The 57671-nt window shown below is 73.0% G+C and carries 45 protein-coding genes, 1 tRNA gene and 1 pseudogene (1 of these 47 running past the window's edge); 30 read left to right on the top strand and 17 right to left on the bottom strand.

Annotation, left to right across the window (positions count from 1 at the left end):
- The 4 genes from gltB to FB00_RS10360 all read left to right on the top strand — a co-directional run.
- Positions 1–3218, top strand: the 3' portion of a protein-coding gene (gltB, locus tag FB00_RS10375; protein ID WP_047232841.1) for a glutamate synthase large subunit. Its footprint begins 1366 nt before the window's first position; the window shows 3218 of its 4584 coding nt (coding positions 1367–4584); the start codon falls outside the window, past its left edge; the stop codon is at positions 3216–3218.
- Positions 3211–4677 (top strand): glutamate synthase subunit beta, encoded by a 1467-nt coding sequence (locus tag FB00_RS10370; RefSeq protein ID WP_047232840.1) that lies wholly within the window; start codon positions 3211–3213, stop codon positions 4675–4677. Before gltB ends, FB00_RS10370 begins: the two co-directional genes overlap by 8 nt.
- Positions 4678–4789: 112 nt before the next feature.
- Positions 4790–6220, top strand: coding sequence for a pyruvate kinase (gene pyk, locus FB00_RS10365; protein ID WP_047232839.1), 1431 nt, complete (start codon positions 4790–4792; stop codon positions 6218–6220).
- A 174-nt stretch (positions 6221–6394) separates the two neighbouring features.
- On the top strand, positions 6395–7249 hold the full coding sequence (locus tag FB00_RS10360) for a DNA polymerase beta superfamily protein (RefSeq protein WP_047232838.1): 855 nt from the start codon (positions 6395–6397) through the stop codon (positions 7247–7249).
- On the opposite strand, the gene FB00_RS22725 is transcribed toward FB00_RS10360, so the two are convergent.
- From FB00_RS22725 to FB00_RS10345, 4 genes and pseudogenes are all read right to left on the bottom strand, one after another.
- On the bottom strand, positions 7221–7487 hold the full coding sequence (locus FB00_RS22725; protein ID WP_231581802.1) for a hypothetical protein: 267 nt from the start codon (positions 7485–7487) through the stop codon (positions 7221–7223). The two genes, FB00_RS10360 and FB00_RS22725, sit on opposite strands and share 29 nt — an antisense overlap.
- Before the next feature lie 70 nt (positions 7488–7557).
- Positions 7558–8550, bottom strand: a pseudogene (locus FB00_RS10355) (glycosyltransferase); the annotation flags it as partial.
- Positions 8547–10790: a glycoside hydrolase domain-containing protein gene (locus tag FB00_RS10350; RefSeq protein ID WP_047232877.1), complete on the bottom strand. Its 2244-nt coding sequence runs from the start codon at positions 10788–10790 to the stop codon at positions 8547–8549. The gene FB00_RS10350 and the pseudogene FB00_RS10355, both read right to left, overlap by 4 nt.
- A 126-nt stretch (positions 10791–10916) precedes the next feature.
- A tRNA-Leu gene (locus FB00_RS10345) sits at positions 10917–10990 on the bottom strand.
- Between the two features lie 191 nt (positions 10991–11181).
- Between FB00_RS10345 and FB00_RS10340 the strand changes: the two genes are divergently transcribed.
- Both FB00_RS10340 and FB00_RS10335 read left to right on the top strand, forming a co-directional pair.
- A complete protein-coding gene (locus tag FB00_RS10340) occupies positions 11182–11802 on the top strand; it encodes an ANTAR domain-containing response regulator (protein ID WP_047232837.1) in 621 nt (206 codons plus the stop codon).
- 239 nt (positions 11803–12041) lie between these two features.
- Positions 12042–12707, top strand: a complete 666-nt coding sequence (locus FB00_RS10335) for a GNAT family N-acetyltransferase (RefSeq protein ID WP_172820057.1) — start codon at positions 12042–12044, stop codon at positions 12705–12707.
- A 55-nt stretch (positions 12708–12762) separates the two neighbouring features.
- On the opposite strand, the gene FB00_RS10330 is transcribed toward FB00_RS10335, so the two are convergent.
- The gene (locus tag FB00_RS10330) at positions 12763–13245 is read right to left on the bottom strand and encodes a hotdog fold thioesterase (RefSeq protein ID WP_419865524.1); all 483 of its coding nucleotides are present in this window, start codon (positions 13243–13245) and stop codon (positions 12763–12765) included.
- Between FB00_RS10330 and polA the strand changes: the two genes are divergently transcribed.
- The gene (polA, locus tag FB00_RS10325; RefSeq protein ID WP_047232836.1) at positions 13244–15949 is read left to right on the top strand and encodes a DNA polymerase I; all 2706 of its coding nucleotides are present in this window, start codon (positions 13244–13246) and stop codon (positions 15947–15949) included. The genes FB00_RS10330 and polA overlap by 2 nt on opposite strands.
- A 10-nt stretch (positions 15950–15959) precedes the next feature.
- Here polA and FB00_RS10320 read toward each other — a convergent pair whose 3' ends face one another.
- The gene (locus FB00_RS10320; protein WP_082141204.1) at positions 15960–16823 is read right to left on the bottom strand and encodes a class I SAM-dependent methyltransferase; all 864 of its coding nucleotides are present in this window, start codon (positions 16821–16823) and stop codon (positions 15960–15962) included.
- A 227-nt stretch (positions 16824–17050) separates the two neighbouring features.
- Between FB00_RS10320 and FB00_RS10315 the strand changes: the two genes are divergently transcribed.
- Both FB00_RS10315 and rpsA read left to right on the top strand, forming a co-directional pair.
- The gene (locus tag FB00_RS10315; RefSeq protein WP_047232835.1) at positions 17051–18076 is read left to right on the top strand and encodes a 6-phosphofructokinase; all 1026 of its coding nucleotides are present in this window, start codon (positions 17051–17053) and stop codon (positions 18074–18076) included.
- Positions 18077–18279: 203 nt separating this feature from the next.
- A complete protein-coding gene (gene rpsA / locus FB00_RS10310) occupies positions 18280–19764 on the top strand; it encodes a 30S ribosomal protein S1 (protein WP_047232834.1) in 1485 nt (494 codons plus the stop codon).
- A 198-nt stretch (positions 19765–19962) separates the two neighbouring features.
- Here the strand turns inward: rpsA and FB00_RS10305 are convergent, their stop codons facing one another.
- Complete coding sequence (locus tag FB00_RS10305; RefSeq protein WP_047232833.1) at positions 19963–21915, bottom strand: ABC transporter ATP-binding protein; 1953 nt, start codon at positions 21913–21915, stop codon at positions 19963–19965.
- A gap of 171 nt (positions 21916–22086) precedes the next feature.
- Between FB00_RS10305 and FB00_RS10300 the strand changes: the two genes are divergently transcribed.
- From FB00_RS10300 to FB00_RS10290, 3 genes are all read left to right on the top strand, one after another.
- Positions 22087–22629, top strand: a complete 543-nt coding sequence (locus FB00_RS10300) for a MarR family winged helix-turn-helix transcriptional regulator (RefSeq protein WP_231581799.1) — start codon at positions 22087–22089, stop codon at positions 22627–22629.
- Positions 22630–22703: 74 nt separating this feature from the next.
- Positions 22704–23345: a dephospho-CoA kinase gene (gene coaE, locus FB00_RS10295; RefSeq protein WP_047232872.1), complete on the top strand. Its 642-nt coding sequence runs from the start codon at positions 22704–22706 to the stop codon at positions 23343–23345.
- Positions 23342–23959, top strand: a complete 618-nt coding sequence (locus tag FB00_RS10290) for a hypothetical protein (protein WP_047232832.1) — start codon at positions 23342–23344, stop codon at positions 23957–23959. Before coaE ends, FB00_RS10290 begins: the two co-directional genes overlap by 4 nt.
- Positions 23960–24026: 67 nt before the next feature.
- Here FB00_RS10290 and FB00_RS10285 read toward each other — a convergent pair whose 3' ends face one another.
- Positions 24027–25391: a choice-of-anchor A family protein gene (locus FB00_RS10285; protein WP_047232831.1), complete on the bottom strand. Its 1365-nt coding sequence runs from the start codon at positions 25389–25391 to the stop codon at positions 24027–24029.
- 247 nt (positions 25392–25638) lie between these two features.
- Between FB00_RS10285 and uvrB the strand changes: the two genes are divergently transcribed.
- The 3 genes from uvrB (at position 25639) to FB00_RS10270 (ending at position 30163) form a co-directional block, all read left to right on the top strand.
- The gene (gene uvrB / locus FB00_RS10280; RefSeq protein WP_047232830.1) at positions 25639–27747 is read left to right on the top strand and encodes an excinuclease ABC subunit UvrB; all 2109 of its coding nucleotides are present in this window, start codon (positions 25639–25641) and stop codon (positions 27745–27747) included.
- A 281-nt stretch (positions 27748–28028) separates the two neighbouring features.
- Positions 28029–29033, top strand: a complete 1005-nt coding sequence (locus FB00_RS10275; RefSeq protein ID WP_047232829.1) for a TerC family protein — start codon at positions 28029–28031, stop codon at positions 29031–29033.
- Positions 29033–30163 (top strand): TerC family protein, encoded by a 1131-nt coding sequence (locus FB00_RS10270; RefSeq protein WP_082141203.1) that lies wholly within the window; start codon positions 29033–29035, stop codon positions 30161–30163. The genes FB00_RS10275 and FB00_RS10270 overlap by 1 nt, the downstream gene beginning before the upstream one ends.
- Before the next feature lie 9 nt (positions 30164–30172).
- On the opposite strand, the gene FB00_RS10265 is transcribed toward FB00_RS10270, so the two are convergent.
- Together FB00_RS10265 and FB00_RS10260 are read right to left on the bottom strand one after the other, a co-directional pair.
- Positions 30173–30472 (bottom strand): YciI family protein, encoded by a 300-nt coding sequence (locus tag FB00_RS10265; protein ID WP_047232828.1) that lies wholly within the window; start codon positions 30470–30472, stop codon positions 30173–30175.
- Positions 30473–30563: 91 nt separating this feature from the next.
- Positions 30564–31271, bottom strand: a complete 708-nt coding sequence (locus FB00_RS10260; RefSeq protein ID WP_047232827.1) for an MBL fold metallo-hydrolase — start codon at positions 31269–31271, stop codon at positions 30564–30566.
- A 129-nt stretch (positions 31272–31400) separates the two neighbouring features.
- Here FB00_RS10260 and uvrA point away from each other — a divergent pair, with 129 nt between their 5' ends.
- Positions 31401–34385, top strand: coding sequence for an excinuclease ABC subunit UvrA (uvrA, locus tag FB00_RS10255; protein WP_197088791.1), 2985 nt, complete (start codon positions 31401–31403; stop codon positions 34383–34385).
- 103 nt (positions 34386–34488) lie between these two features.
- Here uvrA and FB00_RS10250 read toward each other — a convergent pair whose 3' ends face one another.
- Positions 34489–34974: an OsmC family protein gene (locus FB00_RS10250; protein ID WP_047232826.1), complete on the bottom strand. Its 486-nt coding sequence runs from the start codon at positions 34972–34974 to the stop codon at positions 34489–34491.
- A gap of 116 nt (positions 34975–35090) precedes the next feature.
- Here FB00_RS10250 and uvrC point away from each other — a divergent pair, with 116 nt between their 5' ends.
- The 9 genes from uvrC (at position 35091) to FB00_RS10205 (ending at position 44805) form a co-directional block, all read left to right on the top strand.
- A complete protein-coding gene (gene uvrC / locus FB00_RS10245) occupies positions 35091–37268 on the top strand; it encodes an excinuclease ABC subunit UvrC (RefSeq protein WP_047232825.1) in 2178 nt (725 codons plus the stop codon).
- Positions 37269–37288: 20 nt separating this feature from the next.
- Positions 37289–38275 carry an RNase adapter RapZ gene (gene rapZ / locus FB00_RS10240; protein WP_047232824.1) on the top strand — a complete coding sequence of 329 codons (987 nt, stop codon included), beginning with the start codon at positions 37289–37291 and terminating at the stop codon, positions 38273–38275.
- Positions 38276–38277: 2 nt separating this feature from the next.
- On the top strand, positions 38278–39243 hold the full coding sequence (locus tag FB00_RS10235; RefSeq protein ID WP_047232823.1) for a gluconeogenesis factor YvcK family protein: 966 nt from the start codon (positions 38278–38280) through the stop codon (positions 39241–39243).
- A gap of 83 nt (positions 39244–39326) precedes the next feature.
- Entirely contained in the window at positions 39327–40307 is a 981-nt protein-coding gene (whiA, locus tag FB00_RS10230; protein ID WP_047232822.1) for a DNA-binding protein WhiA, read from the top strand.
- Positions 40308–40636: 329 nt separating this feature from the next.
- Positions 40637–41641 (top strand): type I glyceraldehyde-3-phosphate dehydrogenase, encoded by a 1005-nt coding sequence (gene gap, locus FB00_RS10225; protein ID WP_047232821.1) that lies wholly within the window; start codon positions 40637–40639, stop codon positions 41639–41641.
- Between the two features lie 158 nt (positions 41642–41799).
- Entirely contained in the window at positions 41800–42999 is a 1200-nt protein-coding gene (locus FB00_RS10220) for a phosphoglycerate kinase (protein ID WP_047232869.1), read from the top strand.
- Positions 43000–43081: 82 nt separating this feature from the next.
- Positions 43082–43879 (top strand): triose-phosphate isomerase, encoded by a 798-nt coding sequence (tpiA, locus tag FB00_RS10215; protein WP_082141201.1) that lies wholly within the window; start codon positions 43082–43084, stop codon positions 43877–43879.
- A gap of 207 nt (positions 43880–44086) precedes the next feature.
- Positions 44087–44329, top strand: coding sequence for a preprotein translocase subunit SecG (gene secG / locus FB00_RS10210; RefSeq protein ID WP_047232868.1), 243 nt, complete (start codon positions 44087–44089; stop codon positions 44327–44329).
- A gap of 128 nt (positions 44330–44457) precedes the next feature.
- Positions 44458–44805 (top strand): RNA polymerase-binding protein RbpA, encoded by a 348-nt coding sequence (locus FB00_RS10205; protein WP_047232819.1) that lies wholly within the window; start codon positions 44458–44460, stop codon positions 44803–44805.
- A 40-nt stretch (positions 44806–44845) separates the two neighbouring features.
- Here FB00_RS10205 and FB00_RS10200 read toward each other — a convergent pair whose 3' ends face one another.
- The 6 genes from FB00_RS10200 to tkt all read right to left on the bottom strand — a co-directional run bounded on the left by FB00_RS10200 (position 44846) and on the right by tkt (position 52460).
- Positions 44846–45532, bottom strand: a complete 687-nt coding sequence (locus FB00_RS10200) for an O-methyltransferase (protein ID WP_047232818.1) — start codon at positions 45530–45532, stop codon at positions 44846–44848.
- Positions 45529–46317 carry a 6-phosphogluconolactonase gene (pgl, locus tag FB00_RS10195; RefSeq protein ID WP_047232817.1) on the bottom strand — a complete coding sequence of 263 codons (789 nt, stop codon included), beginning with the start codon at positions 46315–46317 and terminating at the stop codon, positions 45529–45531. The genes FB00_RS10200 and pgl overlap by 4 nt, the downstream gene beginning before the upstream one ends.
- Positions 46314–47231, bottom strand: a complete 918-nt coding sequence (opcA, locus tag FB00_RS10190) for a glucose-6-phosphate dehydrogenase assembly protein OpcA (protein WP_047232816.1) — start codon at positions 47229–47231, stop codon at positions 46314–46316. The genes pgl and opcA overlap by 4 nt, the downstream gene beginning before the upstream one ends.
- A gap of 112 nt (positions 47232–47343) precedes the next feature.
- Positions 47344–48885 (bottom strand): glucose-6-phosphate dehydrogenase, encoded by a 1542-nt coding sequence (gene zwf / locus FB00_RS10185; RefSeq protein WP_047232815.1) that lies wholly within the window; start codon positions 48883–48885, stop codon positions 47344–47346.
- Between the two features lie 148 nt (positions 48886–49033).
- Positions 49034–50173, bottom strand: a complete 1140-nt coding sequence (gene tal, locus FB00_RS10180) for a transaldolase (protein ID WP_047232814.1) — start codon at positions 50171–50173, stop codon at positions 49034–49036.
- Positions 50174–50297: 124 nt separating this feature from the next.
- Complete coding sequence (tkt, locus tag FB00_RS10175; RefSeq protein WP_047232813.1) at positions 50298–52460, bottom strand: transketolase; 2163 nt, start codon at positions 52458–52460, stop codon at positions 50298–50300.
- Positions 52461–52813: 353 nt separating this feature from the next.
- Between tkt and FB00_RS10170 the strand changes: the two genes are divergently transcribed.
- From FB00_RS10170 to scpB, 5 genes are all read left to right on the top strand, one after another.
- On the top strand, positions 52814–53842 hold the full coding sequence (locus FB00_RS10170; RefSeq protein WP_260665997.1) for a heme o synthase: 1029 nt from the start codon (positions 52814–52816) through the stop codon (positions 53840–53842).
- A 30-nt stretch (positions 53843–53872) separates the two neighbouring features.
- Positions 53873–54826 (top strand): site-specific tyrosine recombinase XerD, encoded by a 954-nt coding sequence (gene xerD / locus FB00_RS10165; RefSeq protein WP_047232812.1) that lies wholly within the window; start codon positions 53873–53875, stop codon positions 54824–54826.
- A gap of 257 nt (positions 54827–55083) precedes the next feature.
- Entirely contained in the window at positions 55084–55914 is an 831-nt protein-coding gene (locus FB00_RS10160; protein ID WP_231581801.1) for a ParA family protein, read from the top strand.
- On the top strand, positions 55898–56833 hold the full coding sequence (locus tag FB00_RS10155) for a segregation and condensation protein A (protein ID WP_047232811.1): 936 nt from the start codon (positions 55898–55900) through the stop codon (positions 56831–56833). The genes FB00_RS10160 and FB00_RS10155 overlap by 17 nt, the downstream gene beginning before the upstream one ends.
- Positions 56830–57606 carry an SMC-Scp complex subunit ScpB gene (gene scpB / locus FB00_RS10150; protein ID WP_082141200.1) on the top strand — a complete coding sequence of 259 codons (777 nt, stop codon included), beginning with the start codon at positions 56830–56832 and terminating at the stop codon, positions 57604–57606. Before FB00_RS10155 ends, scpB begins: the two co-directional genes overlap by 4 nt.
- Positions 57607–57671: the final 65 nt, after the last annotated feature.

The raw sequence follows: 57671 nt of genomic DNA, 5'->3' as shown, positions 1-57671 counted from the left end.
AGCGCGAGCACGTCGCGCACAGCCCCGCGTCCGTCGAGCGCCGCCAGCGCGCGTTCGGCTACACGCAGGAGGAGCTCAAGGTCATCCTCACCCCGATGGCCAACACGGGGGCGGAGCCGCTGGGCGCGATGGGCACGGACACGCCCATCGCCGTCCTCGCGAAGCGACCGCGCCTGCTCTTCGACTACTTCACGCAGATGTTCGCGCAGGTGACGAACCCGCCGCTCGACGCGATCCGCGAGGAGCTCGTCACGTCCGTCGGCGGCGCGATCGGCCCGGAGCCGAACCTCCTCGTCGACACGCCCGAGCACGCGCGCAAGCTCATGCTGCCGTTCCCCGTGCTCGACAACGACCAGCTCGCGAAGATCATCCGCGTCGACAAGGACCCGAAGCTCGCCGGCATCTTCCGCGCGGTGACGATCAAGGGCCTGTACCGCGTCGCGGGCGGTGGCGAGTCCCTGCTCGCCCGCCTCGAGGAGATCTTCGCCGAGGTCGACGAGCACGTCGCCGCGGGCGCGAGCTTCATCGTGCTGTCGGACCGCGACTCGGACGCCGAGCACGCCCCGATCCCGTCTCTGCTCCTGTCGAGCGCGGTGCACCACCACCTGCTGCGCCGGCACACGCGCACCCAGGTGTCGCTCGTCGTCGAGGCCGGCGACGTGCGCGAGGTGCACCACGTCGCGCTGCTCATCGGCTACGGCGCCGCCGCGGTCAACCCGTACCTCGCCATGGAGACGGTCGAGGACCTCGCGCGCCGCGGCTACCTCACGGTCGACCCGGCGAAGGCCGTCGCGAACCTCATCAAGGGGCTCGGCAAGGGCGTCCTCAAGGTCATGAGCAAGATGGGCATCTCGACCATCTCCTCCTACCGCGGCGCCCAGGTCTTCGAGGCGGTGGGCCTGTCCCACGACCTCGTGCAGGCGTTCTTCACGGGCACGACGTCGCGCCTCAGCGGCATCGGGCTCGACGTCGTCGCGGCCGAGGTCGCGGCGCGGCACGTCGACGCGTACCCCAAGTCCGGCAACCACCGCCCGCACGTGCGCCTCACGACGGGCGGCGAGTACCAGTGGCGCCGGGACAGCGAGGAGCACCTGTTCGACCCGGAGACGGTCTTCCGCCTCCAGCACGCCACGCGCGAGCGCCGGTTCGACATCTTCCGCCAGTACACGCACCGCGTCGACGAGCAGTCCTCGCGGCTCATGACCCTGCGCGGCCTCCTCGCGCTGCGCGAGGGCGAGCGCCCCGCGGTCCCGCTCGACGAGGTCGAGCCGGTGAGCGAGATCGTCAAGCGCTTCAACACGGGCGCCATGTCCTACGGGTCGATCTCCGCGGAGGCGCACGAGACCCTCGCGATCGCGATGAACCGCCTCGGCGGCCGGTCGAACACGGGCGAGGGCGGCGAGGACCCGGAGCGCCTGTACGACCCGGAGCGCCGCTCCAAGGTCAAGCAGATCGCCTCGGGGCGCTTCGGCGTCACGAGCGAGTACCTGACGAACGCGGACGACATCCAGATCAAGCTCGCCCAGGGCGCCAAGCCCGGCGAGGGCGGTCAGCTCCCGGGCCACAAGGTGTACCCGTGGGTCGCCAAGACCCGGCACTCGACGCCGGGCGTCGGGCTCATCTCGCCGCCGCCGCACCACGACATCTACTCGATCGAGGACCTCGCGCAGCTCATCCACGACGCGAAGAACGCGAACCCGGCGGCGCGCATCCACGTCAAGCTCGTCTCCGAGTTCGGCGTCGGGACGGTCGCGACGGGCGTGTCCAAGGCGCACGCGGACGTCGTCCTCATCTCGGGTCACGACGGCGGCACGGGCGCGAGCCCGCTGACGTCGCTCAAGCACGCGGGCACGCCGTGGGAGATCGGCCTCGCCGAGACCCAGCAGACCCTCGTGCTCAACAACCTGCGCGACCGCATCGTCGTCCAGGTCGACGGCCAGATGAAGACCGGCCGCGACGTCGTCGTGGCCGCGCTGCTCGGCGCCGAGGAGTTCGGCTTCGCGACCGCCCCCATGGTCGTCTCGGGCTGCGTCATGATGCGCGTGTGCCACCTGGACACGTGCCCGGTCGGTGTCGCGACGCAGAACCCCGAGCTGCGTGCCCGGTTCACCGGCAAGCCGGAGTTCGTCGTGAACTTCTTCGAGTTCATCGCCGAGGAGGTGCGCGAGTACCTGGCGCGGCTCGGCTTCCGGACCGTCGAGGAGGCCATCGGCCGCGTCGAGCTCCTCGACACGCGCAAGGCGGTCGACCACTGGAAGGCCCAGGGCCTCGACCTCGGGCCCGTGCTCGAGCGGCCCGTGCCGGTCGAGGGCGCGTCGCTGCGCAACACCACGACGCAGGACCACGGCCTCGAGAAGGCGCTCGACAACCAGCTCGTCGCCCTCGCGGAGGACGCGCTGGAGCGGCGCGAGCCGGTCCGCATCTCCCTGCCGGTGCGCAACGTCAACCGCACCGTGGGCACGATGCTCGGGCACGAGGTGACCAAGCGGTTCCGCGGCGAGGGCCTGCCCGACGACACGATCGACGTGACCCTCACCGGGTCCGCCGGCCAGTCGCTCGGCGCGTTCCTCCCGCGCGGCGTCACGCTGCGCCTGTTCGGCGACGCGAACGACTACGTCGGCAAGGGCCTGTCGGGCGGACGGATCGTCGTGCGCCCGGACCGCAACGCGGTCCTCACCGGGTCGAGCAACGTCGTGGCGGGCAACGTCATCGGCTACGGCGCGACGTCGGGCGAGATCTTCCTGCGCGGTCGTGTCGGGGAGCGCTTCGGCGTCCGCAACTCGGGTGCGACGCTCGTCGTCGAGGGCGTGGGCGACCACGGCTGCGAGTACATGACGGGCGGCACGGTGCTCGTGCTCGGCCCGACCGGGCGCAACTTCGGCGCCGGCATGTCGGGCGGCACCGCGTACGTGCTCGACCTGCGGGAGGGCGCCGTGAACACGAGCGCGCTCGCGACGGGCGAGCTCGGCCTGAGCCCGCTCGAGGACGCCGAGGTGGCGCTCGTCGAGCAGCTCGTGCGTCGTCACCACGAGGAGACCGGGTCGCCGCTCGCGGCCGAGCTCCTCGAGGACTTCCCCGCGGCCGTCCAGCGCTTCACGCGCGTGCTGCCGACCGACTTCGCCCGCATGCGCTCGGCGCTCGAGAAGGCCGAGTCGGCCGGGCTCGACCCCGCGGCTCCGGGCGTGTGGGACCAGATCTTGGAGGTGGCCCGTGGCTGACCCCCGCGGATTCCTGAAGGTGCGGGAGCGTGAGCTCCCGCCCAACCGCCCGGTGGCCGTGCGCCTGCGGGACTGGAAGGACGTGCACGCGCACCTCGAGGAGGGCCAGGTCTTCCTCAAGGAGCAGGCGGGACGCTGCATGGACTGCGGCATCCCCTTCTGCCACCAGGGGTGCCCGCTCGGCAACCTCATCCCGGAGTGGAACGACCTCGTCTACCGCGACCAGTGGGCCGACGCGATCGACCGCCTGCACGAGACGAACAACTTCCCGGAGTTCACCGGTCGCGTGTGCCCGGCGCCGTGCGAGTCGAGCTGCGTGCTCGGCATCAACCAGCCGGCCGTCACGATCAAGAACGTCGAGGTCTCGATCATCGACGAGGCGTTCGCGCGCGGCTACGTCACGCCGCAGGTGCCGCAGCGCCTCACGGGCTCGACCGTCGCCGTCGTGGGCTCGGGCCCTGCCGGCCTCGCGGCCGCGCAGCAGCTCACGCGCGCCGGCCACACGGTCGCCGTGTACGAGCGGGACGACGCGATCGGCGGGCTGCTGCGCTACGGCATCCCCGACTTCAAGCTCGAGAAGCTCCACATCGACCGCCGCGTGGCGCAGATGGAGGCCGAGGGCACGCGCTTCCGCCCGGGCGTCGAGATCGGCGTGGACATCACCTGGGACGACCTGCGCGCGCGGTACGACGCCGTCGTGGTCGCCACGGGCGCGACCGTCCCGCGCGACCTGTCGATCCCCGGCCGCGAGCTCGACGGCATCCACTTCGCCATGGACTTCCTGCACCAGGCGAACGCCGTCGTGGCCGGCCGCGAGGTCGCCGACCAGATCACGGCCACGGGCAAGCACGTCATCGTGATCGGTGGCGGCGACACCGGGTCGGACTGCCTCGGCACCTCGCTGCGCCAGGGCGCGGCGAGCGTGACGACGCTCGCGATCGGCAAGCAGCCGCCGCTCGAGCGGTCGGCGACCCAGCCGTGGCCGACGGACCCCATCCTCTTCGAGGTGTCCTCGTCCCACGAGGAGGGCGGCGAGCGCGAGTTCCTCGCGTCGACCGTCGAGTTCCTGGGCGACGAGGACGGAGCCGTGCGCGCGCTGCGCGTCGCGGAGACCGAGTACCTGCCCGACGGCCGTCGCGTGCCCAAGGCGGGCACCGAGCGCGAGATCCCCGCGGACCTCGTGCTCGTCGCGATGGGCTTCACCGGGCCGGAGACGGCGACCCTCACGACCCAGGCCGGCACGGACCTCACGAGCCGCGGCCTCGTGGCGCGCGGCGACGACTTCGCGTCGTCGCTGCCGGGGGTCTTCGTGGCCGGCGACGCGGGTCGTGGGCAGTCGCTGATCGTGTGGGCGATCGCCGAGGGTCGGGCGGCGGCGGCTTCCGTCGACGCCTACCTTCAGGGAGGGACCGAGCTGCCCGCGCCCGTGCGCGCGAACACCGTGTCCTTGCGCGCTTGACGTGCACCCCGACGTCGGGTGTCCGGCGCCGGGACGATGAGCGGGGCATCCTAGGGAGGGGCACCCCGCGACGACCGGCTCCCGGCCGGTCGGAAGACTAGAGGCTGGAGATATGCGCAGAGCAAAGATCGTCTGCACCATCGGACCCGCGACCGAGTCGAAGGAGCAGCTCCGCGCGCTCGTCGACGCGGGGATGGACGTGGCGCGGATCAACCGCAGCCACGGCAGCGCCGAGGAGCACGCGGCCGTCTACCACGGCGTGCGCGAGGCCGCCGCCGAGTCGGGCCGGTCCGTGGCGGTGCTCGTCGACCTCCAGGGGCCGAAGATCCGTCTGGGCCGCTTCGGCGGCGACGAGAAGCACTGGCTCGAGGAGGGTGACACCTTCACGATCACGACCGAGGACGTCGTCGGTACCAAGGAGCTCGTCTCCACGACGCACAAGGGCCTGCCCGGCGACGCGCGCGTCGGCGACCCGATCCTCATCGACGACGGCAAGGTACTCGTCCGCGTCACCGCCGTCGAGGGCCCGCGCGTCGTGACGCGCGTCGAGGTCGCCGGGCCGGTGTCGAACAACAAGGGCCTGAACCTCCCGGGTGTCGCGGTCTCCGTGCCGGCGCTGTCCGAGAAGGACCAGGACGACCTGCGCTGGGCGCTCAAGCTCGGTGCCGACATCATCGCGCTGTCGTTCGTGCGGTCCGCGAAGGACTTCGAGGACGTCAAGCGGATCATGGACGAGGAGGGCCGTACGGTCCCCGTCGTCGCCAAGATCGAGAAGCCGCAGGCCGTCGACAACCTCGCCGAGATCGTCGACGCGTTCGACGGCGTCATGGTGGCCCGCGGCGACCTCGCGGTCGAGCTCCCGCTCGAGCAGGTCCCGCTCGTCCAGAAGCGCATCGTCGAGCTCGCGCGCCGCAACGCCAAGCCCGTCATCGTCGCGACGCAGGTGCTCGAGTCCATGACGAACTCGCCGCGCCCGACGCGCGCCGAGGCGTCCGACTGCGCCAACGCCGTCCTCGACGGGGCCGACGCGGTCATGCTCTCGGGCGAGACCAGCGTGGGCGAGTACCCGATCCTCACGGTGCAGACCATGGCCCGCATCATCGAGGCGACGGAGGAGGCCGGCCGCGAGCGCATCGCGCCGCTCGGCTCGACCCCGCACACGCGCGGTGGCGCCATCACGCGTGCCGCCGCCGAGATCGGCGAGATCCTCGGCGCGAAGTACCTCGCGACGTTCACGCAGTCGGGCGACTCCGCGCGCCGCATGTCGCGCCTGCGCTCGTCCATCCCGCTCCTCGCGTTCACGCCGCGCGAGCACGTGCGCAACGTCCTGTCGCTCACGTGGGGCACCCAGACGTACCAGGTGCCCGAGGTGGAGAACACCGACGCGATGGTCGGTCAGGTCGACACGACCCTCCAGGCCAACGGTCTCGCCGAGGTCGGCGACCTCGTGGTCGTCGTCTCCGGCGCCCCCGTGGGCCAGCCGGGCACGACGAACTCGATCCTCGTGCACAAGATCGGCGACCACTCCGACACGCGCGCCTGACCCCGTCGCGCCCGTGAGGGCGTAGACCGCGCACGACGCCGGACGGCGGCGCCCCTCTCGCAGGGGCGCCGCCGTCCGGCGTCTCGCCGTCGAGCACCGCGGCCACCGCGCGCGCGAGCGACCATCGGTGGAAAGACCACGACACGGACGCTCCGGTGCTCCTACCCTCGCGGGATGCGTGCCGTGCCGGACTCCCTGGACCCTGCGGTCGTGCGTCGGGTCGACGCGCGGCTGGACGCCGTCGTACGCGACGAGCAGGTCGCCATGCCGCTCGCGGTGGAGAGCGGGAGCCGTGCGTGGGGGTTCCCGTCGCCGGACTCGGACTACGACTGCCGGTTCGTCTACGTGCGGCCGGTGGCGGACTACCTGGATCCGTGGCCGCGGCGCGACGTCGTCGAGACGCCGCTCGACGCCGTGCTCGACGTGAACGGCTGGGACCTGCTCAAGGCGGTGCGGCTCCTCGTGCGGGGCAACGCGACGCTGCTGGAGTGGGTGCGCTCGCCGATCGTGTACCGCGCCGACGACGCGTTCCGGGCGGAGCTGCTCGCGCTCGCGGAGCACGTCGTCGACCGTGACGCGCTGCGGCGCCACTACCTGCACGTCGCACGGGGGCAGCGGGAGCGCTGGTGGTCGGACCCCGAGGTGCCGCTCAAGAAGGTGTTCTACGCCGTGCGCCCGGCGGCGACGCTGCGCTGGCTCCGGGTTCGCCCCGAGGCGGTCCCCCCGATGGACCTGGCGACCCTGCTCGCCGAGGGCGAGGCCTCGGCGAGCGTGGTGCGTGCCGCGTCGGACCTCGTCGCGCTCAAGGCCGTGTCGCGCGAGATGGGTGCAGGCGCCGTTCCGGGACCGCTCGCTCGGCTCGTGGCCGACGAGCTGGCCCTCGCGTCCGACGCCGTGCTGCACGACGGCGACCGCGCCGGTGCGCGCACGGTCGCCGCGGAGGCGTTCCGGACGTTGGTCGCGCGGTACGGTCCGGCGCCGTCCCGCCCGACGCCGGACCTCACGCGCGCACCGGCCGCTGGTCCGTGACCCACCGGGGCGCGGTGGGCGACGCCACGAGTCGGGCGAGCATCGCGTCGAGGACGGCGGCCCGGTCGAACTGCGACGCGTACGTCCGGGCCGCGCCGGCGCGCGCCCGTCGCGCCGGGGCGTCGAGGGAGAGCGCCTCGTCGAGGGCGTGCGCGACGGCGGCAGGGGAGTGCGTCGGGACGATCGTCGCGTGCGGACCGACGGCCTCGCCGATGCCACCGGTGTCCGTGGTGATCACCGGCCCCCCCGCCGGAGAGCATCGCCTCGGCGAGGGCGATGCCGAACGTCTCGACGAACTCCGGGCGTGGCTTGCTCGGGAGGACGAACGCGGCGCTGCCGGCCATGAGGTGCGGCTTGGTGGCGTCGTCGACGTCGTCGAGGAACACGATCCGGTCGGCCGCGCCGCTCGCGGCGGCGCGCGCACGCAGGTCGGCCTCGGCCGGACCGCGGCCCGCGACGACGAGGCGGGCGCCCGCGGCGCGGGCGGACAGCGTGAACCCGTCGATCAGGTCGTCGACGCCCTTCGCGGCGGCGAGACGGGACAGGAAGAGCACGTACGGGCGGTCGTCCAGACCGCGTCCGGCGAGCACGTCGCGCGTGACCGCCGGATCGAGACCGGTGTACGCGCTGGTGTCGATCGCCGGGTACGAGACCTGCACGCGCTCGGCGCACTGCTCCGCGAAGAAGGTCCCGTGCCGGTCGTCGATCTCCTGGGCGCACGCCACCACGAGGTCGCGCGTGTACCGGGAGACGGCGACGCACAGGTCGCTGGCCAGGTACCCGGACAGGACGTGCGCGGCGGCTCCGAAGCGGCCGTCCTCGACGCACGAGCGGACGACGTTCGTCACGTCGGAGCCGACCGCCTCGGCGATCGTGGCGACCTCGACGGGCAGGCCCGTGCTGCGTGCCACGCGCACGGCGTCGGTCACCGCGGTCGTGTGCGGGCTGAGGTACAACGAGAGGCAGACCGTGGGCACGCCGTCGGTGAAGAGCTCGACGAGGCGGCCGGTGAGCCCGGCGAGGTATCGGCCGTCGGGCACCTTGTAGTCGCCGACGGGACCCGGCCGCTCGACCGTGATGCCCGCGCTGTAGGGCAGGACGGAGTCGAGCGGCTTGAGCGGGAGCCCGGCGGCCTCGAGGCGCTCGACCGGCCAGGTCACGATCCGCACGTCCGTGAACCCACGGTGCAGCGCGGCCTCGGCGAGGTTGCGGGCCTCGCCCGAGTGGCCGCAGATCACGGGGTCGGCGCGGACGACGACGACGAGGCGGCGGGTGGGCGTCTGGCGCGGCGTGATGGTCATGACGTCTCCGAGGTCTGGTCGGTCGGGTGGCGTGCGGGGCTCCCGTCGGGGTACGACGGAGGCCGGTGCTCGGGTGCGGTGCCCCAGTCCGTGGGGTGCTTCCCGAGCTCGAGGACGAGGCGCCCGCCGCGGCGCACGCGCGTCGCGGGGAGCCAGGTCCCGTCGAGCGGACGGCCGTCGAGCCACGCGGCGCGCACGTGCTGCGGCGGCGTGCGCGGGCCGGGCTCGACGAAGCCGGTGGTCTCGATCGTGAGCGTCCCGCCGGGGACGCGGAGGCGGGACTCGACGAACGACGGCACGCTGACGAGGAAGATCCCTTGCCCGGCGACCGGGAACAGGCCGAGCGACGCCCAGACGTACCATGAGCTCAGCGCGCCCGAGTCGTCGTTGCCGGGCAGGCCGCCCGGCCCGGTGCCGAAGCGCTGGTGGACCGCCGCGTGCACGACCTCGGCGGTCCGGTCGGGACGCCCGGCGTAGTGGTAGGCCCACGGCGCCTCCATGTCGGGCTCGTTGTTCAGCCCTTCGAAACGGTTCAGCGCGTACCCGGCGGTCATCTCGGCCACGGACGGCCGCTCGCCCGGCTGCGTCACGGCCGGCGCGCCGACGCCGAAGAACCGGTCGAGGAGCGCGACGAACGCGTCGTCGCCGCCCGCGAGCGCGATCCGCGCCGCCATGTCGTGCACGAGGCGGAAGGAGTAGTTCCACCGGCCGCCCTCGTAGAAGGTCGAGTCGTGCAGCAGCCCGGTGGCGGGATCGAAGGCGTTCACCCACCCGCGGGCGTGCCGCGTGAGCTCGTCGGCGAGCGCGTGGTCGCCGACGCGGCGCGCGACGAGCGCGGTGCACCAGTAGCCGAACGCGAGGTCGAGCGTGTGGCTGATCGGGTGCGCGACACCGTGCAGGAGGTAGTCCTCGCCGTAGGTCCGGCGCAGGTCGGCGTGCAGGTGCACGAGCGCCCAGTCCCAGTCGATGCCCGGCTCGTCGAGGGCGCACAGGTCGGCGAGGAACGTGTGCGCGAGCGCGCTCGCCTGGCGCGAGAAGCGGTCGGCCCCGCGCGCCATCCGGTACCCGATCGGGAAGTTCCCCTCCTCCTCGCAGACGTGCAGGAGCGCGGTCGCGAGCTCGACGGCGCGCTCCGGCCAGAAGGTCGTGAGGAGGGGGAGCTGGGTCCGGTAGATGTCCCACATCGTCGACACGTCGAAGGCGAACGGCGTGTCGCCGGGCCAGAAGGGGCTCTCGTCCGGGGCGAGGCAGGGCTTGAGCAGCGCGTGGTACAGGGCCGTCGCGAAGACCGTGCGGCGTGCCGGGTCGGGGCACTCGACCTCGATCCGGTCGAGGTGCTGCGCCCACGTTGTCGTGGTGCCCTCGTGCCGGGCGGCGAAGGCCGCGGGGCCGGGGCCGCAGTCCGCGCGGAGGTTCGCGTGCGCCTGCTCGGGCCCGCGCAGCGAGAAGCCGAGCCGGACCTCGACGACCTGACCGGCCGTCGTCGGGCCCGCCCAGAGGAGGCCGAAGGGGCGCAGCGTCGTCGGCCGGATGTCCGCGAAGTCCAGGCGGGTGCTGCCCGGCATGAGGCGGCGGTCGTACCAGAGCATCTGCCGCCACGGGTGCGCGTCGCACTCGAGGTGGACGGCGAGCGGCGCGCCCTCGACGACGATCTCCCCGGCCGCCGTCCCCGGGCCGAGCGTCGCGAGGTGGGCGCGGAGCGGGACGGTCGTGCCGTACGGGATCGCCAGGCCGCCGAGCGAGAGGTCAACGACGAGGCGCGCGTCCGGGTGCGCGGGGAAGGTGTAGCGGTGGACCGCGCTCTTGGGGCCGACCGTGACCTCGCACCGGACCCCGTTGCCCAGCGTGGCGGCGTAGTAGCCGGGGGAGGCCTCCTCGTCGAGCAGGTCCCAGTGCCGGCCGAGCGCGTCGAGCGGCTCGAGCATGGGCGTCACCCGCACGTAGTTGTAGTACTTGCGGATCGCGCCCGTGCCGGACTGCTGGAAGTGCGTGAGGCCCGACGCGACCGGGTGGTCGAACAGCGTGGGAGGCACGCCCTCGGTGCCGAGGTCGTACCGGCCGTACCCCGTCGGGTAGGCGCCCGAGTAGGCGCACGCCGAGACCATCCCGAGCGGATGGGTGGCTCCGGGGTGGGTGTTGCCCACGAGCGGCTTGGGGGACCACCACGTCGCGGCGAGGCCGGTCGGCGCCGGGAGATCGGTCACACCCGTGCCCACGAACGGGTCCACGTGCTCGAGCACGCCCACCTCCCACCCGGACGCACGGCGACGCGCCCTGCTCCGGACGGTACGAGCGGGGTGTGTCGCGAGTGTTTCCTGCGGTTTCCTGCGCGTCACGACGCCGGGACGAGGTCAGGAGGTAGAGGGTGCCCCGGGTGGGATTCGAACCCACACTGGATCGGGTTTGAGCCGAACGCCTCTGCCGGTTGGGCTACCGGGGCGGTGCGCGGCGGGGCCGGTCACCGGGTCCGCAGCGCGTGCACCATCGAACCACACGTGCCCGCCTTCACGAGAATCACACTCCTCCGAGGGCGAAACGCGGGGGCGGCAGGGGGTACGGCGCACTACAGTGAACCCCGTGAGTGACCAGACAGCGCAGCCCGAGGACAAGCAGCCGCTCGACCTGCCCCCGATGATCGAGCCCGAGCCCGCCGCGACCCCCGCCTCGTCGGGCCGTCCCGCGCGCCGCGCGGTCGTCGCCGAGGACGAGGCCCTGATCCGTCTCGACGTGGTCGAGACGCTGCGCGACGCCGGGTTCGACGTCGTCGGCGAGGCCGGCGACGGCGCCACGGCGGTGAAGCTGGCGCTCGAGCTCAAGCCCGACGTCGTCGTCATGGACGTGAAGATGCCCGAGCTCGACGGCATCTCCGCCGCGGAGCAGATCGGCAAGGCGCACGCCGCGCCCGTCGTCCTGCTGACGGCGTTCTCGCAGGCGGAGCTCGTCGAGCGGGCGCGCGACGCGGGGGCCATGGCCTACGTCGTCAAGCCGTTCACGCCGGCGGACCTGCTGCCCGCGGTCGAGATCGCGATCTCGCGCTACTCCCAGATCACGGCGCTCGAGTCCGAGGTCGCGGACCTGGCGGAGCGCTTCGAGACGCGCAAGCGCGTGGACCGCGCCAAGGGTCTGCTCATGACCAAGATGGGCCTGTCGGAGCCGGAGTCGTTCCGCTGGATCCAGAAGACGTCGATGGACCGCCGCCTCACCATGCGCGAGGTCGCGGACGCCGTCATCGAGCAGGTCGGCGGCGCCTGAGCCCAGGTCGGCGACCGAGCAGCGGCCGTGGCGGGTGTCCTGAGCAGGACCTTTGTCACGGCGCCCCGGGCGGGCTATCGTCTTGGACTGGCGTCCAGCAGTTCCCGGGGCGGTGGACACGCGGTCGCCACGTAGTGCTCAGTCGACGGCCGACGGCGCCGTCCGAGCGACGTGGAACCATCTCGCGCCCCACGTCCCTCGGTGCCGTCGGTCCCACGGTGCGAACGAGGAGGAGCGCGGTGCGCCCAGCAGTGGAGGTCAGGCCCGCGGTCGGTGACGACCTGCCGGGGATCGCTGTGCTGTGCTCGGAGGCCCGACGCGAGTCGGCGTCGGGCGCCCAGATCTGCGCGCCCGACGAGGACCGGCTGGTCCGGCACCTGTCGGTGCTGCTGACGCTGCCCGGCGGCAACGTCCTCGTCGCCCTGCACGACGGCCGCCCCGTCGGTTTCGTGCTGGCGCGCGTGCTCGACCCGCACCTGTTCGCCGACGAGCCCAGCCTGTACGTCGAGGCCGTCTACGTCGGCGAGGACGCGCGCCGCCGCGGCGTGGGCCACGCGCTGCTCAGCGCCACCGCCGACCTCGCCGCCACCTCGGGCGCGACGCACGTCTACTCGGTGCCGATCCCCGGCTCTCGCGGCGTCCAGCGCTTCCTGGCGCGGCTCGGCTTCGGCCCGGTCGCGGGTCACCGCGTCGTGTCGACGGCGGTGCTCCAGCGCCGCCTCGCGGCCGACCTCACGCCCACCCGGCGGGGCACCCGGTCCCTCGAGGACCTCATCGCTCGTCGCCGCCGGGCTCGGACCGAGACGATGTCCGGCCCCGTCGACCTGCGCGAGTTCCAGGCGGAGTACCGCAGCCGCAGCGGCGTGGTGACGCCGGTCGAGGCCCGCGAGACCCTGCCCGGCTGAGCGACGGCCGCCCACCGGCGGCCCGTGCGGGCCGCCGGGCTACGACGCGTCCTGGTCAGTCCAGGCTGAGGATCATGCACGTGAGGCGTGCCGTGCACACGCGACGCCCCGCGTCGTCGGACACCACGATCTCGTAGCTCGCCGTCGTGCGTCCCCGATGCACGGCGACGGCCTCCCCGTGGACCCAGCCGTCGCGCACCCCTCGGTGGTGCGTCGCGTTGACCTCGATCCCCACCGCGGCGCGCCCGGGCCCGCCGTGGAGCTGGGCGGCGATCGACCCGAGCGTCTCGGCGAGCATTACCGACGCGCCACCGTGCAGCAGCCCGGCGGGCTGCGTGTTGCCCGCCACCGGCATGCGCGCCGTGACGCGCTCGGCGCTCACTTCCCCCAGCTCGATGCCCATGCGCTCGATGAGCGTGCCCTCGGTGCGCAGGCCCATGGCCTCGTAGGCGTGGCGCGGGGCCTCGGCGGCCTCGGTCGCGGGGGGCGTGGGCGCGGTGGGGTCGGTGGCCCGGTCGGGGCCGTGCGTGTCGGTCATGGACTGTAGGTTGGCACCCGTGACGACCTCCGCGCGACCTCGCCTCCTGCTCATCGACGGACACTCCATGGCCTACCGCGCGTTCTTCGCGCTCCCGGCGGAGAACTTCTCGACGACCACGGGGCAGCACACGAACGCGGTGTACGGGTTCACGTCGATGCTCATCAACCTCCTGCGCGACGAGGAGCCGACGCACGTCGCGGTCGCGTTCGACGCGGGTCGCCAGTCGTTCCGCACGGAGATCCTCCCGAGCTACAAGGGGACGCGCGAGTCCTCGCCCGAGCCGTTCCGCGGCCAGGTCCCGCTCATCAAGGAGATCCTCGAGACGCTGCACATCCCGACGCTCGAGCGCGAGGGCTACGAGGCGGACGACATCTTCGCGACGCTCGCCACGCAGGGCGCGGCGGCCGGGATGGAGGTCCTCGTCTGCTCGGGCGACCGCGACTCGTTCCAGCTCGTCGGGCCCGACGTCACGGTGCTCTACCCCAAGAAGGGCGTCTCGGAGCTCGCGCGCATGGACAGCGCCGCGGTCGTCGAGAAGTACGGCGTGCCGCCCGAGCGCTACCCGGACCTCGCCGCGCTCGTGGGCGAGACGTCGGACAACCTGCCGGGCATCCCCGGCGTCGGCCCCAAGACCGCCGCGAAGTGGATCACGGCCTACGGCGACCTCGACGGCCTGCTCGACCACGCGGACGAGATCAAGGGCAAGGCGGGGGAGAACCTGCGCGCGCACCTCGACCAGGTCCGCCTCAACCGACAGCTCAACGCGCTCCTGCGCGACCTCGAGCTGCCCGTCGGCCCCGACGACCTCGCGACGCGCCCGTGGGACCGCGAGGCCGCCCACCGCGTGCTCGACGCCCTGGAGTTCCGGGCCCTGCGCGACCGGTTGTTCGCGATCGCCCCCGAGGGCGAGGTCGAGGCCGAGGCGGGGTTCGACGTCACGCTCGCCGACGTCCTGCCGGGCGGCCTGGGCGCGTGGCTCGCCGAGCGCGGCGCGCGCCCGCTGGGCGTCGAGGTGGCCGGCAAGGCCGTGCCGGGCGGCGGGGACGCGTGGGGCCTCGCGGTGTCCGACGACGCCGGGGCGGCCGTCGCGCTCGAGCTCGCCGACGTGGCGGGTGCCGACGACGAGGCGCTGGCCGCGTGGCTCGCGGACCCGGAGCGCCCCAAGGTCGTGCACGGCGCGAAGTCCGCCTGGCACGAGCTCGCGGCGCGCGGCTACGACCTCGCGGGCGTCACGTTCGACACCGAGCTCGCCGCCTACCTGTGCCACCCCGACCAGCGCGGCTACGACCTCGGCGACCTCGTCGTGCGGCACCTGCACCGCGAGCTGCGCCCCGACACCGAGGCGGGCAACGACGCGCAGGGTGCGCTCGACCTCTCGCTCGACGGCAGCGGCGAGCAGGAGCGCGACGCGGTGCGCGCGCTCGCCGTCGCGCAGCTCGGCGAGGTCCTCGCGGGCGAGCTCGAGGACCGCGGAGCCACGACGCTCCTCTCCGAGCTCGAGCTGCCGCTCTCCCAGGTGCTCGCGCGCATGGAGCAGCGCGGCATCGCGGCGGACGTCGAGTACCTGCGCGAGCTCGAGCAGCACTTCGGCGACCTCGTCGCGACGGCCGCGGCCGAGGCGTACGCGGTGATCGGGCGCGAGGTGAACCTGGGCTCGCCCAAGCAGCTCCAGGAGGTCCTGTTCGACCAGCTCGGCATGCCCAAGACGAAGAAGATCAAGACGGGCTACACGACCGACGCGTCGGCGCTCGCGGACCTCTTCGTGAAGACCCAGCACCCGTTCCTCGAGCACCTTCTCGCGCACCGCGACGCCTCGCGCCTGCGCCAGACGGTGGAGGGCCTGCTCAAGTCCGTCGCGGACGACGGACGGATCCACACGACGTTCCAGCAGACCATCGCGGCGACCGGACGCCTCAGCTCGACCGACCCGAACCTCCAGAACATCCCGATCCGCACGGAGGCGGGCCGCCGCATCCGGCGCGCGTTCGTCGTCGGCGAGGGCTACGAGACGCTCATGACCGCCGACTACAGCCAGATCGAGATGCGCATCATGGCGCACCTGTCGGGCGACGAGGGCCTCATCGAGGCGTTCCGGTCCGGCGAGGACCTGCACTCCTACGTCGGGTCGCGCGTGTTCGAGGTCCCGGCGGCCGAGGTGACGCCCGCGATGCGCTCGAAGATCAAGGCGATGTCCTACGGCCTGGCGTACGGGCTGTCGGCGTTCGGACTGTCGCAGCAGCTCACCATCGAGGTGGGCGAGGCGCAGAAGCTCATGGACGACTACTTCGAGCGCTTCGGCGGCGTGCGCGACTACCTCACGGGCGTCGTCGACGAGGCACGCGCCACGGGCTACACGGCGACCATCCTCGGGCGCCGTCGGTACCTGCCCGACCTCACGAGCGACAACCGTCAGCGACGCCAGATGGCTGAGCGCATGGCCCTCAACGCGCCGATCCAGGGCAGCGCGGCCGACATCATCAAGGTCGCGATGCTCAACGTGCAGCGCGCGATCGACGAGCGCGGGCTGCGCTCGCGGCTGCTCCTCCAGGTGCACGACGAGCTCGTGGTCGAGGTCGCACCGGGCGAGCGCGACGTGGTCGAGGAGGTGCTGCGCACGCAGATGGGCGCGGCGGCGGACCTCGACGTGCCGCTCGACGTCTCGGTCGGCGTCGGCGCCACGTGGCACGAGGCGGGTCACTGACCCGGACGCGTCAGCCCGGGAGGCGCGTGCGGAGGATCGCGGTCCCGGGCAGATACGCGCCGCGCACCGGTCCCCAGCCGCCCCACACCTCGGTGTTGTCGGCCGGCCACTCGGGCTCGACGACGTCGAGCAGCTCCAGCCCGGCGGCGACCACCTCGCGCACGTGGTCGCCCAGGGTGCGGTGGTACTCCGCGTAGACGACGCGGCCGGCGTCGTCGGTCTCGACGTAGGGCCGGCGGTCGAAGTAGGAGCGGTTCGCGGTCAGCCCGTGCTCGCTCGGGTCGTCGGGAAAGGCCCAGCGGGTGGGGTGCGTGACGGAGAACGTCCACGTGCCGCCGGGCCGCAGCACGCGCGCGACCTCGCGGTGGATCGCGTCGGCGTCGGGGACGAACGGGATCGCGCCGAACGACGTGAACGCGACGTCGAAGACGTCGTCCGCGAACGGCAGGCGGCGCGCGTCCGCCTGGACCGCCGGGACCCGGACCCCCGTGGCCCGGTCGAGCGCCGTCCCCGCGGCGAGCATCCCCCGGGAGACGTCCGTCGCGACCACGTGCGCCCCCTGCGTCGCGAGCCAGCGCGAGCACTGGGCCGCGCCCGCGCCGACCTCGAGCACGCGGAGTCCCGCCACGTCGCCGAGCAGCCGGGCGTCGCGCTCCCGCAGCCCCTCGGGGCACCAGCAGAAGTCGGCGGCGCCGAGGAACGCCCCGTGCTCGTCGAGGTACTCGACGGCGTTCGCGTCCCACCACCCCCGCCCGGCGTTCCCACCCTCGGCGGCGGGCACGTCGCGGTAGCCGGCGTCGGCCGTCGGCCCGGGCGGGGCGACATCGTGCGGGGCGGGGACCTGGGGCGGCACGGGGGGCGGGGTCGCGCTCATGCGGCCATTCTCCCGGGCTGCGCCGTTCCCCGGCGCCGTCGCGCGCCGCACGGCCCGGGTGCTCGGGACCTTGGTCGTCGGCGTGCCCGAGGACCGGGACGGACCGTGACCCACGGCGCCGGGTTGACTAGGGTTGAGGGCGACGCGGTGCCGCGGAGGTCGGCACCTCCGTCGACGCCGGGCACGCGCGCGAGGACGCGCGACGCGACGACGAGACGGAGGAACAGGTGCGCATCGGACTTCTCACCGGCGGAGGCGACTGCCCCGGCCTGAACGCGGCGATCCGGGCCGTGGTCAAGCAGGGGACGGGGGAGTACGGGCACACCATCATCGGCTTCCGCAACGGCTGGCGCGGGGTCGTCGACGGCGACGTGCACCCCCTCGGCCGCCAGGACATCCGGAACGTCCTCCCCGTGGGCGGCACGCTGCTCGGCACGGCGCGGTTCCACCCGCGCGAGGAGGACGGCAGCATGGACGCCGTGCTCGCGACGGTCGAGGCGGAGCACCTCGACGCGCTCATCTGCATCGGCGGCGACGGCACGCTGCACGCCGCGAGCCGCGTCGCCGAGGCGGGCGTGAAGATCGTCGCGATCCCCAAGACGATCGACAACGACGTCGAGGGCACGGACCTGTCCATCGGCTTCCACACCGCGGTCAACATCGCGACCGAGGCCCTCGACCGCGTGCACACCACGGCCGAGAGCCACAACCGCGTCATGGTCGTCGAGGTCATGGGCCGCCACGCCGGGTGGATCGCGGTGAACTCCGGCATCGCGGGTGGTGCCGAGGTCGTCCTCGCCCCCGAGGAGCCCTTCGACATCGACCAGCTCGTGAAGTTCCTGCGGCACCGGCACCGGGCGCACGCGAACTTCTCGATCGTCGTCGTCGCGGAGGGCGCCGTCCCGCGCGAGGGCTCGTCGATGGAGTTCACGCAGCAGCTCGGCCGCTTCGGCGAGATCGTCGCGGGGTCCATCGGAGAGCGCGTGAGCGCGGAGATCGCGGAGCGTACGGGGTTCGACACGCGGCTCACGGTGCTCGGGCACGTGCAGCGCGGTGGCGAGCCCACGCCCACCGACCGCATCCTCGGCAGCCGGTTCGGCGTCGCCGCCGTCGACGCCGTGAGCGCGGGGACGTCGGGCGTGATGACGGCGCTGCGCGGGGAGCGCGTGAAGCTCGTGTCGCTGGCGGAGGTGGCCGGGCGTCCCAAGCGCGTGCCCGAGGAGCTGCTGCGCGTCGCGCGCGTGCTCGCCTGACGCGGGAACGGGTGAAGCCTGCGCGGCCTCCGGCGCCGCGTTGACCACCGGGGTGACACCCGGATAAGGTGGACGGCGGTGCGTTGCGCCTGCCTTCGTCCCGGATCACGACGCCAACCATGACGTCCACGGGTCAGCGGCAGCGGCGCGCCGAGAACCCTACCCGCTCGACTACACCTGTCCGCATCGGAGCATCGAACTCAATGACCATCTCTACCCCCGCGAAGTCCGCACCCCAGGTTGCCGTCAACGACATCGGCACCGAGGAGGACTTCCTCGCCGCCGTTGACGCGACCATCAAGTACTTCAACGACGGCGACATCGTCGAAGGCACGATCGTCAAGGTGGACCGCGACGAGGTCCTCCTCGACATCGGCTACAAGACCGAGGGCGTCATCCCCTCCCGCGAGCTGTCCATCAAGCACGACGTGGACCCCGGTGAGGTCGTCAACGTCGGCGACGCGGTCGAGGCCCTCGTCCTCCAGAAGGAGGACAAGGAAGGCCGTCTGATCCTGTCCAAGAAGCGTGCGCAGTACGAGCGCGCCTGGGGCACGATCGAGAAGATCAAGGAGGAGGACGGCGTCGTCACCGGCACCGTCATCGAGGTCGTCAAGGGTGGTCTCATCCTCGACATCGGCCTCCGTGGCTTCCTCCCGGCCTCCCTCGTGGAGATGCGTCGCGTCCGCGACCTCCAGCCGTACGTCGGCAAGGAGATCGAGGCGAAGATCATCGAGCTCGACAAGAACCGCAACAACGTCGTCCTCTCGCGCCGTGCCTGGCTCGAGCAGACGCAGTCCGAGGTCCGCTCCACCTTCCTGCAGACGCTGCAGAAGGGCCAGGTGCGCCCCGGTGTCGTCTCCTCGATCGTCAACTTCGGTGCGTTCGTGGACCTCGGCGGCGTCGACGGCCTCGTGCACGTCTCCGAGCTCTCCTGGAAGCACATCGACCACCCCTCCGAGGTCGTCGAGGTCGGCCAGGAGGTCACGGTCGAGGTCCTGGACGTCGACTTCGACCGCGAGCGCGTCTCGCTGTCGCTGAAGGCGACGCAGGAGGACCCGTGGCAGACGTTCGCCCGGACCCACGCGATCGGTCAGGTCGTGCCGGGCAAGGTCACCAAGCTCGTCCCGTTCGGTGCGTTCGTGCGCGTCGAGGACGGCATCGAGGGCCTCGTGCACATCTCGGAGCTGGCCGTGCGCCACGTCGAGCTGCCGGAGCAGGTCGTCAACGTCGGTGACGAGGTCTTCGTCAAGGTCATCGACATCGACCTCGAGCGTCGCCGCATCTCGCTCTCGCTCAAGCAGGCCAACGAGGGCGTGGACCCGGAGTCGGACGACTTCGACCCCGCGCTCTACGGCATGGCCGCCGAGTACGACGAGCAGGGGAACTACAAGTACCCCGAGGGCTTCGACCCGGAGACCAACGAGTGGCTCGAGGGCTTCGAGACGCAGCGCGAGGCCTGGGAGGCGGAGTACGCCAAGGCGCACGAGCGCTGGGAGGCCCACCGCAAGCAGGTCGCCGAGGCCGTCAAGGCCGACTTCGACGCCGCGTCGGGCGACTCGGGCTCGTCGAGCTCGTCGTCGTCCTCGAGCAGCACGTCCTACTCGTCGGCCCCGGCCGCCGAGGCGACGGGCACGCTCGCGTCGGACGAGGCGCTCGCCGCGCTGCGCGAGAAGCTCACCGGCAACTGATCTCCTGACGCCCTCCGCCGCTCCGGCGGAGACGTCGCAGGTCGCACGAAGGCCCGCCACCCCCAGGGGTGGCGGGCCTTCGCCGTTCCCGACGGCCGCGTCCGGTGCCGAACAGGTCGTCCCGGTCCGTCGGTGGCCGCGGACGAGCCGAGACCGCCTGCTAGGCGGTGCGGGATCGCCTGGTCGGCGATCAGGGCGTCAGGCCGTGGCGGTCGCCGGCTCAGCGGACGCGCCGGCCGGGTCGGGGTCCGACGGCGCGGGCGAGTCCGCGAACTGCGTCCGGTAGAGCGCGGCGTACCGGCCGCTGCGGGCGAGCAGCTCGGTGTGCGTGCCGGTCTCGACCACGCGCCCCGCGTCGAGGACGACGATGAGGTCCGCCTCGCGCACGGTCGAGAGACGGTGCGCGATGACGAGCGACGTGCGCCCGCGCAGCGCCTCGGCGAGCGCGGCCTGGACCGCGGCCTCCGAGCCGGAGTCGAGGTGCGCCGTCGCCTCGTCGAGGACGACGAGCCGCGGCGCCTTGAGGAACACGCGCGCGATGGCCAGGCGCTGGCGCTCCCCGCCGGACATCCGGTAGCCGCGGTCGCCGACCACGGTCTCCATCCCCGACGGCAGCGCCGCGACGACGTCCCACACGTGCGCGCGCCGCAGCGCGGCCTCGAGCTCGGCGTCGGTCGCGTCAGGCCTGGCGTACCGGAGGTTCTCCGCGATGGAGTCGTGGAAGAGGTGGGCCTCCTGCGTGACCACGCCGACGGCGTCGTGCAGGCTCTCCTGCGTGACCTCGCGCAGGTCGCGCCCCGCGATCCGCACGTGCCCGGAGGTCGGGTCGTACATGCGCGTCACGAGCTGCGACACGGTCGTCTTGCCCGCGCCGGACGAGCCGACGAGGGCGACCATCGCCCCCGCGGGGACGGAGAACGAGACGTCGCGCAGCGTGTCGGTCGTGGGGTCGGCCCCCTCGACGGCGACCGACTCGAGCGAGGCGAGGGAGACCTCGGCGGCGCCCGGGTAGCGGAACGTCACGCTGTCGAGCTCGAGGCTCGCGCCGCCCTTCTCGAGGTCGTCGGCGAGGTCGTCGGCGCCGGGCGCGTCCGTGACGGTCGGCTCGAGGTCGAGCACCTCGAGCACACGCTCGAAGCTCACGAGGGCGGTCATGACGTCGACCTGGACGTTGGACATGGCCGTCAGCGGGCCGTAGAGGCGCCCGAGGTAGGCGGTGAGCGCGACGACCGTGCCGACCGTGAGCGAGCCCGAGATCGCCATGACACCGCCGAGCCCGTAGACGATCGCCACGGCGACGGAGGCGACGACGGTGAGGCCGACGCGGAAGACGGTGCCGTACATGGCCTGCTTCACGCCGATGTCGCGCACGCGGCCGGCCTGGGCGGCGAACCGCGACGACTCGCGCGCGGGGTCGCCGAAGACCTTGACAAGGTGGGCGCCTGCGACGTTGAACCGCTCGTTCATGGTCTGCGCAGCCTCGGCGTTGAGCTCGTAGCTCTCGCGCGTGATCGCGGCGAGGCGCTTGCCGACCCAGCGGGCCGGGAGCACGAACGCGGGCAGCAGGGTCAGGGCGAGGAGCGTGAGCTGCCAGGACATGGAGAGCATCGCGGCGAGGACGAACACGACGGTGAGGAGGTTCGAGAAGACGTTGGAGAGCGTCGACGTGAAGGCCTGCTGCGCGCCGAGGACGTCGCCGTTGAGCCGCTGGACGAGCGCGCCGGTGCGGGTCCGGCTGAAGAAGGCGAGCGGCATGCGCTGCACGTGGTCGAAGACGGCGGTGCGCAGGTCGACGATGAGGCCCTCGCCGATGCGCGAGGAGAACCAGCGCTGGGCGACGCCGAGGGCGCCGGAGAGGATCGCGAGCCCGGCGGCGACGAGCGAGAGCGTGACGACGACGCCGACGTCGCCGGCGGTGATGCCGTCGTCGATGATGCGCTGGAACAGCAGCGGCGTGGCCGCGCCCGCGGCGGCATCGATCGAGATGAGCACGAGGAAGGCGGCGAGCTGGCGGCGGTAGGGCCGGGCGAACGTGAGGACGCGTCGGATCGTGCCGCGATGCAGCCGCCGGGACGCGACGGAGGAGTCCTGGCGGAACGAGCGCATGCCGCGCCCGCCGCCCGAGCCGGGGAGAGGTGAGGTGAAAGACATGGGGCCTCCTGGATAGGGGAGGGGCGCGGTCGTCCGCGGCGGCGTGGCGCCGGCCGGCGCGGCCGGCTGGGGGACTCGGTCGCATGGACCGCTCGCGCGACAACGATAGTGAGTCTAACTCACAATGAGCTTTCTCAACAAGACCCCGTCCTGCCGGGTACGCTCGGCCTCGTGACGAGCGATGCGAGCGCGCGCCCCGCACCGGGCGCGGTGGGCGACCCGGCCTCGACGGACGAGGCAGGGGAGTTCCTCGCGCTCCTGCACGCGGCGCTCCGGAGCGTACGACGCGAGGCCAGCGAGCGTGCCCAGCCGGCGGGGACCACCCCCGGGCAGTACCGGATGCTGCGGTTCCTCGCCCGATGCGACGAGCCCTGCCGGCTCGGTGCGGTCGCGTCCGCGCTGGACGTCGCCCCTCGCTCGGTGACGTCCAAGGTCGACGACGCCGAGCAGGCGGGTCTCGTCCGGCGCACCCCCGACCCGCACGACCGGAGAGCGACGCTCGTCGAGCTCACCCCGCGGGGGCGGGAGGTCGTCGCGCAGGTGGGAGCGGAGCGTTCGTCGAGCGCCGGCACGCTCCTCGCGCGCCTCGACGCCGCCGAGCGTGCCGAGCTCCTGCGGCTCCTGCGTGCCGTCGCGGGCGAGCGGCAGGACGATGCGCGCGGCGGCGACCGACCGGCGGCCGGCGCGGTCGAGCCGCGGGGTGCGCACGGCTGAGCGCTGAGCGCTCCGTCCCTCCCAGGTCGATCGTCCCGGCGCGAGGTCGCCTACCGGCTGGCAGGATGGGGCGCATGTTTCGCATCGGCCTGACCGGAGGAATCGCGGCGGGGAAGTCCGTCGCGCTCGCACGCTTCGCCGAGCTCGGCGCCGTCGTCGTGGACTACGACGCGCTCTCCCGCGACGCGGTCGCGCCCGGGACGGTCGGCCTCGACGAGGTCGTCGAGGCGTTCGGGCCGGGCGTCCTCGACGCCGACGGCGCACTCGACCGCGCTGCGCTCGGTCGCGTCGTGTTCGGCGACGACGCCGCCCGCGAACGCCTCAACGCGATCGTCCACCCGGAGGTGCGCCGGCTCGCCGCCGAGCACGAGGCGGCGGCAGGAGCGGCCGACCCGCGAGCCGTCGTCGTGCACGACATCCCGCTCCTCGTCGAGACGGGCGACCGCGCGCGCTTCCACTGCGTCGTGGTCGTGCACACGCCCGTGGACGTGCGGGTCGGGCGGCTCGTCGAGGGGCGAGGACTGAGCGAGGACGAGGCCCGCGCGCGCCTCGCGGCCCAGGCGGACGACGCGGCGCGGCTCGCCGCGGCGGACGTGACCCTCGACGGCTCCGGCTCGCCGGAGGCGCTGCGCGAGCAGGTCGACGAGCTCTGGGTGCGGGTCCGCGCCGAGGTCGACGCCGAGGTCCAGGCCGAGATCGAGGAGCACGAGGCGTGACCGTCGTCGTCAGCGGGTTCGAGCCGTTCGACGGTGCCCTCGCGAACCCGTCGTGGGAGACGGCCGCGCGACTCGCCGAGCGCGGGGAGGAGCTCGTGGGCGACCGGGTGGTCGCCGTCCGGCTCCCCGTGACCTTCGCCGGGGCGTGGCCGATGCTCGACGCGGCGATCCGTGAGCACGAGCCCGACGTCGTCGTGGCGCTCGGCCTGGCGGGCGGTGCGCCGGGCGTGCGCCTCGAACGGGTCGCGGTGAACGTGCGCGACGCGCGCATCCCCGACAACGCCGGCGACCGTCCGGTGGACGTCCCCGTCGCGGAGGGAGGTCCGGTCGGGTACTGGTCGACGCTCCCGCTCAAGGCGTCGCTCGCGGAGATCCGCGCGGCGGGTGTGCCGGTGGCGGTGTCGAGCACCGCGGGAACCTACGTGTGCAACGACGTCTTCTACGCCCTCATGCACCACTGGGGTCTCGGGCCGGGGCGGCGTGCCGGTTTCGTCCACGTCCCCGGGTCCGACGTCGTCCCGATCGACGATCAGGTATCCGCCGTGGCCGCCGTCGTGCGGCACGCGCTCCTCGGTACCCCCGAGCCGGTCCTCGCGGGCGGCACGGAGAGCTGAGCGCGGCGCAGGGACGCCGAGGGCCCGGCAGGTCGCCCTGCCGGGCCCTCGGTGCGTGCTGGGAGCGTCAGCTCGTCGCGCGCCGACGTGCGACGACGAGGATCGTCGCGCCCCCGGCGAGCAGCAGCGCGGCCACCACGGCCAGCACGACGACCGAGGCGCCCGTCGTCGCGAGGCCGCTCTCCGGCGTGTCGTCGCCCGGCTCGGCGGACGTGGAGGGCGCCTCAGGGCTCGGCGTCGCCGAGTTCTCGGCGGCCGGTGTCGACTCCGGCGAGGGCTCTCCCGGTTCCTCGGCGACCGGGGTCTCCTCGGACGTCGGCGGCGTGGTCACGCCCTCGCCCGGGTTGGGGCCCTCCGGCGACGGCTCCGGCTTGGGCTCCTCGACCAGCGGCGTCGTCTCGCACGGGCCGGCGAACGGGTAGTTGTGGTGCTCGATCCCGGCGCCGCCGGTGTAGGAGACGGCGCCGTTCGACAGGATGCGCCCGTTGGTCGAGGTCGCGACGGTGAGGGTCGCGTCCGTGCGGGGGACGACGATCGTCCCGGGGAACTGGTCGTTCGTGCCGAGCGTCACCTGCGTCGCGTCCGGGAAGCTCCACAGGAAGTGCGCCGACAGGTGCTGGGCGGCCTGGTAGACGCGCACGCCCCCGTACTCGACGTGCTGGAGCCGCGGCACGTCGACGGTGGTGCCGGTGACGGTGAGGAGCACCGGACCGCTCCCGGTGACGTACAGCGTCGTCAGGGTGGAGGCCTGGGAGGCCGTGAGCGTGTACCGCGCGCCCGCCTCGAGCGTCAGGATCCCGTCGCGGGGCGTGGCGGCGACGGCACCGTCGGCGGCGTCGGCCGCCATGCCCGTGACGAGCCCGGGGAGCGCGGTGTAGGGGCGCAGCGCGGCGTCGCGGCCGACGCCCTGCGTGACGGTGCCCGGGCGGCCCGGGACGTTGCGGCTCTCGGTGCTCGGGGTCGCGCCGGTGATCTCGCCGCCGACGACGACGTTGCCGCCGCTCGACGCGTGGAAGCCCACCTGGGTGTTCGTCGCGGTCGCGAGGTCGCCGCCGACGACGAGCATGTCGGTCCCGCCGGCCGGGGTGATGGCCGAGCCGCCGCCCCCCGCGGTCCCGACGTTGAGGCTCCCGGCCCCGGAGAGGTCGGCGTCCCCGCCCACGACGACACGGCCCTCGAGCTCGGTCGCCGTCGTGACGGTGAGCCCGCCCCCCGCCCAGATGCCGACTCCCGCGTCCTCCACGGCGGTGAGCTCGTACACGCCGACCGGTCGCGTGGACGGGTCCGCGGTGCAGACGTCGTCGGCGGTGAGCGTCGGCGCGGCAGCCAACGGGGCGGCGGTCGCGGGCGCGGCGAGGCCGACGGTCGTCAGGGCGAGCGCGGTGAGCGCGAGCAGGGGGATTCCGCGGGGGCGCGCGGGGTGAAGGCGCATGGTGTCGGCTCCAGGTCGAGGGTTCGCTAGCGGCGCTGACTTACTGCGGGCGGACTCCGTCGCCCGTGGTCCGTGCTGTCAGGCTGCTCCACGGGCGTCGGGGAGCGCGGCAGGGTCGAGGCGACCCTAGGGGTTCCGAATGACACCTTCCAAATTACGTCCGGGTGATTTCCGGGGGCGGCTTCGTGGTGGTGCGTCGACCGCGCGGGAAAGGGTCCGTGTGGGTGGCTCGACGTACCGTGGAGTCATGCGTCCTGTGACCGATCTCCAGCGTGCGACCGCCCCGTTCGAGGTCATCTCCGAGTACCAGCCGTCCGGCGACCAGCCGACGGCGATCGCGGACCTCTCGCAGCGCATCCGCGCGGGGGAGAAGGACGTCGTGCTCCTCGGCGCGACCGGGACGGGCAAGTCGGCCACGACGGCATGGCTCATCGAGGAGCTCCAGCGCCCGACGCTGGTCATGGCGCCCAACAAGACCCTCGCCGCGCAGCTCGCGACGGAGTTCCGGGAGCTGCTGCCCAACAACGCGGTCGAGTACTTCGTCTCCTACTACGACTACTACCAGCCCGAGGCGTACATCGCGCAGACGGACACCTACATCGAGAAGGACTCGTCGATCAACGACGAGGTCGAGCGGCTGCGGCACTCCGCGACCAGCTCGCTGCTCACCCGGCGCGACGTCGTCGTGGTCGCGTCCGTGTCGTGCATCTACGGCCTCGGCACGCCCCAGGAGTACGTCGACCGCATGGTCCGGCTCGACGTCGGCATGCAGGTCGAGCGCGACGACCTGCTGCGGCAGTTCGTGACCATGCAGTACACGCGCAACGACATGGCGTTCACGCGCGGCACGTTCCGCGTGCGCGGGGACACGGTCGAGATCATCCCGGTGTACGAGGAGCTCGCGGTCCGCATCGAGTTCTTCGGCGACGAGATCGAGAGCATCCAGACCCTGCACCCGCTCACGGGTGACGTGATCCGGTCCGAGCCGAGCATCCACGTGTTCCCCGCGACGCACTACGTCGCGGGGCCTGAGCGCATGGAGCGCGCGATCTCCTCGATCGAGGCCGAGCTCGCCGAGCGGCTCGACGAGCTCGAGCGGCAGAACAAGCTCCTCGAGGCCCAGCGGCTGCGCATGCGCACCACGTACGACATCGAGATGATGCGCCAGATCGGCACCGCGTCCGGGATCGAGAACTACTCGCGGCACATCGACGGCCGCGAGGCGGGATCGGCGCCGAACACGCTGCTCGACTACTTCCCGGAGGACTTCCTCCTCGTCATCGACGAGTCGCACGTGACCGTGCCGCAGATCGGCGCGATGTTCGAGGGCGACATGTCGCGCAAGCGCAGCCTCGTCGACCACGGGTTCCGCCTGCCGAGCGCGATGGACAACCGCCCCCTGCGCTGGGAGGAGTTCGTCGAGCGGATCGGCCAGACCGTGTACCTGTCGGCGACCCCCGGCGACTACGAGCTCTCGATGGCGGACGGCGTCGTCGAGCAGATCATCCGCCCGACCGGCCTCGTCGACCCGGAGGTGCTCGTCAAGCCCACCACGGGGCAGATCGACGACCTGCTGCACGAGATCCGCGAGCGCGTCGAGCGGAACGAGCGCGTGCTCGTCACGACGCTCACCAAGAAGATGGCGGAGGACCTCACCGACTACCTGCTCGAGAAGGACGTGCGGGTCCGGTACCTGCACTCGGAGGTCGACACGCTGCGGCGCGTCGAGCTGCTGCGCGAGCTCCGCCTCGGCGAGTACGACGTCCTCGTCGGGATCAACCTCCTGCGCGAGGGCCTCGACCTGCCCGAGGTGTCGCTCGTCGCGATCCTCGACGCGGACAAGGAGGGCTTCCTGCGGTCGCCCAAGTCGCTCATCCAGACGATCGGTCGTGCGGCCCGCAACGTCTCGGGCCAGGTGCACATGTACGCGGACAAGATCACGCCGGCGATGGCCGCGGCGATCGAGGAGACCGAGCGCCGTCGCGAGCGGCAGATCGCGTACAACACGGAGCACGGGGTCGACCCGACCCCGCTGCGCAAGCGCATCTCCGACGTGACGGACATGCTCGCGCGCGAGGACGTCGACACGGCCGAGCTCCTCGCGGGCGGGTACCGGCAGCCGGGCAAGGGCGCGAAGGGCAAAGCACCCGTGCCGGGCGGACCCAAGGAGGGCGCGTCGTCGGGCAACCGGCTCGCGGGCGCCGCGGCGAGCGACCTGGCCCAACTCATCCAGGAGCTCAGCGACCAGATGCACGCGGCCGCGGGCGAGCTGCAGTTCGAGCTCGCCGCTCGGCTGCGCGACGAGATCTCGGGACTCAAGAAGGAGCTGCGGCAGATGCAGGCCGCGACCGCCTGAGCGGTGCCGGCCGCGCTCCGGACGGGTGGCCCACGAGCGCCCGAGGAACAGTCCACGGTGGCGTGGTGTTGTCACGTCCGGAGGAGCGATGGCCTATGCTGGCTCCTCGTTGAAGGGGAGTATTCCTCCGCGGTGATGTCGTCATCACGGCCGGCGCAGTCGTCGGCCCGGTGTCACCGGTCCCGCAACCACCAGCCCGCTTCCCGTGCGGGTGCGCGTGGCGGCGCGTGGCGGAAGAGACCTTCGGTACACAGTGCTCCCCACGTACCGGAGGAATCTTCATGGATGTGCCTGTCTGGGCCTGGCTCGTCACCATCGGCGTGATCCTCGCGATGCTCGCCGTCGACTACGTCGGGCACGTGCGCACGCCGCACGCCCCGAGCCTGCGCGAGGCCACCTGGTGGTCCGCCGGCTACGTCGCCGTCGCGGTCGCCTTCGGCGGGATCGTCTGGGCCGTCTGGGGCTCGACGTACGGCGGCGAGTACTTCGCCGGCTACATCACCGAGAAGAGCCTGTCGGTCGACAACCTCTTCGTGTTCGTCCTCATCATGACGAGCTTCCGGGTCCCGCGGCTCTACCAGCAGAAGGTGCTGCTCATCGGCATCACGATCGCGCTGGTCCTGCGGACGATCTTCATCTTCCTCGGCGCGGCCCTCATCGAGAACTTCAGCTGGATCTTCTACGTCTTCGGCGCGTTCCTGCTCTACACCGCGTGGACGCAGGTGAAGGCCGGCTCGGGCCACGACGAGGAGTTCCACGAGAACGGCGCGCTGAAGCTGACCCGCCGCCTGTTCCCGACGACGGAGACGTACGTCGAGGACAAGATGACGGCGAAGATCGACGGCAAGCGCTACATCACCCCGATGCTCATCGTGATGATCGCCATCGGCAGCGCCGACCTGCTCTTCGCGGTGGACTCGATCCCGGCGATCTTCGGGCTCACGCAGGAGACCTACCTCGTGTTCGCCGCCAACGCGTTCTCGCTGCTCGGCCTGCGCCAGCTCTACTTCCTCATCGACGGCCTCCTCGACCGCCTCGTCTACCTCGCGTACGGCCTCGCGGCGATCCTCGGCTTCATCGGCGTCAAGCTGCTCATCCACGCGCTGCACAAGAACGAGGTGCCGTTCATCAACGGCGGTGAGCACATCACCGTCATCCCGGAGATCCCGACCGCGCTGTCCCTCGGGTTCATCGTCGTCGTGCTCACGATCACCACGGTCGCGAGCCTCGCCAAGGACCGCGCCGACCGTCGGCGTTCCGTCGAGAGCTCGGAGGGCTCACGCTGATGGTTCACGAGCTCCCCGTCTGGTTCGAGTGGGCGTCGCTGTCGGCGCTCGCGGTGCTGCTCCTCGTCGACCTGTTCGTCGTGGGGCGCCGCCCGCACGTCCCCTCGATGCGCGAGAGCGCGCTGTGGGTCGGCTTCTACGTCGCTCTCGCCCTCGTCTTCGGGGCGATCGTGGGCGCGGTGGGCGGGGCGGCACCGGCCGGGGAGTTCTACGCGGGGTGGCTCACGGAGTACAGCCTCTCCGTGGACAACCTCTTCGTGTTCGTCATCATCATGGCGAGGTTCGCGGTCCCGCGGGACCAGCAGCAGCGCGTGCTGATGGTCGGCATCATCGTCGCGCTCGTCCTGCGAGGGGCGTTCATCCTCGCGGGCGCCGCGATCATCGCGCAGTTCGTGTGGGTGTTCTACCTGTTCGGCGCGTTCCTCATCTACACGGCGATCAAGCTCGTGGCCGGCGGGGACGAGCCCGAGGAGTACCACGAGAACCGCGCCGTGCGGGCGCTGCGGAAGGTGCTGCCGCTGGGCACGCAGTACGACGGCGGCCGGCTGCGCACGGTCGAGGACGGCAAGCGGGTCTTCACCCCGCTCGTCATCGTGTTCCTCGCGATCGGCAGCACCGACCTCCTCTTCGCGTTCGACTCGATCCCCGCGATCTTCGGGCTCACCCAGGACCCGTTCATCGTCTTCACGACGAACGTCTTCGCGCTCATGGGCCTGCGCCAGCTCTACTTCCTCCTGGGCGGCCTGCTCGAGCGGCTGGTCTACCTGCCGATCGGTCTCGCGGTGATCCTCGGGTTCATCGGCGTGAAGCTCATCCTCGAGGCGCTGCACGAGAACACGCTGCCGTTCGTCAACGGCGGCGAGCACCTCGACGCCGTGCCGACGGTCCCGATCTGGCTGTCGCTCGTCGTGATCATCGGTGCGCTCGTCGTCACCACCGTCGCGAGCCTGCTGCGGACGCGGGCGCTGCACGCCCAGGACGACGCTGCTGCCGCCCCCGCGGGCGGCGGCGCCGGTCCCGTGGAGGATGCGGTCGAGACGCCGGCCGACGAGCCGGTGGGCGAGGCCGCGCCGGCGGCCGGCGAGACGCCGTCGTGGGGCACGGGCCCGCAGGACGGCGCCGCGCGGTAGCGCGCCTGGTCAGGCGCGGTCCGCCCAGTCGCCGATGACCGGCGCCCAGGGGCGGACGGTGCGCTCGGCGACGAGGCCCGCCCGCCCGAACGGGTCCTCGTCGAGGACTGCGGCGACGGCGTCGGGCGTCTCCCCGTCGAGGACGAGCAGCGCCCCGGCGGGTGCGCCCTCGTGCGCGGGCAGGGGGCCGGACGCCAGGAGCGTGCCCCGGGCGTACAGGTCGCCCAGGAACGCGCGGTGCTCCGGACGCAGCGCGTCGAGCTCGGCGGCGCGGTCGGCGTAGACGTAGGTGACGGCGTGGATCGGCATGCCGTCAGTGAACCAGGACCCGCGACGGCGCGCGGTCGGGTCCGCGCCTCGGTCGTCACCGCGGCGGCGTCCCGGGCTGGTCCGCCCCCCGCTACCAGCCGCGCTCGCGCCACTCGTCGAGGTGCGGGCGCTCGGCGCCGAGGGTCGTGTCCGCGCCGTGGCCGGGGTAGACCCAGGTCGCGTCGTCGAACCGGTCGAAGACGCGCTCCGTGACGTCCGTGAGCAACCGCTCGAAGCGGGCCGGGTCGCGCTGGGTGTTCCCGACGCCGCCCGGGAACAGCGAGTCGCCCGTGAACAGGTGCACCCGGCCCGCCACCGCCTCCGGCTCGTGCACCTCGGCGGGCTCGCGGTAGGCCAGCGCGACGGATCCCGGCGTGTGCCCGCGCAGCGCCACGACCTCGAGCGCGATGTCCCCGGCGCGGACGACGTCGCCATGACGGAGACGGCGGGTGACGTGCACGTCCGCGGCGGTCGCGACCGCGTCGGCATCGAGGTCCCCGACGGCCGTCGTCGCGCCGGTGACCGCGACGATCGAGGCGAGCGCGCGCAGGTGGTCCGTGTGGTGGTGCGTCGTGACGACGACGTCGAGGCGTGCGGCCGGCGACCCGTCGCGGACGAGCGCGAGGACGTCGTCGGGCGCGTCCGCGGCGTCGATCAGGACCTGGGCACCCGTCCGCCGGCACGTGAGCAGGTAGACGTCGTTCGCGAGCGGTCCGACGGCGAGCTTGCGGATCTCGACCTCGTCGAGGCGGCGCCGGTCGCTCGGCCCGCCCACGACGACCTGTCCCGTGTACACCATGCCGTCAGTCTGCCGCGGCGGGGACCGTGTCGGGGACGGGTGCGCCCGCGGTGAGCGTTCGTCGGAGGACGCGCGAACGTGATGTCGAACACCTGTGCGAATGTGGGTGGTCGGTCGTACGATGCTGCGGTGAGCAATCGCCTCGTCATCTCCGGTGCCCGCGAGCACAACCTCCGCAACGTCGACCTCGACCTCCCGCGGGACAAGCTCATCGTCTTCACGGGGCTCTCCGGCTCGGGCAAGTCGTCGCTCGCGTTCGACACCATCTTCGCGGAGGGGCAGCGCCGCTACGTCGAGTCGCTGTCCGCGTACGCGCGCCAGTTCCTCGGGCAGATGGACAAGCCCGACGTCGACTTCATCGAGGGCCTGTCGCCCGCGGTGTCGATCGACCAGAAGTCCACGAACCGCAACCCGCGCTCGACCGTCGGCACCATCACCGAGGTCTACGACTACCTGCGCCTGCTCTTCTCGCGCGCCGGCACGCAGCACTGCCCCGTCTGCGGCGAGCGCGTGACCGCGCAGACGCCGCAGCAGATCGTCGACCGGCTCCTCGAGCTGCCGGAGGGCACGCGGTACCAGGTGCTCGCGCCGGTGGTCCGCGGGCGCAAGGGCGAGTACTCCGAGCTCTTCAAGGAGCTCCAGACCAAGGGTTTCGCGCGCGCCCGCGTCGACGGCGAGGTGCGCACGCTCACCGACGTCCCCGCTCTGGAGAAGAAGCTCAAGCACGACATCGAGGTCGTCGTCGACCGCCTCGTGGCGCGCGAGGGCGTGCAGCGCCGGCTCACCGACTCGGTCGAGACCGCGCTCGGCCTGGCGGGCGGTCTCGTCGTCATCGAGCTCGTCGACGCCGACGCCGACGACCCGGCGCGCGAGCGCCGCTTCTCCGAGAAGCGGGCGTGCCCCAACGACCACGAGCTCGCGCTCGACGAGATCGAGCCGCGCACGTTCTCCTTCAACGCGCCCTACGGCGCGTGCCCCGAGTGCACGGGCATCGGCTTCCGCCTCGAGGTCGACCCCGACCTCGTGGTGCCGGACGTCGAGAAGTCGCTGGGCGAGGGCGCGGTCGCGCCGTGGGCCCAGATCTCCTCGGAGTACTTCGAGCGGGTCCTCACGGCGCTCGCGGACGACCTCGGGTTCTCCATGGACACGCCGTGGCGGGCGCTGCCCGAGCGCGCGAAGAAGGCCGTGCTGCACGGGCAGAACCACCAGGTGCACGTGCGGTACAAGAACCGCTGGGGCCGTGAGCGGCAGTACTCGACCGGGTTCGAGGGCGTCATCACGTTCCTCGAGCGCCGGCACACCGAGACCGAGTCGGACTGGTCGAAGGAGAAGTACGAGGCCTTCATGCGCGAGGTCCCGTGCCCCGTGTGCCAGGGTGCTCGTCTCAAGCCCGAGGTCCTCGCGGTCAAGGTGGGCGGCAAGTCCATCTGGGACGTGTGCCGTCTCCCGCTGCGCGAGGCCGCGGCGTTCCTCGGGGCGCTCGAGCTCGGCGCGCGCGAGCGCGCGATCGCGACGGAGGTGCTCAAGGAGATCGACGCGCGGCTCGGCTTCCTGCTCGACGTCGGCCTCGACTACCTCTCGCTCGAGCGCCCCGCCGCGACGCTGTCCGGCGGCGAGGCGCAGCGCATCCGCCTCGCGACGCAGATCGGCTCGGGCCTCGTGGGCGTCCTCTACGTCCTCGACGAGCCGAGCATCGGCCTGCACCAGCGCGACAACCGCCGCCTCATCGAGACGCTCACGCGCCTGCGCGACCTCGGGAACACGCTCATCGTCGTCGAGCACGACGAGGACACCATCCGCACCGCGGACTGGGTGGTCGACATCGGCCCGGGCGCGGGCGAGCACGGCGGTCGCGTCGTGCACTCCGGCGACTACGCGGGCCTGCTCGAGGCGCCGGAGTCCGTCACGGGCGCGTACCTCTCGGGCCGTCGCAGCATCCCGCTCCCGGCGGAGCGCCGCCCGACCGACCCGCGCCGTCAGGTCAAGGTCGTCGGCGCCCGCGAGCACAACCTCACGGGCATCGACGTGAGCTTCCCGCTCGGGACGTTCACCGCCGTGACCGGGGTGTCGGGGTCGGGCAAGTCGACGCTCGTGAACTCGATCCTCTACACGGTCCTCGCCAACGAGCTCAACGGCGCGCGCCAGGTCGCGGGCCGGCACACGCGCGTCACGGGCCTGGACCACCTCGACAAGGTCGTGCACGTCGACCAGGGCCCGATCGGGCGCACGCCGCGGTCGAACCCGGCGACGTACACGGGCGTGTGGGACCACGTGCGCAAGCTCTTCGCGGAGACCACCGAGGCCAAGGTGCGCGGGTACACTCCCGGCCGCTTCTCGTTCAACGTCAAGGGCGGCCGCTGCGAGGCGTGCTCGGGCGACGGCACGCTGAAGATCGAGATGAACTTCCTCCCGGACGTCTACGTGCCGTGCGAGGTGTGCCACGGCGCGCGCTACAACCGCGAGACGCTCGAGGTGCACTTCAAGGGCAAGACCGTGGCCGACGTCCTCGACATGCCGATCGAGGAGGCGTCGGAGTTCTTCGCGGCCGTCCCGGCGATCTCCCGCCACCTCAAGACCCTCGTGGAGGTCGGCCTCGGGTACGTCCGCCTCGGACAGCCCGCGCCGACCCTCTCCGGGGGCGAGGCGCAGCGCGTGAAGCTCGCGAGCGAGCTCCAGAAGCGTTCGACGGGGCGCACGATCTACGTGCTCGACGAGCCGACCACGGGCCTGCACTTCGAGGACATCCGCAAGCTGCTCGGCGTGCTCCAGTCGCTCGTCGACAAGGGCAACAGCGTCCTCGTCATCGAGCACAACCTCGACGTCATCAAGAGCGCCGACTGGGTCGTCGACATGGGGCCGGAGGGCGGCTCGGGGGGCGGCAAGGTCGTCGCGCAGGGCACGCCCGAGCAGGTCGCGCGCGTCGAGGCGAGCCACACCGGCCGCTTCCTCGCGGAGATCCTCGACCAGCACGACCCGGTGCCGGTCGGTGCACCGACGAAGCCCGGCGCCGCGCAGACGCCCGCCGCGAAGGGGGCCAAGGGCCGCTCGGCCAAGGCCCGCCGGGCGACGGACGAGGGCACGACGCGCTCGCGCCGCAAGGCCTCCGCGGCCTAGCCGCGACCCGGCAGGGAAGCCCCGGCACGCCGTCGTCGGGCGACCCCGCGGTGACGCGTCCTCGGACCGTCACCGCGGGCGTCCGCGACCACGGACGGAGCGCTCAGGCTGCCGCCCGCCGCGCGGGCGCCGGCTCCACGAGCACGCGGAAGTTCACCGAGCGCGCGATGAAGCAGTGGTCGTGCGCGCGGCGGTGGAGCGCGGCCAGCGACTCCTCGTCGGTCCCCGGGCCGTCGTCGACCACGACGCGGGGGTGCAGCGTGACGTCCGTGAACTGCCCCTCGCCGCCGGACTCGACGCGCATGGTGCCGGTGACGTCGTCCACGTACTCCCGCACGACCACGCCCGCCGCCGCGGCGAGGTGGAGGAACCACAGCATGTGGCACTGCGAGAGGCTCACGACGAACAGCTCCTCGGGGCTGTAGCGCGTCGGGTCGCCGCGGAACGCCGGGTCCGCGGACCCGGGCAGCGGCGGCCTCCCCTCGAGGAGCACGTCGTGGTCGCGGCCGTAGGCCGTGTACGAGGCGGTGCCCCTGTCGCCCGCGCCCGTCCAGCGGACCGTGGCGGCGTACCCGTGGTGTGCGCTCATGGCCGCCACCCTAGCGGGCGGTGGTGCAGGTCACACCACGTCTTCGCCGGGCCCGCCGCGGCACTCGCACGTCCCCTGCCGCCGCACCGTCGGTGGCCTGACCTAGGCTGGAGAACATGGCTGATCCCGCGACGTACCGCCCGGCGCCGGGGGAGATCCCCACCTCGCCAGGCGTCTACCGGTTCCGCGACGACCACGGGCGCGTGATCTACGTCGGCAAGGCCAAGAACCTGCGCGCGCGCCTGTCGAACTACTTCCAGGACGTCGCGAACCTGCACCACCGCACGCAGACGATGGTGACGACCGCGGCGTCCGTCGAGTGGACCGTCGTCGGCACCGAGGTCGAGGCGCTCGCGCTCGAGTACTCCTGGATCAAGGAGTTCGACCCGCGGTTCAACGTCAAGTACCGCGACGACAAGTCCTATCCCTACCTCGCGGTGACGATGGGGGAGGAGTTCCCCCGCGCCCAGGTCATGCGCGGCGCCAAGCGGCCCGGCACGCGGTACTTCGGCCCCTACGGGCACGCCTGGGCGATCCGCGAGACGCTCGACCTCCTGCTCCGCGTCTTCCCGGTGCGCACGTGCTCGGCGGGCGTTTTCAAGCGGGCCCACCAGACGGGCCGCCCGTGCCTCCTGGGGTACATCGACAAGTGCTCGGCGCCGTGCGTCGGGCGCATCACGCCCGAGGACCACCGGGCGCTCGCCGAGGACTTCTGCGACTTCATGGCGGGCGACACGCAGCGCTTCGTCCGCCGTCTGGAGCGCAAGATGAACGAGGCCGCCGCCGCGATGGAGTACGAGGCCGCGGCGCGCCTGCGCGACGACATCGTGGCTCTCCAGCGCGCGACCGAGAAGAACGCGGTGGTGCTCGGCGACGGCACGGACGCCGACGTCTTCGCGCTCGTCGGCGACGAGCTCGAGGCGGCCGTCCAGGTGTTCCACGTGCGCGGCGGGCGGATCCGCGGCCAGCGCGGCTGGATCGTGGAGAAGGTCGAGGACGTGACCGACGCGGAGCTGGTCGAGCACCTGCTCCAGCAGGTCTACGGTGCGGCCGAGGAGGCCGCGGCGGCCGACCCGGGGACCGGCCAGGGCCGTGCCGGCGCGCGCGACGTCGTCCCGCGCGAGGTGCTCGTCCCCGTCCTGCCGCCGGACACCGAGCAGGTCACGACCTGGCTCTCGGGGCTGCGGGGCGCGCGCGTCGACGTCCGGGTCCCGCAGCGCGGCGACAAGAAGGAGCTCGCCGCGACCGTGCGGGCGAACGCGGAGCACGCGCTCGCCCTGCACCGCACGCGCCGGGCGGGCGACCTCACGACGCGCAGCCAGGCGCTGCGCGAGATCCAGGAGGCGCTCGACCTCGACACCGCCCCGCTGCGGATCGAGTGCTACGACGTCTCGCACAACCAGGGCACGTACCAGGTCGCGTCGATGGTCGTGTTCGAGGACGGCCTCGCGCGCAAGAGCGAGTACCGCCACTTCACCGTGCGCGGGCCCGACGGCGACGGCGCCGCGGACGACACGGCGGCGATGTACGAGGTCATCACGCGCCGGTTCAAGCGCTACCTGTCCGACCGCTCGCGCTCGGGCGAGGTCGAGCTGGACCTCGAGGCCGACGACGTGGCGGCCGGTTCCGACGCTTCGGGCCGCCGCGCGGAGCGGGCCGCGGAGGCTGCGGGGTACGTGCCGCGCAGCGGCGAGGTCGACGCCGACGCCCCCGTGGACAGGCGAGCGAGGTTCGCCTACCCGCCGAACCTCGTCGTGGTCGACGGCGGCCCTCCGCAGGTCGCCGCCGCCGCCCGGGCGCTGGCCGACCTCGGGATCGACGACGTCGCGCTGTGCGGCCTCGCCAAGCGCCTCGAGGAGGTGTGGGTCCCGGGGGACGACTACCCGGTGATCCTCCAGCGTTCGTCGGAGGGCCTCTACCTGCTCCAGCGCGTGCGCGACGAGGCGCACCGGTTCGCCATCGCCCAGCACCGCAGGCAGCGCAGCAAGGGCATGACCGCGTCCGCGCTCGACGACGTCCCGGGCCTCGGTCCGGCGCGGCGCACCGCGCTCCTCAAGCACTTCGGCTCGCTCAAGCGCCTGCGCGCCGCGAGCGTCGAGGAGATCGCGAGCGTGCGGGGCATGGGCGAGCGCACGGCGCGCGCCGTGGTCGCCGCCCTGGGCGGAGCCGCCGAGCCGTCCCCGGGAGCGGCCCCCACGGGGCCGGCGCCCACCGAGGGCGCCACGCGCCCGGAGGGCGTGCCCGAGGTCGCCCGGGACACTCCGGTGGGTGACGGGGCCACGGCCCGGGCGTGAGCGGCTGGCATGCTGGTGCCATGACCTCGGAGCCGACCCCGGACCTCAGCCCGCAGGGGCCGCCCGCCCGCGTGCCGGAGCCCTCGCCGACCACGGTCCCCAGCGGGATCCCCGCGATCGAGGCGGCGACCCACGCCCCGGAGCCGCGCGAGGCCGAGGTGCTCATCATCACGGGCATGTCCGGCGCCGGGCGCACCCGGGCCGCGGCCGTGCTCGAGGACCTCGACTGGTACGTCGTCGACAACCTGCCGCCGCGCATGATCGTCCCGCTCGTGGACCTCATGACGCGGTCGGGCTCGACGCTCGAGCGCATCGCGGCGGTCGTCGACGTGCGCGGCCGCGAGTTCTTCACCGACCTCGTCGAGGTGCTCGACCACCTCCGCCAGAGCGGGGTGTTCTACCGGATCCTGTTCCTCGACGCCTCCGACGAGGTGCTCGTGCGCCGGTACGAGCAGGTCAGGCGCCCGCACCCGCTCCAGGGGGAGGGGCGCATCCTCGACGGCCTGGCCGAGGAGCGACGCCTGCTCGCGAGCCTCGAGGAGCGCTCCGACGTCGTCATCGACACGTCCGAGCTCACGGTGCACGACCTCGCGCGCGAGGTCCGTGCCGCCGTGGCGGACGGGACGCCCGAGACCCTGCGGATCAACGTCGTCTCGTTCGGGTTCAAGTACGGGCTGCCGCTCGACGCCGACCACGTGGTCGACGTGCGGTTCCTCGCGAACCCGTACTGGATCACCGAGCTGCGTCACCTCACCGGGCGGGACGCCCCCGTGCGGGACTACGTGCTCGGGCGCCCCGGCGCGCTCGAGTTCGTCGACCGCTACGTGAACGCGCTCGAGCCGGTCCTGGCCGGCTACCTGGGTGAGGAGAAGCGCTACGTGACGATCGCCGTGGGCTGCACCGGGGGCAAGCACCGTTCCGTCGCGATCAGCGAGGCGATCGCCGCGCGCCTGCGCGCGCAGGGCCAGCGCGTCATCGTCACCGCCCGCGACCTCGGCAAGGAGTGATCGTGGTCGCCCAGCGCAACCCTGCCGTCGTCGCCCTGGGCGGCGGCCACGGCCTGTCCGCGAGCCTGTCCGCGCTGCGCCTCATGTCGGACCGGCTGACCGCCGTCGTGACCGTGGCCGACGACGGCGGGTCGTCCGGGCGCCTGCGCACCGAGCTCGGCGTCCTGCCCCCGGGGGACCTGCGCATGGCGCTCGCGGCCCTGTGCGACGACTCGGAGTGGGGCCGCACGTGGAGCGCGCTCCTGCAGCACCGGTTCACGTCGGAGGGGGACCTCGACAACCACGCGGTGGGCAACCTGCTCATCGTCGCGCTGTGGGAGCTGCTCGACGACCCGGTCGCCGGTCTCGACTGGGTGGGCAAGCTCCTGGGCGCCCGCGGGCGCGTGCTGCCCATGGCGTCGGTGCCCCTCGGGATCGAGGCCGACGTGCGGACCGGGGACCGGCTCGAGACGGTCGTCGGGCAGAGCCACGTCGCGGTGACGCACGGCCGCATCGAGCAGCTGCGACTCGTCCCGGCGGACCCGCCGGCCTGCGCCGAGGCGGTCCGGGCGGTCGAGGACGCGGACTGGGTCGTGCTGGGCCCGGGCTCGTGGTTCTCGTCGGTGATGCCCCACCTGCTCGTGCCCGACCTCGCGCGCGCCCTGCACGAGACCTCCGCGCGGCGCTGCGTGACGCTCAACCTGTCGAGCGAGACGGGGGAGACCTACGGGCTGACGGCGACGGACCACCTCGAGGCGCTGCACAAGCACGCGCCCGGTCTCCGGATCGACGCCGTCGTCGCGGACCCGTCCGCCGTCGAGGACACGGAGCAGCTCGCGGAGGCGTCCGCGCGCATGGGTGCGCGCCTCCTCCTGCGGCAGGTGCGGCGCGGGGACGGCACCCCGCGGCACGACGCGCTGCGCCTGGCGGCGGCGTACCGGGACGTGTTCGACGACTTCCTCGGCGACGTCGGCTCGCCCGCGCGCTGAGCCTGCGGGACGCGGGTCCCGGCGGCCGACGGGCGCCCGGTCCGCCGCCGCGACGCCACGGCATCGATGGCAGGATGTCCCGCATGGCGCTCACGGCACAGGTGAAGGACGAGCTGGCTCGACTGCGGGTGGACAAGACCTCGTGCCGCAAGGCGGAGGTCTCGGCGATGCTCCGGTTCTCGGGCGGGCTGCACCTCATCTCGGGCCGCGTCGTCATCGAGGCCGAGCTCGACACCGCGATCGCGGCGCGCCGCCTGCGCGAGACCATCGCGGACGTCTACGGGCACACGAGCGAGCTGATCGTGGTGTCGGCCGGGGGGCTGCGCAAGAGCAGCCGGTACGTCGTGCGCGTCGTGCGCGACGGCGAGTCGCTGGCCCGCCAGACGGGCCTCCTGGACCAGCGCGGGCGGCCTGTGCGAGGGCTCCCGCCGCAGGTCGTCTCCGGCGGGGTGGAGGAGGCCGAGGCGGCATGGCGCGGCGCGTTCCTGGCGCACGGGTCGCTCACCGAGCCGGGCCGGTCGTCGGCGCTCGAGATCACCTGCCCCGGTCCGGAGGCCGCGCTCGCCCTGGTCGGCGCTGCCCGCCGCCTCGGCGTCTCCGCGAAGTCGCGCGAGGTGCGCGGCGTCGATCGCGTCGTCATCCGGGACGGGGACGCGATCAGCGCGCTCCTCACACGCCTGGGCGCGCACGAGGCGGTCCTGGTCTGGGAGGAGCGACGCGCCCGGCGCGAGGTGCGCGGGACCGCGAACCGGCTGGCGAACTTCGACGACGCGAACCTGCGACGCTCGGCCCGGGCCGCCGTCGCGGCGGGGGCGCGCGTCGAGCGGGCCTTCGAGATCCTCGGCCCGGACCTGCCCGACCACCTGCGCGAGGCCGGCGAGCTCCGGCTCGCCCACAAGCAGGCGTCGCTCGAGGAGCTGGGACAGCTCGCGGACCCGCCGCTGACCAAGGACGCGGTCGCGGGACGCATCCGGCGCCTGCTGTCGACGGCCGACAAGCGCGCGGCCGAGCTCGGCATCCCCGACACCGAGGCGGGCCTGAGCCCGGAGCTGCTCGACCTCTGACCAGCCCGTCCGGGGCGCGCCCGCCACCTGGACGTCATGCACCGACGGGACGATGGTCCCGAACCGTGGGATCCAGGTCACACGCTGGCGTGGTGTTGGTATAGGCTCGGATGCGTCAGGTGACAACGACGTGCTCCTTCGCTGACACCCCTCGTGGGCGTGGGTGGTCCCGGCTGTCGCCGTGACGGTCCACGGGCACGGAGGATGCTGTGCCGGGATCCCGGGCAGCGGGGCACGGGCGCGATCACCACCTGCGTACGACGGCGTACGTGATCGTTCGGCATCAACCGTGTGCGTCGGGACAACCGGCGCGCCCTGAGGAGGGCATTGTGACCATCCGCGTCGGTATCAACGGCTTCGGTCGTATCGGACGGAACTTCTACCGCGCCATCGTCGAGTCGGGCGCCGACATCGAGATCGTGGGCGTCAACGACCTCACGGACAACAAGACGCTCGCGCACCTGCTCAAGTACGACACGGTCCTCGGCCGTTTCCCGCTGAGCGTGGACTTCGACGACGACAACATCATCGTCGACGGCAAGAAGATCCGTGCTCTCGCCGAGCGCGACCCCGCGAACCTCCCCTGGGGCGAGCTGGGTGCCGACATCGTCATCGAGTCGACCGGCTTCTTCACCGACGCGACCAAGGCGAAGGCGCACATCGACGCCGGCGCCAAGAAGGTCATCATCTCGGCCCCGGCCAAGAACGAGGACGCGACGTTCGTCGTCGGCGTGAACTCGGACCAGTACGACCCGGCCGCGCACCACATCATCTCGAACGCGTCGTGCACCACGAACTGCCTCGCCCCGCTGGCGAAGGCGCTCAACGACTCGATCGGCATCGAGCGTGGTCTCATGACCACGATCCACGCCTACACGGGTGACCAGAACCTGCAGGACGGCCCGCACCGCGACCTGCGTCGCGCCCGCGCCGCCGCGCAGAACATCGTCCCGACCTCGACGGGTGCGGCCAAGGCCGTGTCGCTCGTCCTGCCGGAGCTCAAGGGCAAGCTCGACGGCTTCGCGCTGCGCGTGCCGGTCATCACGGGCTCGGCGACGGACCTCACCTTCACCGCCTCGCGCGAGGTCACGGTGGACGAGGTCAACGCCGCGGTGAAGGCCGCGTCGGAGGGCCCCCTCAAGGGCGTCCTGGCCTACGTCGAGGACGAGATCGTCTCGAGCGACATCGTCACGGACCCGCACCAGAGCATCTTCGACTCGAAGCTCACCAAGGTGATCGGCGACCAGGTCAAGGTCGTCTCCTGGTACGACAACGAGTGGGGCTACTCGAACAGCCTCGTCGCGCTGACGCAGCTCGTCGGCGACAAGCTCTGAGCCACCTGCTGACGCAGCACGACCCTGCGTAGCAACCATGCGTCCGCGTGCGCGTCCCGGCACCGCCCGGTGACGCGCACGCGGACGTCCTCATGTGCGGGCCCGGCCGGTCCTCGGCAGGCGCCCCGTACGACGGCGACCGAACCGTAGGAGACCGCATGAAGACCATCGACTCCCTGGGCGACCTGCGCGGCAAGCGCGTCCTCGTCCGCTCCGACTTCAACGTCCCGCTCGACGGGACGACCATCACGGACGACGGCCGCATCCGGGCCGCGCTCCCCACGCTGAAGAAGCTCACCGACGCGGGTGCGAAGGTGATCGTCACCGCGCACCTCGGCCGCCCCAAGGGCGAGCCGGACGCGAAGTACTCGCTCGCCCCCGTGGCCGCACGCCTCGGCGAGCTGCTCGGTGTGCCGGTCCACCTCGCGCAGGACGTCGTCGGCGACTCGGCGCGCGAGACGGTGGCCGCGCTCGCCGACGGCGAGGTCGCGCTGCTGGAGAACATCCGCTTCGACGCGCGCGAGACCTCCAAGGACGACGCGGAGCGCCAGTCGCTCGCGCACGACCTCGCGCAGCTCGCGGACGTGTTCGTCTCCGACGGCTTCGGCGTCGTGCACCGCAAGCAGGCGTCGGTCTACGACGTCGCGCAGGTGCTGCCGTCCGCCGTCGGCGAGCTCGTCCTCAAGGAGGTCGACTCCCTGCGCAAGGCGACGGAGGACCCCGCGCGCCCGTACGCGGTCGTGCTCGGCGGGTCGAAGGTCTCGGACAAGCTCGGCGTCATCGCGAACCTGCTCACCAAGGCGGACCGTCTGCTCATCGGCGGCGGCATGGTGTTCACGTTCCTCGCCGCCAAGGGCTACGGCGTCGGCAAGTCCCTCCTCGAAGAGGACCAGATCGACACCGTCAAGGGCTACCTCGCGGACGCCGAGAAGAACGGCGTCGAGATCGTCCTGCCGACCGACATCGTGGTCGCCGACGCGTTCGCCGCCGACTCGCCGCACGAGGTCGTCGCCGCGGACGCGATCCCGGCCGACAAGATCGGCCTCGACATCGGCCCCGAGTCCGCGCAGCTCTTCGCGAGCAAGATCGTCGACGCGAAGACGGTCGTGTGGAACGGTCCCGCCGGCGTGTTCGAGTTCGAGGCGTTCTCGGGCGGCACGCGTGCCGTGGCCCAGGCGCTCGTCGACGCGACCGCGAACGGCGCGTTCACGATCGTCGGCGGCGGCGACTCGGCCGCCGCGGTCCGCATCCTCGGCTTCGACGAGGCCGGCTTCAGCCACATCTCGACCGGTGGTGGCGCGAGCCTCGAGTTCCTCGAGGGCAAGGACCTCCCGGGGATCTCCGTCCTCGAGGGCTGAGCCCTCCCGAACCATCCTCACGCACCGCCCGCGGCACGCCGTGCCCGCGGGCGGTGCGACCCCCACAGAGAGAAGAAGGACCGTGGCGAACAGCCGTACCCCGCTCATGGCGGGCAACTGGAAGATGAACCTGGACCACCACCAGGCGACGCACACCGTGCAGAAGCTCGCGTGGACCCTCAAGGACGCGAAGCACGACTACGCGGCCGTCGAGGTCGCCGTGCTGCCGCCTTTCACCGACCTCCGGTCGGTGCAGACGCTCGTCGACGCGGACAAGCTCGAGCTCAAGTACGGCGCGCAGGACGTCTCGGCGCACGCCGAGGGCGCGTACACGGGCGAGATCTCCGCGACGATGCTCGCCAAGCTCGGCGTGAGCTACGTCGCGATCGGCCACTCCGAGCGCCGCCAGTACCACGGCGAGACGGACGCGCAGGCCAACGCGAAGATCGTCGCCGCCGTGGGTCAGGGCGTCGCCCCGATCCTGTGCGTGGGCGAGGGCCTGGACGTCCGTAAGGCCGGCGAGCAGATCTCCTACACCCTCGCCCAGGTCGAGGGCGCCCTCGCGGGCATCCCCGCCGCGCAGCTCGCGACGCTCGTCATCGCGTACGAGCCCGTCTGGGCCATCGGCACGGGCGAGGTCGCGACGCCGGAGGACGCGCAGGAGGTCTGCGGTGCCATCCGCGGCGCCCTCGGCGACCTGTACGACGCGGACGTCGCGGACGCGACGCGCATCCTGTACGGCGGCTCGGTGAAGTCGTCCAACGTCGCCGCGATCATGGCCCAGCCCGACGTCGACGGCGCGCTCGTCGGCGGCGCGAGCCTCGACCCCGAGGAGTTCGCGAAGATCGCGCGCTACCAGTCGCACGCGACCGGGGCCTGACCTCCGCGAGACCCTCGCGCCGACGGCCCCGGGAGCGGATCCCGGGGCCGTCGGTCGCTGACGTGAGACGACGGCGGCCGGGGTTGGCCGCAGCGGCCTCCCGTCGCCTACTCTTGTCCCCTGTGCGGCAGGTCACGCCTGCGCACGACAACCGTGCGGTCGCGCTCGACATCGGTCGGGACGGCCCTGAGCCTCAAGGACGTACTCGTGGACGTGCTGCGCATCATCCTCCAGATCCTGCTGGTCCTCACCAGCGGCTTCCTCACCCTGCTCGTGCTCATGCACAAGGGCAAGGGCGGCGGCCTCTCCGACATGTTCGGCGGCGGGATCTCGAGCTCGGTGGGCAGCTCCGGCGTCGCCGAGCGCAACCTCAACCGGATCACCGTGGCGTTCGCCCTCGTCTGGGCTGTCGTCATCGTGCTCCTGGGGCTCCTCCAGAAGGTGAGCTGACCCGCAGGCGTCCCGCACGGGGCGTCGCGGTCGAGCAGGGCTCGAGGAGTCGGCAGGGGGCAGCCGCGCCGGACGGCGCGGTACGGGCAGGATCGAGTGCCGACGACGGCACGGACGGGGGAGAGCACGTGGCAGGTGGTAACGCGATCCGCGGGTCGCGCGTCGGGGCGGGACCGCTCGGGGAGTCCGAGCGCGGCGAGATCGCACCGCGCTTCTGGGTGTCCTACTGGTGCGCGAACGGCCACGAGACGCGGCCCAGCTTCTCCTCGGAGGCGGAGATCGAGGCTCCCGAGACCTGGGACTGCCCGCGGTGCGGGTTCCCGGCCGGGCAGGACCGGGAGAACCCGCCGACCCCGTCGCGCAACGAGCCCTACAAGACGCACCTCGCGTACGTGAAGGAGCGTCGCAGCGACGAGGACGGCGTCGCGATCCTCGACGAGGCGCTCGCCGCCCTGCGGGCCCGTCGCGGTCGCTGACGTTCCGGGCCTGGCGCGGAGGCCGGGCCTCGCACGCGGGTCAGCGCACGCGCGCGAGCACGAACCCGTCGTAGCCCTTGGAGCCCACGGTCTGGACGGCCGTGGCGTCGAGCCGCGGGTCCGCGACGATGCGGTCGACCATCTCCCGGACCCCGAGCACGTTCGGGTCGGTGCTCTCCGCGTCGGCGACGGCGCCGCCACGGACGGTGTTGTCCACGACGACGAGCGTGCCCGGTCGCGAGAGCCGGACCGCCAGGTCGAGGTAGACCGGGTTCGACGGCTTGTCGGCGTCGACGAACACGAGGTCGAACGGCTCGACGCCGTCGTCGACGAGGCGCCGCAGCGTGTTCGCGGCGGGACCGAGCACGACGTCGACGACCCCCGCGAGGCCGGCCTCGGCCAGCGACTCCCGCGCGACCGCGGCGTGGGCCGCGTCGATCTCGCACGTGACGAGCACCCCGTCCGGCGGCAGCGCACGCGCGAGCCAGATCGTCGAGTAGCCGCCGAGCGTGCCGACCTCCAGCACGCGGCGCGCGCCGGTCGCGAGCGCGAGGAGCTGCAGGAGGCGGCCCTGCGCGGGGGAGACCTGGATCTCCGGCAGGCCGGCGGCCCGCGCCCTCGCGCTGGCGGCGGCGAGCACGTCGTCCTCGCCCACGAGCGGGGCGAAGTAGGCGTCGACCGCGTCCCAGGTCGCCGCGGGGTCGCCGTGCTCGCCGCCGGGCGTCATCGGTCGGCGTCCCGCGTGCCCGCCGCCGCGGCGTCGACGAGCCACAGCGTGCGCTCGGTGCCCGTGACCGAGCCCGCCGGGGTCTCGGCCGCGGGGGCCCCGCCGAGCGCCGACGCGACGGCCGGGGCCTTCTCGGCGCCCGCGGCGACGACCCACACCTGACGAGCGCGCGCGATGGCCTCGAAGGTCAGCGTCACGCGCTCCGGCGGGGGCTTGGGCGAACCGTGGACGCCGGCGGTCGGGACGCCCGTCACGTCGAGCCCCGGGTGCCCGGGGAAGAGCGACGCGACGTGGCCGTCGGGTCCCATCCCGAGCAGGAGCACGTCGAACTCGGGCACCTCGGCGCCGTCCGGGGCGTGCTCGGCGAGCGTCGCCGCGTACGCCGCGGCCGACTCCTCGGGGGTCGCCACGGCGTCCGCCGCGGGCATCGGGTGGACGTTCCCGGCCGGGAGCTGGGGCAGGTGGGCGAGCAGCGCGTCGCGCGCCTGCGTCTCGTTGCGGTCCGGGTCCCCGGCGGGCAGGAAGCGCTCGTCGCCCCACCAGAGGTGCACGCCCGACCAGTCGACGGCGTCGCGCGCCGAGTGGCGCTCGAGCGCCGCGAGGCTCGCGATGCCGACGGTGCCGCCGGTCAGCACGACGTGCACGGGGCGGCGCACGGACTGCACGTCGAGCAGGCGCGTCACGAGCCGCGACGCGACCGCCTCGGCGAGGACGTCCGCGTCGGGGTGGACGACCACGAGGCGCCCGTGGGACGCGTGCGCGCCCCCGGGTCGGGCGGCGGTCACGCGCCCACCTTCTGCAGCCCCTTGGTGAGCACCTCGCCGTAGATCTCGTCCGGGTCCAGGCGGCGCAGCTCCTCGATGAGCGCCTCGCTGAGCGTCCGGATGGGCAGCGCGACGCGGCGGTCGGGCTTGCCCGGCTGGCTGATCGTCACGATGCGCCCGTCCGGACGGTCGAGGATGATCGGCCCGCTCTTGCGCTCGAGCGTGACGCGCGTGATCGCCTCGGCCCCACGACGGCGCACGACCTGCGTGGGGCAGCGCAGCCGAGAGCCGAGCCACGCCGCGAGCAGGTCGAGCGAGGTGTGCTTCGCCTGGCCCTCGACGAGGACGCTCGTCACCGGCTCGTACGGCGGCTGGTCGAGCGCGGCGGCGATGAGGCCGCGCCACAGGGTGACGCGCGCCCACGCCAGGTCGGAGTCGCCGGGCCCGTACGTCGTCGCGAGCTGCGCGAGCGTCGCCTCGGGGTCCTTGGACGTGATCGAGTCGGTGATGCGGCGCTGGGCCATCGCCCCGACCGGGTCGTCGTCCGGCGAGGCGGGCGGCTGACCCGGCCACCACACCACGATCGGCGCGTCCGGGAGCAGGAGCGGCATGACGAGCGTGTCCGCGTGCTCGAGCAGGGGGCCCGCGGTCCGCAGCACGACGACCTCGGACGCGCCGGCGTCGCCGCCCACGCGGATCTGGGCGTCGAGGTGCGGGGTCGCGCTCCGGCCGGACGGTGCCACGACGATGACGCGGCACGGGTGCTCGCGGCTCGCGTCGTTCGCCGCCTCGATCGACGTCTCGACGTCGGACTCGCGCGCGATGACGACGAGCGTGAGGACGCGACCGAGCGCGATCGCCCCGCCCTCGTCGCGCAGCCGCACGAGCCGCTTGTTCACGGCGTTGGTCGTCGTGTCGGGCAGGTCGATGATCATCGCGGGGTCCTCGCCGGTCGGAGGGTCGTGCCGCCCTGCGGGGCACGACGGGGTCGGGGGGTCTCTCTCGGGGGCGTCGCGCTCCGCGGGGCCGACGCCGGCACGACGGCCGTCACGGGCGCCGCCACGAACGGCCGTCGCGCGCGAGCATCGCGTCGGCCGACTCCGGCCCCCACGTGCCGGACCGGTACTGGTCGGGCGTGCCCTTGGCCGCCCAGTGCGCGGTGATCGGGTCGAGGATCTTCCACGAGAGCTCGACCTCCTCGCGCGTCGGGAAGAGCGGCGGGTCGCCGAGCAGGACGTCGAGGATGAGACGCTCGTAGGCCTCGGGGGAGGACTCCGTGAACGCGTGCCCGTACCCGAAGTCCATCGTGACGTCGCGGACCTCCATCGCGGTGCCCGGGACCTTCGCGCCGAAGCGCATCGTGACGCCCTCGTCGGGCTGGACGCGGATGACGAGCGCGTTGTTGCCCAGGTCGGAGGCCTGCGACGTCTCGAACGGCAGGTGCGGGGCCTTCTTGAACACGACGGCGACCTCGGTCACGCGGCGCCCGAGGCGCTTGCCGGTGCGCAGGTAGAACGGGACGCCCGCCCAGCGGCGGTTGTCGATGTCCACGCGGATCGCGGCGTAGGTCTCGGTCGTCGAGTCGGCGGGGATCCCGTCCTCGTCGAGGAAGCCGATGACCTCCTCGCCGCCCTGCCACCCGGCGGCGTACTGGCCGCGCGCGGTGTGCTTGGACAGCTCGCGCGGCAGCCGGACGGCCGACAGCGCCTTGATCTTCTCGGCGCGCAGCGACGGGGCGTCGAACGACACGGGCTCCTCCATCGCGACGAGCGCGAGGAGCTGGAGCAGGTGGTTCTGGATGACGTCGCGTGCGGCGCCGATGCCGTCGTAGTAGCCCGCGCGGCCGCCGATGCCGATGTCCTCGGCCATCGTGATCTGCACGTGGTCCACGTAGTTCGCGTTCCAGATCGGCTCGAACATCTGGTTGGCGAACCGCAGCGCGAGGAGGTTCTGGACCGTCTCCTTGCCGAGGTAGTGGTCGATGCGGAAGACCGAGTCGGGCGGGAAGACCTCCGACACGACGGCGTCGAGCTCGCGGGCGCTCTCGAGGTCGTGGCCGAAGGGCTTCTCGATGACGACACGGCGCCAGGCGTCTCCTTCGGAGCGGGAGAGCCCGGAGCGGGAGAGCTGCCGGCACACGACCGGGAACGCGCTCGGCGGCACCGAGAGGTAGAAGGCGTGGTTGCCGCCCGTGCCGCGCTCGGCGTCCAGCGTCTCGACGGTCTCGCGCAGGCGCTCGAAGGCGTCCTCGTCGTCGAACGTGCCCTGCACGAACCGGATCCCCTCGGCGAGCTGCCGCCACGTCGCCTCACGGAACGGCGTGCGCGCGTGCTCCTTGACGGCGTCGTGCACGACCTGCGCGAAGTCCTGGTCCTCCCAGTCCCGGCGCGCGAAGCCCGTGAGCGCGAAGCCCGGGGGGAGCAGGCCGCGGTTGGCCAGGTCGTACACCGCGGGCATGAGCTTCTTGCGGGCGAGGTCGCCCGTGACGCCGAAGATGACGAGCCCGCAGGGGCCCGCGATCCGGGGCAGGCGCAGGTCGAGGGGGTCGCGCAGCGGGTTGTGCTCTGGCGTGATCTTGGCCGGTCTCACCTGGTGGCACCGTTTCGTTTCGAGGAGGGGTCGGGAGGACTGCAGAAGGCTGAGGCGTCTGCGGATGATACGGGCGGCGCGCGTCGTCGCGTCGTCGTTCCCGCAGGTCGGACGCCCGACCGCCGCCCGGCGGTCAGGCGCGCCGGGATCAGGAGGAGGCGATGCGGCGCAGGTTGTCGCGCGTCGTCGCGAGCAGCTCGGTCCAGCTGTCCTCGAACTTGCGCACGCCCTCCTCCTCGAGGCGGTCGGTGACCTCGACGAGCGAGACGCCGAAGGACTCGACCGTCTCGAGCGTGCGGCGGGAGGCGGCGGCCGTGCCGGTGATCGTGTCGCCCGTGACGACGCCGTGGTCGGCGAACGCCTGGAGGGTCGCCTCGGGCATCGTGTTGACGATGCCGTCGGTGACGAGCTCGTCGACGTACATCGTGTCGCGGTACTCGGGGTTCTTCACGCCGGTCGACGCCCAGAGCGGGCGCTGCGGGTGCGCGCCGGACGCGGCGAGCGAGCGCCACCGGTCGGTCTGGCGGAACTCCTCGTAGGCCTCGAACGCGAGGCGCGCGTTGGCGATCGCGGCCTGGCCGCGCAGGTCGAGCGCCTCCGGGGTGCCGACCTTCTCGAGCGCGGCGTCCACCGCGGTGTCCACGCGCGAGACGAAGAACGACGCGACGGAGCCCACCGGCGCGAGGTCGATGCCGTCCGCGCGCGCCTGCTCGAGCCCGATCGCGAACGCCTCCATGACCGCGCGGTAGCGCGCGAGCGAGAAGATGAGCGTCACGTTGACGCTGATGCCCTGCGCGAGGGTGCGGGAGATCGCGTCGAGGCCCGCGACGGTCGCGGGGATCTTGATGTAGACGTTGGGCCGGTCGATGGTGGCCCAGAGGCGCTCGGCCGTGACGACCGTCTTGTCGGCGTCGTGCGCGAGGCGCGGGTCCACCTCGATCGACACGCGCCCGTCGACACCGTCGGTCGCGTCGTACACGGGACGCAGCAGGTCGGCGGCGGCGCGCACGTCGTCCGTCGTGATCCGCTCGACGGCGGCCTCGACCGCCGCGTCGTCCACGCCGGCGGGCGCGAGCTCGGCGAGCTGGGCGTCGTAGGCGTCACCCTTCGAGAGCGCGGCCGCGAAGATCGTGGGGTTCGTCGTGACCCCGACGACCCCGCGCGTGGCGACGAGGTCGGCGAGGTTGCCGGTGCGCAGCCGTTCTCGCGAGAGGTCGTCGAGCCAGATGGACACGCCCGCTCCCGTGAGCTGCTCGATGGGGCCGGGGACGGTGGGGGACTGCGTCATCGGACTTCCTCTCGGTGGTGCTCTCGCTGCGGGCGTGCTCCCGGGCGGTCGCGCACGGCGGCCGGTTCCCGGGGCAGTTCCGAGGTGGGGCCGCGCACGGCCCCACCTCGGAATCTACGAAGGGTCAGCGCTGGTCGCCAGTGCCGCCCTCCGACGGCGTCGGCGCGGCACCCGGGGTGTCGCCACCGCGCGCGGCCGCGATCGACTCGCGCGCCGCCGAGGCGACGGCCTCGGACGTGATGCCGAACTCGCGGTACAGCACCTGGTAGTCGGCCGACGCGCCGTAGTGCTCGAGGCTCACCGAGCGACCCGCGTCGCCGATGAGCTCGCGCCAGCCCTGCGCCACGCCCGCCTCGACGGACACGCGCGCACGGACGGCGGACGGCAGGACCGACTCGCGGTAGGCGTCGTCCTGGCCGTCGAACCACTCACGGCTCGGCAGCGACACGACGCGCGCCTGCACGCCCTCGCCCGCGAGGATCTCGCGCGCCTCGACGGCGAGCTGCACCTCGGAGCCGGTGCCGATGAGGATGACGTCGGGCGTGCCGTCGGTGTCGAGCAGCACGTAGCCGCCGCGGGCGGTGCCCGACGCGTCGGCGTAGCCCTCGGTCCCGCGCGGGAACGTCGGGACGTTCTGGCGCGTGAGGATGATGCCCGCCGGTCGCTCGGTGTTCTCGAGGATCGTGCGCCACGCCCACGACGTCTCGTTGGCGTCGGCCGGACGGACGACGTCGAGGCCCGGGATGGCGCGCAGCGCGGCGAGGTGCTCGACGGGCTGGTGCGTCGGGCCGTCCTCGCCGAGGCCGATCGAGTCGTGCGTCCACACGAACGTCGTCGGGATCTCCATGAGCGCGGCGAGGCGCACCGCGGGGCGCATGTAGTCGCTGAACTGGAGGAACGTGCCGCCGTAGGCGCGCGTGCCGCCGTGCAGGACGATGCCGTTGAGGATCGCGCCCATGGCGTGCTCGCGGATGCCGAAGTGCAGCGTGCGGCCGTACTCGTGGCCCGGGAACTTCTTGGTCGCGTGCTCGACGGGCACGAACGACGGCTCGCCGTCCATGGTCGTGTTGTTCGAGCCGGCGAGGTCGGCGGAGCCGCCCCAGAGCTCGGGGAGCACGTCCTTGAGCGCGGTGAGGACCTTGCCCGACGCGGAGCGCGTCGCGACGGCCTTGCCCGCCTCGAACGTCGGCAGCGCGTCCTCCCAGCCCGCCGGGAGCTCGCGGTTCTCCAGGCGGCCGAGGAGCTCGGCGCCGGACGGGTTCGCGGTCTTCCACGCCGCGAAGGCCGTGTCCCAGGCCGCGCGCGCGTCGCCCTGGCGCTCGCCGACGGCACGCGTGTACGCGAGCACCTCGTCGTCGATCGCGAAGCTCGCCTCAGGGTCGAGGCCGAGCTCGATCTTCAGGCCCCTGATCTCGTCGGCGCCCATGGCCGAGCCGTGGATGCCGCCGGTGTTCTGCTTGGTCGGCGACGGGTAGCCGATGATCGTGCGCAGCGCGATGATCGACGGCTTGCCGGTCTCGGCCTTGGCGGCCTCGATCGCGGCGTGCAGCGCGTCGACGTCCTCGTCGTAGCCTGTGCCCCCGTTGGTCCAGTCGACGCGCTGGGTGTGCCAGCCGTACGCCGCGTAGCGCGCGAGGACGTCCTCGGTGAACGCGATGTCCGTGTCGTCCTCGATGGAGATCTTGTTGTCGTCCCAGATGACGACGAGGTTGCCGAGCTGCTGGTGGCCGGCGAGCGAGGAGGCCTCGCTCGTCACGCCCTCCTGCAGGTCGCCGTCGGACGCGATGACGTAGACGTGGTGGTCGAACGGCGACTCGCCCGGGGCGGTCGACGGGTCCAGCAGGCCGCGCTCGCGGCGGGCCGCGAACGCCATGCCGACGGAGGACGCGAGGCCCTGGCCGAGCGGGCCGGTCGTGATCTCGACGCCGCGGGTGTGCTTGTACTCCGGGTGGCCGGGGGTCTTGGAGCCCCACGTGCGCAGAGCCTCGATGTCCGCCATCTCCAGGCCGTACCCGGCGAGGAAGAGCTGGAGGTAGATCGTGAGCGACGAGTGGCCCGCCGAGAGCACGAACCGGTCGCGGCCGACCCAGTGGTCGTCCGACGGGTCGTGGCGCATGACCTTCTGGAACAGGAGGTAGGCGGCCGGGGCCAGCGAGATCGCGGTGCCGGGGTGGCCGTTGCCCACCTTCTCCACCGCGTCGGCGGCGAGCGCCTTGATCGTCTTGACGGCCCGGTCGTCCAGGTCCGTCCAGTCCAGGGGCGTGTGAGCAGGGGACAACGCGTTCACCGAACCTCATTCCCGTCCGGAGCGCGCGCCCCGGATCCTCGCGACAACTCGAAACAACCGTTGAACATTTCCCGGCCTCACGCCTCAGGGGGCGGGGCGGCCCGGTGCCGGTCACGTCGTCCGCGGGCCACAGGTCCTGACGGGCGGTCCGACGCGGGACGGTTGCAGACCCAGCCTATACGCGGACGCCGTTCGTGCCCGGGCGGTGCCCACGTGCTGGATTTCGGTCGGATGTCACACAATCGCCCGGCCCGTCCGGTCGGCCCCGGCGCAGGCGGGGACGTACGATGAGCGAGGACGACCGGCGGTCCGTCCCAGCTCGCCCCCCACCTCAGAACGGAACACCGAAGCGCGTGCACACCACGAGCCAGGCACCGATCGACGGGACCGGAAGCCCGTCTGGCGCCGCGTCGACCCAGCAGCCGTCCTCGCCGACGAGCCCCGCGACCCCCGTCGCGCCGACGGCCGAGGCGGCCCGCGCCACCCTCGCCCTGCGCGAGCGCGTCGGCGCCTACGTCGCGCTGACCAAGCCGCGCATCATCGAGCTCCTCCTCGTGACCACGGTGCCGACGATGATCCTGGCCCAGGGCGGGCTGCCGGGCATCGGGCTGATCCTGGCGACGCTCGTGGGCGGCACGCTCGCGGCCGCGTCGGCCAACGTCTACAACTGCTACCTCGACCGCGACATCGACGAGGTCATGAACCGCACCAAGCGGCGCCCGCTCGTCACGGGCGAGGTGACGCCGCGGGCCGCGCTCGTGTTCGCGACCGTCCTCGGTGTCGTGTCGCTCGTGTGGTTCGCGCTCCTGGTCAACGTGGTCTCGGCCTGGTTGACGTTCGCCGCGATCGCGATCTACGTCGTCGGCTACACGATGATCCTCAAGCGCCGCACGCCGCAGAACATCGTCTGGGGCGGCATCGCGGGCTGCATGCCGGTGCTCATCGGCTGGTCCGCCGTGACGGGCTCGCTGAGCTGGGCCGCTCTCGCGCTGTTCCTCGTCATCTTCTTCTGGACGCCGCCGCACTACTGGCCGCTGTCCATGAAGTTCAAGCGCGACTACGCCAACGCCGGCGTGCCGATGCTCCCGGTCGTCGCGGACGACCGCAGGGTCGCGCGCGAGATGATCGTCTACGGCGTCGCGATGGTCGCCTCGTCGCTCGCGCTGTGGCCGCTCGCCGGCATGACCTGGGTCTACGGCGTCGTCGCCACCGTGCTCGGGGTCTGGTTCCTGTCCTCGTGCGTGACCATGCTGCGCCGCGCCCGCGACAAGGCGGACGGCAAGGGCGGCAAGGTCGGGGAGATGAAGGTCTTCCACGCCTCGATCACGTACCTCACCCTGCTCTTCGTCGCGGTGGCGGTCGACGTCTTCCTCCCGCTGTGAGCCCGGCCGTGCCGGGAGGGCGGTAGGGCGATGGGGGCCGGCGAGGCGCACGTGCCCGACGCGCTGGACCGCGCCGCGCGCGAGTACCTCGCGCACCTCGCCGTCGAGCGCGGCCTGTCCGCGAACACCGTCGCCGCCTACCGGCGCGACCTCGCGCGCTACGTCGCGTTCCTCGCCGCGCGCGGCAACCACGCCGTGCGCGAGGTCGAGGCGGACGACGTCGCGGCGTACGTCACCGCGCTGCGGACCGGGGCCGACGGCGGGGCGAGCCTCTCGCCGTCGTCCACCGCCCGGTCCGTGGCCGCCGTGCGCGGCTGGCACCGCTTCTGCGCCGCGGAGGGCCTGGCCGACGCCGACGCGTCCGCCGACGTCCGCCCGCCCGCCCAGGGCAAGCGGCTGCCCAAGGCGATCTCGACCGACGAGGTCGCGCGCATCCTCGAGGCGGCGGGCGTCGGCGACGGCGCCGCCCCCCTGCGCGACCGGGCGCTGCTCGAGCTCGTCTACTCGACCGGCGCGCGCATCACCGAGGCCGTGAGCCTCGACGTCGACGACCTCGACCTCGGTACCGGCGCCGTCCGCCTGCTCGGCAAGGGCGGCAAGGAACGCGTGGTGCCCGTCGGGTCGTTCGCACGGCGCGCGCTTGACGCCTACCTGGTGCGGGGCCGCGCGGCGCTCGCCGCGCACGGGCGCGGCACGCCGGCCGTCTTCCTCAACACGCGGGGCGCGCGGCTGTCGCGGCAGAGCGCCTGGGCCGTGCTGCGCACCGCCGCGGAGCGCGCCGGCATCGACCATCCCGAGCGGATCTCGCCGCACACGCTGCGGCACTCGTTCGCGACCCACCTGCTCGCGGGCGGCGCCGACGTGCGCGTCGTCCAGGAGCTCCTGGGGCACGCGTCCGTCACGACGACACAGATCTACACGCTCGTGACCCCGGACACGCTGCGCGAGGTGTACGCCGCCGCCCACCCCCGCGCGCTGGGCTGACGGAGCCGTTCCCGGAGCGACGGGCGGGAACGCGGCGCGCGGGCGCGTGCGCACGAGCGGGGGCGAGGTCCTGCGATACCGTGGCGAGCGTGAGCAGCCAGGCCGAGACCCAGCCCGAGACGCGCGGCGCGCAGAGCTCGCACGGCGACGCCGTCCGTCCGGCCGCCCCCGTGACCTCCTCCGAGCGCGACGTCGCACCTGTCGTCGACCACGCCACGAACGGCGCGAGCCGCGAGACGACCGAGGCGCCCACCGACGTGGTCGGCCGTCCCCTGCCGGAGTTCCCGGTCCCCGCGCCGCTCGCGTCGCACGGTCCTGGGCGCATCATCGCGATGTGCAACCAGAAGGGCGGCGTCGGCAAGACGACGACCACCATCAACCTCGGAGCGACGCTCGCCGAGTACGGCCGCAAGGTCCTGCTCGTCGACTTCGACCCGCAGGGCGCCGCGTCCGTCGGCCTCGGCGTCAACCCGCACGAGCTCGACCGCACGGTCTACAACCTGCTCATGGAGCGGGGCGCGGACATCCACGACGTGCTCGTCCCGACGGAGGTCGAGAACCTCGACCTCCTGCCCGCCAACATCGACCTGTCGGCCGCCGAGGTCCAGCTCGTCGGCGAGGTGGCACGCGAGTCCGTCCTGTCGCGCGTGCTGCGGCCCGTCGTCGACGACTACGACGTCATCCTGGTGGACTGCCAGCCCTCGCTCGGCCTGCTCACCGTCAACGCGCTCACCGCCGCGCACGGCGTGCTCATCCCGCTCGAGTGCGAGTTCTTCGCGCTGCGCGGCGTGGCGCTGCTCGTCGAGACGATCGAGAAGGTGCGCGACCGGCTCAACCCGCGCCTCGAGATCGACGGCATCCTCGCCACGATGTTCGACTCGCGCACGCTGCACTCGCGCGAGGTCGTCGCGCGCGTGCACGAGGCGTTCGGCGACAAGCTGCTCCAGACCGTCATCGGGCGCACCGTGAAGTTCCCCGACGCGTCCGTCGCGGCCGAGCCCATCACCGTCTACGCGCCGACGCACCCCGGCGCCGTCGCCTACCGGCAGCTCGCCCGGGAGCTGGTCGCCCGTGGCGACGCCGCCTGACGCGCCGACCGAGTCACCGCCCGGCTCGACCTCGCCGGCACGGAGCGGCTTCGAGGTCCGCCTCGACAACTTCAGCGGCCCGTTCGACCTGCTGCTGTCCCTCATCACCAAGCACAAGCTCGACATCACCGAGGTCGCGCTCGCGCGCGTGACGGACGACTTCATCGCCTACATCCGCGACGCCGAGCGTGCGGCCGCCGCCGCGCGCGCCGCGGGGGAGGACCACCCCGGGTGGGACCTCGGGACCGCGAGCGAGTTCCTCGTCGTCGCCGCGACGCTGCTCGACCTCAAGGCCGCGCGGCTGCTGCCCACGGGCAGCGTCGAGGACGACGAGGACCTCGCGCTGCTCGAGGCGCGCGACCTGCTGTTCGCGCGCCTCCTGCAGTACCGCGCGTACAAGGACGTGTCGGGCGTCCTCGCGGAGCGGTTCGAGAGCGCGGGCCGCCGCTTCCCGCGCGTCGTGCAGCTCGAGCCTCACCTCGCCGCGCTGCTGCCCGAGCTCGTGTGGACCATGGGGCCCGACCAGCTCGCCGCGCTCGCGGCCCGGGCGCTCGCGCCCAAGGCGCCTCCGCCCGGCGTCTCGCTCGACCACCTGCACGCTCCCGCGGTGAGCGTGCGCGAGCAGGCGGGCATCGTCGTCGACCGCGTCCGCAGCCACGGCACGACGACGTTCCGCGCCCTCGTCGCGGACGCGGGGGAGACCGCCGTGGTCGTCGCCCGGTTCCTCGCCCTGCTCGAGCTCTTCCGCCAGGCACTCGTCGCGTTCGACCAGGTGACGCCGCTCGGCGAGCTCACCGTGCGGTGGTCGGGCGACGACGCGCCCGAGCCGGCGCTGGCCGACGTCGGCAGCGAGTTCGACGAGGGCGACGTCGCGCCCGTCGACGCCCCCGAACCCATCACCCAGGAGGTCCCCGCGTGACGCAGCCCGACGGCGCCCCCGCCCTCGACGAGGTCCTCGCGCCGGCCGTGCACGACCTTCCCGGCGGGCTGCCGGCGGCGCTCGAGGCCGTGCTCATGGTCGCCGACGAGCCGATCCCCGTCCTCGAGCTCGCGACGGCGCTCGCGGTCCCGGTCGACGACGTGCTGAGCACGCTGCACGACCTCGCCGCCGAGTACCGCGGCGACGACGGCGGGCGACCCCGCGGGTTCGAGCTGCGCGAGGCGGGCGGCGGCTGGCGCGTCTACTCGGCACCGGCGCACGCCGAGGTCGTGGGACGGTTCGTGCAGGGCGGCCAGACGGCGCGGCTCACGCAGGCGGCGTTGGAGACTCTGGCCGTGATCGCGTACCGTCAACCGGTCAGCCGCGGCCAGGTGTCGGCGGTGCGAGGGGTCAACGTGGACGGCGTGGTGCGCACTCTCGTGGCGCGCGGGCTCGTGGCCGAGGTCGGTCAGGACCCGCACACCGGCGCCGGCCTGTTCGGCACCACGGGCTACTTCCTCGAGCGCATGGGCTTCACGTCGCTCGACGAGCTGCCCCCGCTCGCGCCGCACCTGCCGGACATGGACGACCTCGAGGGCCTGGACGGGCTCGCCGACCTGCGCGGACCCGCGCGGGCCGCCGCCGTCGCGCCCGGGACGGACCTCTCCGACGGCGCGGCTGACGACGGGGACGACGCACCGGCGTCGGCCCCGACGCCGCACGACGTGGCGGACGACGCCACGCAGGACACGACGGACGAAGGACACGCATGAGCTCGAAGGACGGACGGCCAGCCCGGTGACGGGGGGCGGCGGGCGGCTCCCCGCCGCGACGGGGC

The organism is Cellulosimicrobium funkei, assembly GCF_001019615.1.
In the GTDB taxonomy this organism is placed as follows: Bacteria; Actinomycetota; Actinomycetes; order Actinomycetales; family Cellulomonadaceae; genus Cellulosimicrobium; species Cellulosimicrobium cellulans_E.
The sequence above is the reverse complement of the archived record's forward strand: the minus strand, read 5'-3'. Positions and strand labels throughout refer to the sequence as shown.

Excerpts from the sequence above, each read along its gene's own strand:
- FB00_RS10285 (WP_047232831.1), bottom strand. The coding sequence starts at position 25,391 with ATGCGCCTTCACCCCGCGCGCCCCCGCGGAATCCCCCTGCTCGCGCTC.
- xerD (WP_047232812.1), top strand. The coding sequence starts at position 53,873 with ATGGGGGCCGGCGAGGCGCACGTGCCCGACGCGCTGGACCGCGCCGCG.
- FB00_RS10270 (WP_082141203.1), top strand. The coding sequence starts at position 29,033 with ATGGTTCACGAGCTCCCCGTCTGGTTCGAGTGGGCGTCGCTGTCGGCG.
- whiA (WP_047232822.1), top strand. The coding sequence starts at position 39,327 with ATGGCGCTCACGGCACAGGTGAAGGACGAGCTGGCTCGACTGCGGGTG.
- FB00_RS10275 (WP_047232829.1), top strand. The coding sequence starts at position 28,029 with ATGGATGTGCCTGTCTGGGCCTGGCTCGTCACCATCGGCGTGATCCTC.
- opcA (WP_047232816.1), bottom strand. The coding sequence starts at position 47,231 with ATGATCATCGACCTGCCCGACACGACGACCAACGCCGTGAACAAGCGG.
- FB00_RS10320 (WP_082141204.1), bottom strand. The coding sequence starts at position 16,823 with ATGAGCGCGACCCCGCCCCCCGTGCCGCCCCAGGTCCCCGCCCCGCAC.
- FB00_RS10250 (WP_047232826.1), bottom strand. The coding sequence starts at position 34,974 with ATGAGCGCACACCACGGGTACGCCGCCACGGTCCGCTGGACGGGCGCG.
- FB00_RS10360 (WP_047232838.1), top strand. The coding sequence starts at position 6,395 with ATGCGTGCCGTGCCGGACTCCCTGGACCCTGCGGTCGTGCGTCGGGTC.
- uvrC (WP_047232825.1), top strand. The coding sequence starts at position 35,091 with ATGGCTGATCCCGCGACGTACCGCCCGGCGCCGGGGGAGATCCCCACC.
- rpsA (WP_047232834.1), top strand. The coding sequence starts at position 18,280 with ATGACCATCTCTACCCCCGCGAAGTCCGCACCCCAGGTTGCCGTCAAC.
- coaE (WP_047232872.1), top strand. The coding sequence starts at position 22,704 with ATGTTTCGCATCGGCCTGACCGGAGGAATCGCGGCGGGGAAGTCCGTC.
- FB00_RS10260 (WP_047232827.1), bottom strand. The coding sequence starts at position 31,271 with ATGGTGTACACGGGACAGGTCGTCGTGGGCGGGCCGAGCGACCGGCGC.
- rapZ (WP_047232824.1), top strand. The coding sequence starts at position 37,289 with ATGACCTCGGAGCCGACCCCGGACCTCAGCCCGCAGGGGCCGCCCGCC.
- uvrB (WP_047232830.1), top strand. The coding sequence starts at position 25,639 with ATGCGTCCTGTGACCGATCTCCAGCGTGCGACCGCCCCGTTCGAGGTC.
- FB00_RS10330 (WP_419865524.1), bottom strand. The coding sequence starts at position 13,245 with ATGACCGACACGCACGGCCCCGACCGGGCCACCGACCCCACCGCGCCC.
- FB00_RS10340 (WP_047232837.1), top strand. The coding sequence starts at position 11,182 with ATGATCGAGCCCGAGCCCGCCGCGACCCCCGCCTCGTCGGGCCGTCCC.
- tal (WP_047232814.1), bottom strand. The coding sequence starts at position 50,173 with ATGACGCAGTCCCCCACCGTCCCCGGCCCCATCGAGCAGCTCACGGGA.
- FB00_RS10265 (WP_047232828.1), bottom strand. The coding sequence starts at position 30,472 with ATGCCGATCCACGCCGTCACCTACGTCTACGCCGACCGCGCCGCCGAG.
- polA (WP_047232836.1), top strand. The coding sequence starts at position 13,244 with ATGGACTGTAGGTTGGCACCCGTGACGACCTCCGCGCGACCTCGCCTC.
- FB00_RS10220 (WP_047232869.1), top strand. The coding sequence starts at position 41,800 with ATGAAGACCATCGACTCCCTGGGCGACCTGCGCGGCAAGCGCGTCCTC.
- FB00_RS10200 (WP_047232818.1), bottom strand. The coding sequence starts at position 45,532 with ATGACGCCCGGCGGCGAGCACGGCGACCCCGCGGCGACCTGGGACGCG.
- FB00_RS10305 (WP_047232833.1), bottom strand. The coding sequence starts at position 21,915 with ATGTCTTTCACCTCACCTCTCCCCGGCTCGGGCGGCGGGCGCGGCATG.
- pyk (WP_047232839.1), top strand. The coding sequence starts at position 4,790 with ATGCGCAGAGCAAAGATCGTCTGCACCATCGGACCCGCGACCGAGTCG.